The organism is Bifidobacterium vespertilionis (genome assembly GCF_008698145.1).
Classification (GTDB): Bacteria; Actinomycetota; Actinomycetes; order Actinomycetales; family Bifidobacteriaceae; genus Bifidobacterium; species Bifidobacterium vespertilionis.
Window position 1 is genome coordinate 1 of record NZ_RZNZ01000021.1, and the last position, 43,314, is coordinate 43,314.

Annotated in this window: 31 protein-coding genes and 1 CRISPR repeat array; of the genes, 23 read left to right on the forward strand and 8 right to left on the reverse strand. The window is 62.6% G+C overall.

Going from position 1 to position 43,314, the window contains the following annotated elements; genetic code table 11:
• Nucleotides 1–490 precede the first annotated feature (490 nt).
• From EMO90_RS11275 to EMO90_RS11305, 7 genes are all read right to left on the reverse strand, one after another.
• A complete protein-coding gene (locus tag EMO90_RS11275; RefSeq protein WP_190972096.1) occupies nt 491–1,492 on the reverse strand; it encodes a peptidase C39 family protein in 1,002 nt (333 codons plus the stop codon).
• Nucleotides 1,493–1,522: 30 nt separating this feature from the next.
• On the reverse strand, nt 1,523–2,842 hold the full coding sequence (locus tag EMO90_RS11280; RefSeq protein WP_190973681.1) for an ABC transporter ATP-binding protein: 1,320 nt from the start codon (nt 2,840–2,842) through the stop codon (nt 1,523–1,525).
• Entirely contained in the window at nt 2,728–3,183 is a 456-nt protein-coding gene (locus EMO90_RS11285) for an ATP-binding cassette domain-containing protein (RefSeq protein WP_150354853.1), read from the reverse strand. Before EMO90_RS11285 ends, EMO90_RS11280 begins: the two co-directional genes overlap by 115 nt.
• A complete protein-coding gene (locus EMO90_RS11290) occupies nt 3,180–3,977 on the reverse strand; it encodes an ABC transporter permease (RefSeq protein ID WP_150354852.1) in 798 nt (265 codons plus the stop codon). The genes EMO90_RS11285 and EMO90_RS11290 overlap by 4 nt, the downstream gene beginning before the upstream one ends.
• On the reverse strand, nt 3,974–5,110 hold the full coding sequence (locus EMO90_RS11295) for an ABC transporter permease (protein WP_223849840.1): 1,137 nt from the start codon (nt 5,108–5,110) through the stop codon (nt 3,974–3,976). The genes EMO90_RS11290 and EMO90_RS11295 overlap by 4 nt, the downstream gene beginning before the upstream one ends.
• A complete protein-coding gene (locus tag EMO90_RS11300; protein ID WP_190972095.1) occupies nt 5,107–6,810 on the reverse strand; it encodes an ABC transporter substrate-binding protein in 1,704 nt (567 codons plus the stop codon). Before EMO90_RS11300 ends, EMO90_RS11295 begins: the two co-directional genes overlap by 4 nt.
• 366 nt (nt 6,811–7,176) lie before the next feature.
• Nucleotides 7,177–8,394 carry an AAA family ATPase gene (locus EMO90_RS11305; protein WP_150354850.1) on the reverse strand — a complete coding sequence of 406 codons (1,218 nt, stop codon included), beginning with the start codon at nt 8,392–8,394 and terminating at the stop codon, nt 7,177–7,179.
• Nucleotides 8,395–8,643: 249 nt separating this feature from the next.
• Between EMO90_RS11305 and EMO90_RS11310 the strand changes: the two genes are divergently transcribed.
• Genes EMO90_RS11310 through EMO90_RS11335 form a run of 6 tightly spaced genes read left to right on the forward strand, consistent with a single transcriptional unit; the run spans nt 8,644 to nt 16,763 of the window.
• On the forward strand, nt 8,644–10,320 hold the full coding sequence (locus tag EMO90_RS11310; protein WP_150354849.1) for an ABC transporter substrate-binding protein: 1,677 nt from the start codon (nt 8,644–8,646) through the stop codon (nt 10,318–10,320).
• A 45-nt stretch (nt 10,321–10,365) separates the two neighbouring features.
• On the forward strand, nt 10,366–11,337 hold the full coding sequence (locus tag EMO90_RS11315) for an ABC transporter permease (protein WP_190972094.1): 972 nt from the start codon (nt 10,366–10,368) through the stop codon (nt 11,335–11,337).
• Entirely contained in the window at nt 11,334–12,332 is a 999-nt protein-coding gene (locus tag EMO90_RS11320) for an ABC transporter permease (protein ID WP_223849839.1), read from the forward strand. Before EMO90_RS11315 ends, EMO90_RS11320 begins: the two co-directional genes overlap by 4 nt.
• A 56-nt stretch (nt 12,333–12,388) precedes the next feature.
• The gene (locus EMO90_RS12525; RefSeq protein ID WP_223849838.1) at nt 12,389–14,050 is read left to right on the forward strand and encodes a M20/M25/M40 family metallo-hydrolase; all 1,662 of its coding nucleotides are present in this window, start codon (nt 12,389–12,391) and stop codon (nt 14,048–14,050) included.
• 14 nt (nt 14,051–14,064) lie between these two features.
• Nucleotides 14,065–15,786 carry a dipeptide ABC transporter ATP-binding protein gene (locus EMO90_RS11330; protein WP_150354848.1) on the forward strand — a complete coding sequence of 574 codons (1,722 nt, stop codon included), beginning with the start codon at nt 14,065–14,067 and terminating at the stop codon, nt 15,784–15,786.
• Nucleotides 15,783–16,763, forward strand: a complete 981-nt coding sequence (locus EMO90_RS11335) for a uroporphyrinogen decarboxylase family protein (protein ID WP_150354847.1) — start codon at nt 15,783–15,785, stop codon at nt 16,761–16,763. The genes EMO90_RS11330 and EMO90_RS11335 overlap by 4 nt, the downstream gene beginning before the upstream one ends.
• A gap of 262 nt (nt 16,764–17,025) precedes the next feature.
• Here EMO90_RS11335 and EMO90_RS11340 read toward each other — a convergent pair whose 3' ends face one another.
• The gene (locus tag EMO90_RS11340; RefSeq protein WP_150354846.1) at nt 17,026–18,336 is read right to left on the reverse strand and encodes an ATP-binding protein; all 1,311 of its coding nucleotides are present in this window, start codon (nt 18,334–18,336) and stop codon (nt 17,026–17,028) included.
• Nucleotides 18,337–18,806: 470 nt separating this feature from the next.
• Between EMO90_RS11340 and EMO90_RS11345 the strand changes: the two genes are divergently transcribed.
• The 17 genes from EMO90_RS11345 to EMO90_RS11425 all read left to right on the forward strand — a co-directional run bounded on the left by EMO90_RS11345 (nt 18,807) and on the right by EMO90_RS11425 (nt 43,017).
• Nucleotides 18,807–20,435 (forward strand): gamma-glutamyltransferase family protein, encoded by a 1,629-nt coding sequence (locus tag EMO90_RS11345; RefSeq protein WP_150354845.1) that lies wholly within the window; start codon nt 18,807–18,809, stop codon nt 20,433–20,435.
• Nucleotides 20,436–21,467: 1,032 nt separating this feature from the next.
• On the forward strand, nt 21,468–22,490 hold the full coding sequence (gene rfbB, locus EMO90_RS11350) for a dTDP-glucose 4,6-dehydratase (RefSeq protein ID WP_150354844.1): 1,023 nt from the start codon (nt 21,468–21,470) through the stop codon (nt 22,488–22,490).
• Between the two features lie 98 nt (nt 22,491–22,588).
• The gene (locus EMO90_RS11355; protein ID WP_150354843.1) at nt 22,589–24,040 is read left to right on the forward strand and encodes a sugar nucleotide-binding protein; all 1,452 of its coding nucleotides are present in this window, start codon (nt 22,589–22,591) and stop codon (nt 24,038–24,040) included.
• A 98-nt stretch (nt 24,041–24,138) separates the two neighbouring features.
• Nucleotides 24,139–25,145: direct repeats of the CRISPR family, unit length 29 nt; unit sequence GTTGGCCCCGCATACGCGGGGATGATCCG.
• 225 nt (nt 25,146–25,370) lie between these two features.
• On the forward strand, nt 25,371–25,637 hold the full coding sequence (locus tag EMO90_RS11360; protein WP_150354842.1) for a hypothetical protein: 267 nt from the start codon (nt 25,371–25,373) through the stop codon (nt 25,635–25,637).
• 150 nt (nt 25,638–25,787) lie between these two features.
• A complete protein-coding gene (rfbA, locus tag EMO90_RS11365; protein WP_150354841.1) occupies nt 25,788–26,687 on the forward strand; it encodes a glucose-1-phosphate thymidylyltransferase RfbA in 900 nt (299 codons plus the stop codon).
• Nucleotides 26,688–27,235: 548 nt separating this feature from the next.
• Nucleotides 27,236–30,502 (forward strand): CRISPR-associated helicase Cas3', encoded by a 3,267-nt coding sequence (gene cas3 / locus EMO90_RS11370; RefSeq protein WP_150354840.1) that lies wholly within the window; start codon nt 27,236–27,238, stop codon nt 30,500–30,502.
• A 19-nt stretch (nt 30,503–30,521) separates the two neighbouring features.
• A complete protein-coding gene (gene casA, locus EMO90_RS11375; RefSeq protein ID WP_223851264.1) occupies nt 30,522–32,165 on the forward strand; it encodes a type I-E CRISPR-associated protein Cse1/CasA in 1,644 nt (547 codons plus the stop codon).
• Between the two features lie 3 nt (nt 32,166–32,168).
• Complete coding sequence (gene casB, locus EMO90_RS11380; RefSeq protein WP_150354838.1) at nt 32,169–32,831, forward strand: type I-E CRISPR-associated protein Cse2/CasB; 663 nt, start codon at nt 32,169–32,171, stop codon at nt 32,829–32,831.
• A 46-nt stretch (nt 32,832–32,877) separates the two neighbouring features.
• Nucleotides 32,878–34,074 carry a type I-E CRISPR-associated protein Cas7/Cse4/CasC gene (cas7e, locus tag EMO90_RS11385; protein WP_150354837.1) on the forward strand — a complete coding sequence of 399 codons (1,197 nt, stop codon included), beginning with the start codon at nt 32,878–32,880 and terminating at the stop codon, nt 34,072–34,074.
• Nucleotides 34,075–34,077: 3 nt separating this feature from the next.
• Nucleotides 34,078–34,893: a type I-E CRISPR-associated protein Cas5/CasD gene (gene cas5e / locus EMO90_RS11390; RefSeq protein ID WP_150354836.1), complete on the forward strand. Its 816-nt coding sequence runs from the start codon at nt 34,078–34,080 to the stop codon at nt 34,891–34,893.
• Nucleotides 34,894–34,910: 17 nt separating this feature from the next.
• The gene (gene cas6e / locus EMO90_RS11395) at nt 34,911–35,582 is read left to right on the forward strand and encodes a type I-E CRISPR-associated protein Cas6/Cse3/CasE (RefSeq protein ID WP_263390675.1); all 672 of its coding nucleotides are present in this window, start codon (nt 34,911–34,913) and stop codon (nt 35,580–35,582) included.
• Between the two features lie 17 nt (nt 35,583–35,599).
• A complete protein-coding gene (cas1e, locus tag EMO90_RS11400) occupies nt 35,600–36,703 on the forward strand; it encodes a type I-E CRISPR-associated endonuclease Cas1e (RefSeq protein ID WP_150354834.1) in 1,104 nt (367 codons plus the stop codon).
• Nucleotides 36,700–37,065 (forward strand): type I-E CRISPR-associated endoribonuclease Cas2e, encoded by a 366-nt coding sequence (cas2e, locus tag EMO90_RS11405; RefSeq protein WP_150354833.1) that lies wholly within the window; start codon nt 36,700–36,702, stop codon nt 37,063–37,065. Before cas1e ends, cas2e begins: the two co-directional genes overlap by 4 nt.
• Before the next feature lie 203 nt (nt 37,066–37,268).
• Nucleotides 37,269–38,495, forward strand: coding sequence for a Fic family protein (locus EMO90_RS11410; RefSeq protein ID WP_150354832.1), 1,227 nt, complete (start codon nt 37,269–37,271; stop codon nt 38,493–38,495).
• A 25-nt stretch (nt 38,496–38,520) separates the two neighbouring features.
• Complete coding sequence (locus EMO90_RS11415) at nt 38,521–38,766, forward strand: hypothetical protein (protein ID WP_150354831.1); 246 nt, start codon at nt 38,521–38,523, stop codon at nt 38,764–38,766.
• A gap of 783 nt (nt 38,767–39,549) precedes the next feature.
• On the forward strand, nt 39,550–41,010 hold the full coding sequence (locus tag EMO90_RS11420) for an ATP-binding protein (protein ID WP_150354830.1): 1,461 nt from the start codon (nt 39,550–39,552) through the stop codon (nt 41,008–41,010).
• Nucleotides 41,011–41,541: 531 nt separating this feature from the next.
• On the forward strand, nt 41,542–43,017 hold the full coding sequence (locus EMO90_RS11425; protein WP_150354829.1) for an ATP-binding protein: 1,476 nt from the start codon (nt 41,542–41,544) through the stop codon (nt 43,015–43,017).
• The last annotated feature ends 297 nt before the right edge of the window (nt 43,018–43,314 follow it).

Here is a 43,314-nt window from a genome sequence, read left to right on the forward strand (position 1 = left end):
TGAGTTCTCAAACCACCACACACGCACAACCACCGGAACCAACCCCAAGGGAACGGCCCCGGCCGCCGTGCGGCAGCGAATGAATAACCTACACGCAAAACCACGAACACGCAAACCCAAGCCAACCGGAACATGAACAACCATTGAAAAACCAAGCATCCCACGGCGTGTCGCAACCAACACGAAACACAAGACAACAATGGCGCGACGGGCGAGAACGGGACGACACGCGAAGAACGGGCCACGCACGAAAATGTAAGGATCCTTCGACTCCGCGCTACGCTGCCCGGCCGCGCCGGGCCGTCGCCGCCTTGGCGGCGGCTCCCTTCGCCTACGGACAGCCCACTGGGCTGTCCGCTTCACGGCTCGGTGCTCAGGATGACAATGGGGAGCTCCGCCCTGCGTTGTCCGGCCGCGTCGGACCGTCGCCGCCCTGGCGGCAGCCCGACCGAAATCGCGCCAGGCCACGCAGACGAGAAAGCCACCGGCCCTACAACACCAGCATGGCCTGCGCAGAGCGGGGGGCATCGTATCGGATCATCAAATCTAGATCATCCTGCCAAACGGGCATCTGGAAGGCGTCTACGGCGCTTTCGCCAAAATCGGCGTCGGTCCACGGATCGTCCACCAGCAGCGCCCCCGACGGATCGCGACCGGTTACGGTCACCCAGTGCGGGCAGGCCTCGCCGTGCATATGCAGCTCATCGATCAGCACCACGGCAATGCGTCCATCGTCCACCAGGCGGCCGATCGTTTCGGCACCGAACGCACCCACGCGCACGGCGATTCCCCGTTCGCGGACCTGCCGCTCAAAATCGAGCTGGGTATCCCGGGCGAGACGGGCATCCAGAATGCCCAGCCCACTGTCCGGATGCAGAACCGGACCAGCGGCGGACACATAGACTTCAGGACGTGCGCCGCGCCGATCGGCGGCCAAGGCCAAACCATACGGATCGCAGGCCACCACGATCGTCGCCTCGCGCCACAGGGCCAGCTCCTCGTCACGCGTGGGGGAGGGTGCAAGCCCCCGGCGATGCAGCGCGTCCAGCAGCGCCACAGGGCCGCAGGTGAATTCGGTGGTCTGCCGGTAATGCGCAAATCGGCCGTCTTCCGCCGAATCCATGCCGTCCGCGACGTCATCCTCCGCTGCATCATCCCCCGCAGCATCATCCCCCGCCGCGTTCAGCCCCTCGACCTTCACCGTTGCAATGCCGGGCTGGCTGGACGCATGGCGGACGGCAAACGCGATGAGATCGGCCCATAGGCATTCGTCCCCGCCGATCGCGGTCAGTTTCTCCTGCGCGGTATGCGGACGGTGGTATCCAAGCAGCGCGGCTACGTTGTTGCCATCAGCGGCCGCATACACCGTGCGTCTCAGCACGCCACCGGCCCGGACCAGAGCGGCATGCGTGGGCTCCGGCAGCGGAAGGCCGTCGACCGATTCGGGATTGCAGCCCGGCTCAAGGGGGACGGCGATGGTTCGGATTGCCATACAAACTCCTTGCATATGCGATTATGCCTGTTATTCCAACGGTTTGGGCATGGCTGCGATAAGCGCGCGGACATAGTCGTGCCGCGGATGGTTCATCACCTGGTCCGTGGTCCCACTCTCCACGATCCGCCCGTTGCGCATGACGGCGATGCGATCCGCAATGCGGCGAACGGTGTCCAGATCATGCGAGATGAACAGCATGGCCAGACCCAATCGACTACGTAGCTCCAGCAGGGTTTCCAGCACATGGGTCTGGATGTTGGCATCGAGCGCGGTGACGGCCTCGTCCGCCACCAGCAGACGCGGTTCGGGGGCAAGGGCGCGCGCGATGGCGACGCGCTGGCATTGGCCTCCGGACAGGGTGCCGGGTTTGCGGTCGATGAGATCGGGCTCCAGCCCCACCTTCGCGAGCAGCGCACGGATGGCCGCGGCATCGCTCGGCTTGCCGGAGACACGCAGTGCCTCGGCCAGCGTGCGGCGGACGGTCATAGTGGGATTGAGCGATCCGTACGGGTTCTGGAACACCAGTTGCGCGCGTTCCCGTGACCAGCCGGAGTCTCCGGAACCCCCCGGATACGCGACGATCCCGGCATCCGGCGTCTCCAATCCGACCAGACACCGGGCCACCGTGGACTTGCCCGAGCCCGATTCGCCCACAAGCCCCAGAATTTCGCCGGCGCGGACCTCGAAGGACACATCGTCCACCGCCGGTGCGGACGAACCCGCATAGGTTTTGACCAGATGCTCGGCCCGGACCACCACCGACCCGGGTTCAGGCGGAGCGGACGGACGCAGCCGGGAATGCGCCTCCAGCAGCTCGCGCGTATACGGGGAGCGCGGATGATGGACCACATCGTTCCGATCGCCCTCCTCCGCCACCGATCCGCCGTGGAACACGATGAGATGATCGGCCCGCTCCACGGCCAGAGCCAGATCATGCGTGATGAGCAGCAGCGTCATGTGCCGGCCGGATCGCAGGGATTCGAGCAGATCGAGCACGGTCTCCTGCGTGGAGGCGTCAAGCGCGGTGGTGGGCTCGTCGGTGATCAGGATCCGCGGATTCGGGGCCAATGCGGCCGCGATCGCCACGCGCTGGCGCATGCCGCCGGACAGCTCATGCGGGTAGGCGTCGTACGTGCCCGCTGGCAGGCCCACGTCCGCAAGCAGCTGCTCCACGGCCTCTCTGCGGTCGGATTTGGACAGGCGGTCGGATTTGGACAGGCGCTCGGATTGGGTCAAACGACCGGACGCCCCGCCACGGGACGCGCCAACACGCAGGCCATCGGCGATCTGCCGCCCGCAGGTGCGCAGCGGGTCAAGCGAGGAGAACGGATCCTGCGGCAGCCACACGATCGTGCCGCCCCGCAGCGCACGCCACGCCCGCTCTCCGCAGCCAGATCGATCGGCTCGCCGAACAATGCGTAATCGCCGGAAACACGGGCGCGCTCAGGCAGCAGGCCGGACAGCGCCTTGGCCGTGACCGATTTGCCGGAGCCCGATTCGCCCACCACGGCCACGGTGGCGTCCCGCGGAATGGTCAGGTCCACGCCGTGGATGATCTCCGCGCCTCCGATCGCCACGCGCAGCCCCTTCACCCGCACGGCGGGAACGGGGTCGAGAGGGGCGGAGTCGCCAGGGACAGCGTGGCCGGGAACGATCGGGCCGGCCGGCGTGATGGTTTCACCGCTCATCGGATCGTCCTTTCCGTGCGCTCGGTGATCCAATCGCCCACCACATTCAGCGCGATCGACGTGACGATGATGGCCACGCCGGGCGCGACGGCGGCCATCGGATTGTCGAACAGCAGGTTGCGCGCGTCCGCGAGCTGACGGCCCCAATCGGCGTCCTGCGGGGAAACGCCCAGGCCCAGAAACGACAGCGACGAGAGCGATACCAGCGCATTGCTCATGTCCAGGAACAGCGCCGCGCCCACCAGCGGGCGGATCACCGGGAACAGATGGAAGCACAGCGTGCGCAGCGGTCCGAGCTCCAGCAGCCGGGCCGCGTCCAGGAACGGATCGTTGATGTGCGCGAGCGCGCCGGAGCGCACCAGACGCACCTCGTAGGGGGCGTACAGGATCACGAACACCAGCACGTTGACCCAGTAGCCGCCGCCGATCACGCCGGCCACCACAATGGCCAGCAGCAGCGTGGGCATGGACAGCATGAGTTCGACCACGCGGGAGATCACCCAATCCACCCAGCCTCCCGCATAGGCGGCGAGCAGGCCGAACACCAGTCCCACCGCCATCGCGCCGAGGGCGATGACAACGGGCCCCACGATCGCCGTGCGCGCCCCGGCCAGCGTGAGCTTGAACACGTCGCGTCCCAGCGCGTCGGTGCCGAGCGGGTGGTCGGGCCCGGGGGCGGAGGTGGACAGGAGGATGTTCTGGTCCAGGGCCCCGGAGCTGAAGGCTGGGATGAGTCCAAGCAGAACCACGGCGGCCAACAGCACGGCGGCGAGGATGACGGGCAGTCGTCTCATGCGGTCGCCTCCTTGGAATCGCTGGCATCATTGGCATCGACGGCGACCGGAATGGTTGCCGGAGCGACGGTGGGCCGTTGGCGGACGCGCAGACGCGGGTCGATGAGCACGGCCAGCGCGTCGACGATTGCCGTGGCCACGCAGATGATCGTGGCCATGATCATCGTGATCGCCTGCACGGTGGGGATGTCCTTGAAGGTCACGGATGTCTGCAGCAGCGTGCCCAGACCGCCGACCGCGAACGTGGTCTCCACGATCACCGTGCCGGACACGAGGGTGGCGATCAGCAGACCGGACGAGGTGACGATCGGCAGCGCGGCATTGCGCAATTGCGCGAGCAGCACGGTCCACCGGGCCACGCCGCGCGACCGGGCGAACAGCGTGTAGTCGGCGTCCACCTGATCCGCAAGCGAGGCGCGGGAGATCTTGACCACCGACGCGAACAGGCCCACGGCCAGCGTGATGGCGGGCAGGAGCAGATGCCACAGGGCGTCGATCAGGCCACCGTCGCCCAGACCGTAGATGGGGAACCAACCGAGTCGGACGGACAGGACGTAGAGCAGCAGCAGGCCGACCGCGAAGCTTGGGGCGCTCAGACCGGTGACGGCGAGCGCGGTGATGAGACGGTCCTGCCACCGGCCGTGGCGGCGGGCCGCGAGGATGCCCAGAGGCAGGCCGATCAGCAGTGCGATCGCAAGGGCCATCAGGGCCAGGGCGAGCGTGATCCACGCGCGCTGGCCGATCATCTGCGAGACGGGCAGCTGCGTGCGGATGGAGGTGCCGAAATCTCCGTGCAGCAGATTGCCGAGCCATCGCAGGTACTGCCGCCACAGGGGCTCGTCGAGGTGGTACTGGGCGCGGATGGCGGCGAGCTGCTCGGGGCTCACCTTCTTGGCGCCGGCCAGCGTGCGCGCGGGGTCGCTGTTGGTCATGTACAGCAGGCCGAAGGTGATCAGGGAGAGCACGAACAGCAGGAGGATCAGATTCGCCAGTCGCTTGCCGAGGAACTGCGCGGCCCGGATCCAGGGGCTTGCGTTTCCGGCCGTCCGGCGCCGCGAACGCGCCCGAGGGCGGCCCGGGTCCGACGCCCGCAAACCGCCCTCGTCGCGAAGGTTGCTCGTATTGCCCGTCACTGCTGTTCCACGAAGTCCGCGGCCCAGTTGGTGCCGAGCCAGAACGTGTCGACGCCCTTGAGACCCAGGCCCTTCTTGGTGGCGACGGCCGCCTTGCCCCAGTAGACCGGCGAGTAGATGTCCTGCTCAAGGGCGGTCTTGGTGGTGTCGAGGACGATCTGCAGCTTCTCGGACGGGTCGGTCAGCGTGCCGATCTTGTCGGTCTGCGCGGCCACGTCGGCGTCGGTCCAGTTGGCGGGGTTGGCGCCCGCGCCGCCGGCGGCGAGCAGCCAGGAGGTGACCTCGTTGGGCTGCGGGGTGGTGGGGTTGTAGATCATCCATGCCACGCCCTGCTTGCCGTTGCCGACCTCGCTCAGCCACTGCTCGAGCGGGATCTCCTTGACGTCCAGCGTCACGCCGATCTGCTTGAGCGAATCGGCGAGCGCGAGGGAGGCCTGCCCCACGGCCGGGTAGCCGGTCGGGTAGGTGAGGGTGGTGCTGAAGCCGGAGGGCTGCGAGGACTGGGCGATCTCGCTCTTGGCCTGGTCGATACTGTAGCTCAGGGCGCCCAGATCGGCCACCTTCTTGGCGGCCTCGTCCTTGCTGTTGTTGGTCCAGCCGGCCAACTGCTCCGGGGAGTCGATGCCGGTGGCCACCTCGCCGTAGCCCTTGAGCACGCCCTTGACGATGCCTTCCTTGTCCAGCGCGTAGGAGATGGCCTTGCGCACGTGGATGTCGTCGAACGGCTTGACGCCCTGGTCGAAGGTCAGGCCGTAGTAGGAGCGGTCGGAGTAGGCGGTGACGTTCGATCCGTTCTGGCTCCACTGGGCCACGCTGGTCACGGGCACGTTGAAGGAGGCGTCCACCGTGCCGTTCTGGAAGGCGAGCAGCCTGGTGGAGTCCTCGGTGATGAAGTCCACGCGCACGGTGTCCGGGCCGTCGTTGGTGCCCCAGTAGTCCTTGAACTTCTCAAGGCTCACGTGGCTGGACGGGTCGAATTCGGTGACCTTGTACGGGCCGGTGCCCACGATCAGCTTGCTGGCCGAGCCGTAGTCGGAACCGGCCGATTCGCGGAACGCCTTGGAGGTGACGAACAGACCGGCCACGTTGGACACCTGCGTGGGGAATTCGCTCTGCGGGGTCTTCAGAGTGATCGTGATCTGCGCGTCACCGGTCTTCTCCACCTTGTCCACGTAGTCGGGCCAGTAAACGGACAGGCCCGGGGACAGGGTGGCGTCGCGCGCGGTGTTGATGGAGTCGATCACGTCGTCGGTGGTGAGCGTGCTGCCGTCGTGCAGCTTGACGCCCTGGCGCAGATCGAACACCCACGTCTTGTTATCCGTGCTGCTCCACTTTTCGGCGAGCGCGGGGATCACCTTGCCGGTCGCGTCCACGCCGGTGAGGCCCTCCTGATACAGCGCGGCGAGCTGGTAGTTGGCGCTGCCGGCCTCCTGATTCACGCTCAGCGTGCTCACTGCGGAGGCGCTGGCGATCTTCAGATCCTTGACGGGCGTGCCGGTGGAGGTCTTCGCCCCGGTTTCGCTGGGAACGGTGGGCTGACCGGTGGCGATGCTCGCGTTCGCGCCACCGCACGCGGCGAGCGCCACGGCCATGACGGCCGCGATGGCGGTGGTCACGATCCTGCGGCCGATGGTGGCGAGGCGGTTCGGCTGGGCCGAGCGGATGGCGGTTTGCGGGCTGATCGGGGTGGGATGGGTCATGGTTCCTCTTCTCGTCATTTTCGATCCGCTCCCCACATTACGGAGGAACCGCCGGTTCCCCAAATGGGCTCCATAGCCCATAATCGTTGGAATTTCAACGATTATGGGCCAGTTATAGGTTATTGGTATGGCGGAATGCGACCGGTTTGCGCGTCACTCGGCGCGAAGAGACCGCGAAGAGACCGTCACGCGGCGCGACTTCCGTCACCCGGCGCGATCGCACCCCGTGACGCAGTCCCGAAACCCTTGAAAATCAAGGCCTCCCGAACGACGTCACCCGGCGCGCCCGCTCCCCGTGACGCACGCCACGCCGCGTGACGCACTCCGCTCCCCGTGACGCGCAGGCGCAGCCCCGTTCACGGCCAACTAGGCCGCACTGTCGTGGAGCTGATTCTCCACTGGCTCCGATCGACGAATGAATTCGTCCATCCCGGGCACGGTGAACGAAACACGACCGCGTTCCGGCGCATAGATCAGCCCCAGTTCGATCAGCGACAGCCTGATAGAGGACAAATCGGAGGCGCTGCGATTCAGACGCTTCGCAACCTGGGCCGACGTGCATGATTCGCCGATCGCCGCCATCGCGGCAAGATATTCCCGCCCCAACGGGGTCGCACGCTGCCATCGCGATATGTACAAGCCCCGGTCCAACTCCGCGCGGGCGACCGGCTCGCCGCGCCTCACCGCCGCCACGGTGATCGGATTGGAATCCGCCGCATCCCACGCGGCTTTCCCATATGCCTGAATGAAGTACGGATATCCGGTTGACAATTCAACCAATCGGGACAAAGCCTCGTCGTCAAACGCATAGCCAAGCTCGTTTGCCGGCTTCTGGAAACCGTCGGCCACCGCCGCATCATCAAGACGCCCGATCACGCGGTACTCAAACAATCGCTCGGCATAGGACCGCGACTTGGTCAGCACCCCGGGAAGATTCGGCAGCCCCGCTCCGATGATGTAGAACGGCAGATTGCGCTGCCCCATTTTGTGCTGCACCACGATCAGCGTGGCCATGACCTCCACGGACATGTCCTGAAATTCGTCCACGAACAGAAACAGTCCCGAGCCTTCCTTCCCCAGCTCCTCCGATAATCCCTCGATCAGCAATTCAAGGCGATACGAGGAAGTCTGCACACCGCGCTTCGTCGCGGCTTCACCGCCAAGTTCGACTTTTGCGGAGCCGAACACAAAGTCCAGCGAGATCGACTCGACATGGGCGAACACATCAGACAAACGCCGCCTCAAGTCGGCCTTGCGAACGCGCATGACGGCCAGGCTGATCTCGCGGAACAACTCGTCATATTCAGCCTCCGCGTCACCATTGGCTTCGATCTGCACCGTCGCCATGCCCGCCTCGGCCGCCATGGCACCAAGCTTGAGCAGCAACACGGTCTTGCCCATGCCCCGAAGGCCACTGTAGATAACCCCTCGGTCCAGAAGCCCCAGTTTGGTACGGGTCGTCATCCGCTCCATCAGCGAAAGATCCTGTGCACGCCCCACGAGTTCGGGAGGCTGCTTACCCGCCCCGGGCATAAACGGGTTCAGCGCATGCAACGGCAACGTTCCGGCATCGGTCTCCATCATCCGCTCCAATCGCCTGTATGGATCTTTATGTCATTTTATCCATCAAAAGATATAAAAATAACCCGTTTTGCCAAATATCCAATACTATCTGCCCTATAACGTCCCATAGCCAACACGTATGACGACCACGCCGAGTCGGCATCGCAGGCCTTCTAGACTCGCTGAGCAATGGCGCACGGCCGAGACCGCTTTGGGGAGACCACATAGCGGCTCCCACACATAAATCAAGCGCGCCGGGAGAGGAACAACATGACGGCAATCAAGGATCTATGGCACACCACGTGGAGGAAGACCGCGGCGGCGGCGATCGCAGCGGTCTGCGCGGTCTCACTGGCCGGATGCGGACTCAACACGTCCGTGGGAACCGCAGCCACGGCAGCAGGAACATCCGCGCAATCCACCGACACCGTGCGGTACGCCCTGTGGAGCAACCCGAACGGCCAGTTCAACCCAGTCACCTACTTCACCGACTATGATCGTGCGATCATTTTCAACGTCTACAGCCGACTGGTCGTACTCGACGCGCAGCAGAACTATCAGCCGTCGCTTGCCAAGTCCTACAACTGGTCCGCAGACGGCAAGGAACTGACCTTCGAGCTGCGCGACAATGTGAAGTGGCATGACGGCGAGCCGTTCACCGCTCAGGATGTGGTGTACACCTATGCCGCCACCGCCAATAAGGACTTCCCGCTCGACCCGTCCACGCTTGTACAGCATCTGGAGGGCTATGAGGACTACCACGCCGGAAAGACGCAGGACTTCGCCGGCATCACCGCACCGGACGACCACACCGTGGTCTTCCACTTCGCCACCCCGTATTCGGGCGCGCTGGCGACGTTCGCTGACAAGCCGGTGCTCGCCAAGCACGTGTGGGAGAAAGTCCCGATCGCACAGTGGAAGACCGCGACCGATCTGCTCAAGCACCCGATCGGCACCGGCCCGTACAAGTTCAAGGAGTTCGTGGACGGGCAATATGTCGCCCTCGAAGCCAACCCCGACTACTTCGAGGGCGCCCCCGCCACCAAGAACCTGATCTTCAAGATCGTCAGCCCGGACACCCTGCAGACCGCCGTGATCAACAAGGAGGTGGATATCGCCGAAATCTCCAACTTCAACTCCAAGGAGCTTGATGCATACAAGCAGCAGGGCGTCAACATCGTCGAAGGCGAGGGCAACGGCGGACAGTACCTCACCTTCGACACCAAGAACCCGAAGCTTGCGGACAAGCGCGTGCGCCAGGCGCTGCTCTACGCCATCAACCGCAAGGGCATCATCGATTCCCTGCTGTACGGCCACGGCATCACCTTCAATGCGCAGGCGCACCCCTCCGATCCCCTGTACCCGAAGGATCTGAACTCCTACGACTACAGCCCGGAAAAGGCCAAGGAACTGCTCAAGGAGGCCGGCTGGACCGACACCGACGGCGATGGTTTCCTTGACAAGGATGGACAGAAGTTCACCTTCACCATCAACTTCCCCACCGGCAACAAGACCCGCGAGCTGTCGGCCCCGATCATCCAGAAGAACTTCCAGGACATCGGGATCGACGCGCAGCTCAGCCAGGCTGATTTCAACACGACCCTCGCCATTCTGCAGGATCCGAACAAGCAGTATGACGGCGTGCTGATGGGCGGCACCTTCCGACCTCAGCAGTACGGCAGCGCCAACTGGTGGTCCCGCTGGGGCGAGGACGGCGAGAGCAAGGCCGCGCTGGACAAGGTCAACGAAACGACTGATCCGACAGCACTCGCGCAGGCCGTGAGCCAGTACCTGCATCTGGAGAATGACGAGGTGCCGTTCGCGTTCCTGTACATCCCCAACCAGGGCACCGCCGTGCGCCCGGAGGTGAAGAACTTCGAGCGCTCCACCTACGAGATCTTCAGCAACGTGTCCAAGTGGTCCGTCTCGCCCTCACAGGCGCAGTAAGCCATCACAGACAAGCAACAGCCAGCAAAAGAGGTTGACCATCCCATGCCCATCGTCAAATACATAGCCCGACGAGCCGCCATCGCGGTTGTGGTGCTGTTCGGCATCTCGCTGATCGTGTTCGCCGTGCTGAACCTGCAGCCGGGCAATCCCTACGCGTCGATGTTCAGTCCGCAGACCGACGCGGCGACCCGTGAGGAGCTGCTGCGCAAGGTCGGCTACTACGACCCGTTGTGGCTCAAGTACGTCAAGTGGGTCGGCCGGGCCCTGCAGGGCGATCTGGGCTACTCGATCCAGTTGGGCGTGCCCGTGACCGCCGTGATCGCCAGCCGAGTGGGCAACACGCTCGTGCTGACCGTGGCGGCCGCCGTGATCGCATTCGTGTTCGCGCTGCCGGTGGGCATCTACTCGGCCATCCGCCGCGGCCGCGTCTCGGACCGTCTGATCACCGTGGTGACGTTCGGCATCATGTCGATCCCGGCGTTCTTCCTCGCGATGATCCTGATCCGCGTGTTCTCCGCGCAGCTGAAGGTTCTGCCGAGCTCGGGCATGATCACACCCGGGTTCGCGGGCACCCCGGAACAAGTCACTTGGGACGTGATCCGCCATCTGATCATGCCCGCCACCGTGCTGGCGGCGATGAGCTTCGCCACGTACAGCCGCTACATCCGTTCCTCGACCAGTGAACTGCTTGATGCGGATTTCGTGCGGGCCTTGTTCGCCAAAGGCCTGTCGCGCCGATCCGTGATTTACGGGCACGTGCTCAAGAACGCGGCCAAACCCATCGTCACCGTACTCATGCTGGCCGTTCCCGGACTGTTGTCCGGCGCGCTGATCACCGAGACCGTGTTCTCGTGGTCCGGCATCGGCCGCTTGGGCTATGACGCCGCCGTGGGACGCGATTATCCGCTGCTGATGGGCATCACGCTCCTGTTGGCCCTCGTCACATTGTTGGCCAATCTACTGGGCGATGTCATCAACGTCATTATCGATCCGAGAATCAGGGTGCAGTCATGAGCATTGAAAACACAGCCGTTCCGTCGATCGCGACCGCGGCCGCCATGCATGGGGCGAAGGACAACGTCATACAGACCGTGAGCGACGCCACCGCCAGTGATACCGTCGGCAGAACGACCGCCGATCATGCCACAAGGAGCAGTCACAGTCTGCTGCGCAATCCGCTGTTCGCGGGCGGGCTTGCGGTGACCCTCGCCATCGTGGCGGCGTGCCTTGCGGCACCGTTGCTAACCCGTTACGCGCCCAATGACATCGATCTGAACAGTCTTGAAGTGGCGCCCTCCGCCACGCACTGGCTCGGCACCGATGCTCTGGGGCGAGACATCTTCTCCCGCCTGCTGTACGGTGGTCGCATGTCCATCCTCGTCGGTCTCGCCGCCGTCGCCCTGCAGATCGTCATCGGCGTCACCTTGGGCACTGTGGCAGGCTATCACAAGGGCATCGTGGATGCGATCGTGATGCGCATCTCGGAAATCTTCCAGTGCTTCCCCTTCTACCCGCTGGCCATCACAATCGCCGCGGTGTTCGGCGCGAACGTATGGAACGTGGTGCTGATCATCGGCGTGCTGCAGTGGCCGGGACTCGCACGATTGGTGCGCGCCGAAGTGCTGTCCCTGAGAGAGCATGCCTTCGTGGACTATTCCCGCGCGATCGGCGTACCTACTTGGCGCATCCTGTGGAACGGTCTGGTGCGCAACTGCATACCGGTCATCGTGGTCAACGGCACGCTGGCCGTGACCACCGCCATTCTGTCCGAAGCCGCGCTGAGCTTCCTCGGCTTGGGCGTCTCCCAGCCCGATCCAAGCTGGGGCAACATGCTGTCCTCCGCGCAAAACTTCCGCGTGCTCAGCTACGAGCCCTGGATGTGGATTCCCCCGGGCGTCGCCATCGCCCTGCTCGTACTTGCGGTCAACGCCATGGGCGAAGCGCTGCAGGAACACGTCCGGCCGCGCTTCGGCTACATCGCGGACATCGCGCCCTCGCATCGGCACTGAACGCTCCCCATCCATTCCCATCTCATCCCCAATTTCCGAAGGAACGCATCACCATCATGACAACCCACACCAATCTCAGCGCGGAGGAACGCTCGGCGCTGGACGAGGCGTCGATCTGGTTCGACCGGCATCGCGGCGAATTCTCGCAGGATCTGCTGGACTGGGTCTCGATCCCGTCCGTTTCGGACACCCGTCAAGCCCGTGAAGGGGAACCCTACGGCCCGCAGGTGGCACGCATGTTCCGTGCGGCCGCGCAACGGGCCAGCGACTTCGGACTGAACAGTACGGACCGCGAGGGCCACGCCCTGGAAGTTTGGCTCGGGGATGACGGATCGGAACTGGGCGATATCGCGCTGGTGTCGCATCTGGATGTGGTGCCCGCGGGTCAGGGCTGGACCTTCGAGCCGTTCAAGCCGGTGGAGCGGGCCGGATATGTGATCGGCCGGGGCAGCTCGGACAACAAGCTCGGCGCGCTCACGGACCTGTATCTGCTGCGGTTCCTCAATGAACGGTTCCTCGGCAAACGCCCCCTCAGCGAACGCCCCCTCAGCGAACGCCCCCTCAGCGAACGCCCCCTCAGCGAACAACCCCTCAGCGAACAACCCCTCAGCAAACGCCCCCTCAGTGAACAATCCCTCGGCGGGCGCGGCACGCATCTGCGCCACAACCTGCACATCATCTACGGCGGTGCCGAGGAGACCACGCTGGACGATCTGCGCTACTACGTGGCCCATTACGGGGCTCCCCGGCAGGCGGTCGTCACCGACAGCCCGTTCCCGGCGAACAACGCGCAGAAGGGCCATCTGGTGCTGGACATCCATCTGCCCGCCGGCCCGGTGCTGTCCACGCTGGATGTTGGCGGCGCATCGAACGCGGTGCCCGGGCACGGCACGATCGCGTTGCCCGCATCGCTCGCAGCCGTCCCGGGCAATGCGTTCGACGATCTGGACGCCGAGACGCGCGGTCGTCTGTCGATTTTGACTGCGACGGACGGCAAGGGACTTGTGCTGGAGGCCGAGGGCGTCGCCGGCCATGCCGCGTTCCCCGATGGCACCAGTAACGCGATCATTCTGCTGGTTCGCGGCTTGCTGGCGATCGATCGTCATACGCCGTTTTTGGACGACCGCGACTGCGTCACAGCCGAAACGATCGTCGCCCTGTTTCACAGCCCCTACGCCGAAGGATCGCCGATCGCGTTCTGCGACGAGGAAAGTGGCCGCACCACGCAGAATCTCGGCGTCGTGCACCCGTCCAGAACCGGCGACGGGGTCGATCTGACCGTGGACATCCGCTACGCGGTCACCCAGCATGGCCCCGACATCGAACGCGCGCTCGCGGGGCGGCTTCAGGCGGCCGGAGGATCGATCACGCACGTCGAACGATCCGACCCGTTCTTCGTGCCCAAGGACGATCCGCGTCTCCAGGCGCTGCTGAGCGCCTACAACGATGTGATCGGCGTGCACGAGGAGCCCAATGCGATGGGCGGCGGCACCCACGCGCGCGTCATCCCGGGCGCCCTGAACTTCGGCCCCGGCTTCGGCGGACTCACGGACGCCAACGGCGAGCGCATCTCCCGCAAACCCGACTTCATCGAGGACGGCAAGGGCTCCGCGCACGGCGCCGACGAATGGGCCTCGATCGACGACGCCAAAACCGCCTTCCTCATCTACCTGCTGGGCGTCCTGCGGCTCGACGCCGTGCTGGACGCGGACGACTGATTCAAGGAGTTCACATGACCGATGCCACAGAGCATGCGGAAACCCCCGCGCTGTCGGTGAGGGATCTGGATGTGGTGTTCACCGCCGAGTATTCCGGAGATTCGGACGTTCATGCCGTTGACCACCTGAGCTTCGATGCCCATGCCGGCGAAGTCCTCGCAATCGTGGGCGAATCAGGGTCCGGCAAATCCGTGACCGTGCAGGCGCTGCTGGGTCTTCTGCCCCAGTATGCCTCGGTGACGGGCACGCTCTCCACGGCCGACGAACGGACGTTCGACCTGTCCGATCCCGCGCAACTGCGCGACCTGCGCGGCACGCACGTGGCCATGGTATTTCAGGATCCCTACGCCAGCCTGGATCCGGTATTCACCATCGGCCGGCAGCTCGCGGAAGCCGTCGCCGTCGCGGAGCCGTCGCTGGATCGCAAGCGGGTGCGCGACCGCGTGAACGAGCTGCTTGACGATGTGCGGCTCGGCGATGTCGAGGGCATCGCCGGCAAATATCCGCATGAGCTTTCCGGCGGCCAGCTGCAGCGCATCATGATCGCCATGGCCCTGGCCGAGCATCCCCAGGTGCTGCTGGCCGACGAACCGACCACCGCATTGGACGCCACCGTACAGCAGGAAGTGCTCGACCTGCTGTATTCGGTGTGCCACGATCTCAATATCGCGACCATCATCATCACGCACGACATGGGCGTGGTGGCTGACATCGCCGATCGCGTGCTGGTGATGCATTATGGTCGTTTCGTGGAGCATGGAACGGTGGACGAGGTGTTCCGCGCGCCCAAGGAGGAATACACGCAGAAGCTGCTGGCCGCCGTGCCCTCCGCGGACGGAACGGACCATGTTCCGGAATCAAAGTCCGGCGAGCCCTTCGACGATGTCAAACCCCTGCTCGATGTCAATCATCTGACGGTGTCATACCGCGATCGCAGCGGCAAAGTCAAAGAGGTCGTGCATGACGTGGGTTTTTCCATTCGGCCGCATGAGGTGCTTGCCCTGGTGGGACAATCCGGTTCCGGCAAGTCCACGATCGCCCGCAGCCTGCTGGGTCTGAACCCTCTCACGCAGGGCAAGGTACTCATTGACGGCAAGGACATCTTCGCGCTCAGGCGCAGGGAACGTCGCGCCGTCCAGGCACGGTTCGGCATTGTGTTCCAGAGTCCGTCGGAATCCTTGAACCCGCGTCTGACCATCGGCGACATCATCGCCGAGCCGTTGCGATTCGTGGGGCATATGAATCGCAAGGACAGCCGTAACCGAGCCCTGGAACTGCTGGACACCGTCCATCTGCCTGCGGATGTGATCGATCGCTACCCCAGCGAATTGTCCGGCGGGCAACGGCAGCGCGTCGCCATCGCACGGGCCATCGCTCTCAATCCCTCCCTGCTGATCGCCGACGAGCCCACATCGGCCCTGGATGTCTCCGTTCAGGCGGAGATTCTGGACCTGCTGCGCGGTCTGCAGCGCCGGATCGGATTCGCATGCCTGTTCATCAGCCATGATCTGCCGCTGGTCCGCAGCTTCAGCGATCGCGTGATCGTGCTGCATAACGGCAACGTGGTCGAATCGGGCGATACGGATGAACTGTTCACCCACCCGCATCAGGATTACACCCGCAACCTCATACTCAGCGCACCGGTCGCCAACCCCCGCATCCAGCGTGCCCGTCGCAGCGAGCGCTCCAACTCCCCCTCCAACCATCCCATCCCCTCGAAAGGAACCATCAAGTGAACAAGCGCGAACGCGTGCTCAACGCCCTCAACAACCGTCCGGCCGATCATGTGCCCGTGGGATTCTGGTTCCACTTCGCCGGCGAGCAGGCGGCGGGCGAGGCCAATGTGCAGGCCCATCTGGAGTATTACCGCCAGACCGATCTGGACTTCCTGAAGGTCATGTCCGACGGGTTCTTCAACTACCCGCTGCCGAGCGGCATCAGCAGCCCCAAGGACTGGTACCGGCTTGAGCCGCTGGACGAGCATGATCCATGGATCGAACGGCAGGTGGAACGCGTCGCGGCGCTGGTCAAGGCGATCGGCGATGAGCGCTGCGTGTTCTACAACGTTTTCGCGCCGCTTTCATATCTGCGCTTCGGCGTGGAGAGCAACGGCGGCGATTTTCAGCATCTGGTCGCGGACCTGCGCGCGAACCCCAACGCGGTGCTCCACGCCCTCGACGCGGTGGCCGTCAGCGCGTCGATCCTGGCCCGCCGCGTGATCGAGGAAGCCGGCGCCGACGGCGTCTACTATTGCGTGCAGAACGGCGAGAAGGGCCTGTTCACGCCCGAGGAGCACCGCCAATGGGTCCGTCCGTCCGATCTGTACGCCCTCGAGCGCGCCAACCGATACTCGGACAACAACATCGTGCACCTGTGCGGCTGGGCCGGACGCGAGAACCAGCTCGGACTGTGGCGAGACTACCCCGCCAAGGCCGTCAACTGGGCCGTGCACGTCGATCACCTCAGCCTCGACGACGGCCGCATCTTCTTCGGCGGCCGCGCCTCGCTCGGCGGCTTCGAAACCCACTGGGACGCCAACGGCCGCAAGGGCATCATCTACGACGGCACCAAGGATGAGCTTCAGGCCTACACCCGCGACGTGATCCTCGACCACGGCAAGCGCGGCCTGCTGCTCGGCGGCGACTGCACGATCGACGCGAAGCTCGACTGGGAACGCATCCGCTGGATCGTCGAGGCGGCCAGGGAGCTGTAGGCTTCCGAACGATTTCGCATACGGCCAATGCGACCAATACGCCCGATCTGCCCGATCTGCCCGATCTGCCCGATCTGCCGCCCGATCCCCGCAAACTGGGCAGATTGGGCTCTCGCATTCGCAAACTGGGCAGATCCTGCCATCTGCGGGCGATTTTGGGGCTCCAGATGACAGGATCTGCCCAGTTTGGAAAAACCGCGGCCGGATCTGCCCAGTTTGCGCGGCCCAGTTTGCTGGCCAAAAGCTCTGTTACGCAGCTCTGTTACGCGCCCAAAGTGGCAATGGGCACCACCAGTATGCCATCATCGCGCCGATAGGCATGACTGCCCCGTCCCACAAGAAACATCATGAATTCCGGTTCACGCACCTGTGCACACGGATTACCGCAAATCTTGTCACGGAACGCCAACAGTTTGGCCGCATTATCGTCATTTGCCTTCAGATCGCTCAGCTTAATCTCAATGGCACCCCAACGTCCATCGGACATCTCAATGATCACATCCACCTCCAGCCCCTTTTCATCACGATAGTATGACAGCCGATTACCTGCGCCAGGCAATGCGGACAGGTATACGTTGAGATCCCGAAGGCAAAGCACCTCAAACAGGCCACCGAGCGTCTGGGTGTCACGCAGCAACATGTGTGGGGAAGCTCCCAACACCGCCGCCGGCAATGACGGATCCACAAAATAGCGCTTTGGCTTGGTACGCACACGTCGCTTGGATCGAAGGGGCGGTTCCCATCCGTCCAAATCAAACAGCAAGTAAAGATCCTGCAGCATCTCAATGTAGCTTTTCACCGTTTTCGCATCAGGCCGCCGATCGTCATCGCCATATGACATGTCATCGGCAAGCGTGGAATACGTAGGTGCCTGAGAAATGTTCGTTCCCAACGCTTTTAGGAGAGATAGTGCGATTTCGGAATTCTTGCCCAGTTTGGGAATACTTACATCCAGCACGCTGCCGATGTACTCGTCTGGGATCTCCAAGGCAAATTCATCGTCCAATCCAAGATTGGCCGGCCATCCACCTCGGCAACACCACCGTGCCACATCCTGTACGCTGGTTTGTCTGACGGCAGGTTTGAAAACACCATCAAACAATGCTTTCAGGCTGACCGCACCCGTTGATTCACCAGATTCGGACAAACTCATGGGCCACATGCGCATCCGAGCCATGCGGCCAGTGCCGCTGTGGTGGATCTTCTCTTGATCCTTCGGCATGGACGATCCTGTGAGAATCAGCTGCCCCTTGCGGTTTGCATTGTCGTCTACATGCCGACGCGCCGCATCCCAGATCTCCGGCACATCTTGCCATTCGTCGATCAAATGTGGTTCGTTCCCCATCAATACCAATGCCGGATCGGTCCGCGCAGCCGCAAAAGTGGCCGCATCATCCAAGCGATCCGCACTTTTCGCCTGACAAAGCGCCGTCCATGTTTTACCGCACCATTTCGGTCCAACGATTTCGACCGCTCCGAATGCATGCAACAACTTATCAAGTCTGCCATCAACCACACGCGGACGATACCCAACAGGTGCCAGTCCCGCATCGGATGCATTGGTAGCATTCATGTCCATCACCCGCCCAATCCAAGTTTCCAACAGCGCGTTCCCGATTTTACGCCATACCCATTCCCGATTTTACGCCATGCCCATTCCCGATTTTACGCCCTCTTTGCCGCCTGCCACCGGCGATCGGATGCCGGCGATCGGCCGGCAAGCGGCCGGCAAGCGGTCGATGATCGATCGGCGAGCGCCGCCGCCGTCCACCGCCGCCGTCCACGGAATGCGAATTTCCCCGCGGATCCCTTGCAATTCCGCCGTCCGATTTGGAAAATTCGCGTTCCGTGGATGGCTGGGCACAGATGGCTGGACACACGGCAGGACGCACAGCTGGACGCCTCAGATGGCTCAGACAGTTCAGTTGGCCCAGTTGGCCCAGACGAGGACAATGGGAATCGGACAACAGCCCAACGGCGCTCCACAGCCGACGGTCCCTGACCGTCAACCCGCGACCACCCACAACAAAAGGACACATCACAATGAAGCCGAATTTCGATCCGCTGGCCCAGCGCTACCCGTCGCAGCGCTTTCCGCTGTATGCCGGCAAGGCTATGGTGAACTGCTCGATGCCGCAGGCGTCGGCGGCCGGCCTGCAAGCGATCCTCAAGGGCGGCAACGCGTTCGACGCGGCGGTGGCGGCCGCGGCGGCGCTCACCGTGGTGGAGCCGACGGCGAATGGCATCGGCGCGGACGCGTTCATGATCGCGTGGAGCGCGCGCGACGGCAAACTGGTGGGGCTCAACTCCAGCGGCCCGGCCCCGCAGGCGATCTCGATCGACAGGGTGCTCGCGGACGGCAGGGCGGAGAATGGCCGTATGCCCGTTCTCGGCTGGACCCCGGTCACCGTTTCGGGCGCACCGGGCGCGTGGGCGGCCATCAACGAACGCTACGGCCGGCTGAGCCTGTCCGAGGATCTGGCGCCCGCCGTCGATTACGCACGCAGCGGGTACCCGTGCAATCCGAACCTCGCCTACTTCTGGAAGCGCGCGGCGGCCCGCTACGCTCGCGAGAACTCGGACGGTCGCTTCGACGAATGGTTCCGCACGTTCACCAAGGACGGCAGGACGCCCGATTACGGCGACGTCATCACGCTGCCCGATCATGCGGACACCCTGGAGGCGATCGGCGAGACCAACGCCCGGGCGTTCTATGAGGGCGATCTGGCCCGCGCGATCGACAAGGCCAGCCGCGATGCCGGCGGTTACCTGCGCTACGAGGATCTGGCCGCATTCAAGCCGCGCTGGGTCGATCCGATGCGTGTGAACTACCGAGGCTTCGAGGTGTGCGAGATCCCACCGAACGGCCAGGGGATCGTCGCCCTCATGGCGCTGAACATCCTCAACAACTTCGATTTCCCGGCAAAGGACAGCGCGGAGACATACCATCGCCAGATCGAGGCGACCAAGATCGCGTTCGCCGACGCCTTCGCCACCGTCACCGACCCGGATGACACCGATTTCGACTACACAAAGTATCTCGACCCCTCCTACGGCGAGGAGAAGGCGCGGCTGATCGGCGAGCGCGCAGAGGTGCGGACCACCCACACGCCCTCCGATTCCGGCACGGTGTACCTGTGCTGCGCGGATGGGGAGGGCAACATGGTCTCCTACATCCAGTCGAACTACATGGGCTTCGGTTCCGGCATCGTGGTGCCCGGCACCGGCATCGCCCTACAGAACCGCGGCGCCGATTTCTCGCTCGACCCCAACCGCGCGAACGCGCTCAAACCCGGCAAGCGCACGTATCATACGATCATCCCCGGCTTCCTCATGAAGGACGGACAGCCGGTTGGCCCGTTCGGCGTGATGGGCGGTTACATGCAGCCACAGGGCCACGTGCAGGTGACGATGAACGCGATCGACTTCCATCTGGATCCGCAGCAGGCGCTCGACGCCCCGCGCTGGAAGTGGGACAGGGGCAACGACGTGCGCGTGGAGATGAAGTTCGATGCGCAGATCGCCCGCGAGCTGGCCCGACGCGGCCACAGCATGACCATGAGCCTGGAGCCGGCCGATTTCGGTCGCGGCCAGATGATCATGCGGCTGGACAACGGTATGCTGGTCGGAGGCACCGAATCGCGCACCGACAGCAACGTCGCGTGCCTGTAGCCGGGCCGCGGAGGGGCTGATGGCCCGCCGGGCTTTGATTGCCGGGTTTCGATTGCCGGGTTTACGATTGCCGCAAACTGGGCAGATAGGACAGGGAAAGATTAAAGGATCGATGGCTTGGCTGTCGATGGCTGTCGATGACTGTCCACGGAACTCGAATTTCCGAAATGGCTTGGCGGCATTCCAACAATCCAGCGGGAAAAATCGAGTTCCGTGGACGATTGACGGACGATTGACGGACGATAGACGGACTGCGAGCTCCGCAAACTGGGCAAACTGGGCAGATCGGGCTCCAAAATTCGCAAACTGGGCAGGCCGGTACATCTGCGGACGATTTTGGGGCTCCAGATGGCACGATCCGCCCAGTTTGGAAAATCCGCGGCCGGATTTGCCCAGTTTGCGGCCAGTTTGCGGCACAGACTGGGCAGATCGAGGCTGGCAAATCGAGGCGGGACGGGACCGGACGGACCCGAAACTGGGCAAACTGGGCAGATCGGGACAGATCGAAGCCGGGCGAATCCGAAACTGGGCAGATCAGAACTCTTGACGCGTCCGCCCTTCCCACGCATTCGCCCTGCCATTCGGACGTCCGGCGGCTGCGCGCCCAACCGATCATCCGGCAACGATCATCCCCCGGCTTCGCGATCCCAATTCCGCCAGCAAGTCGTCCCGCTTGCCGTCCTGCTGGCAAATCATGCATCTGAGCGGCCCCGCGATCCCGCCACGACGCACATTCTGCCAGCAATCCTGCAACCACCCCGACTTTCTGGCAGATCATGCAGCGCCGTGAAACAACGCCGTGAAGCCGCACCCGAGTCGCGCCACGATCAGCCTGCATTCCGCCGTCCTCGCCCCTCCGTCGCCCTCGCCCGTTCCGCCGACCTCACCCCGCCGTCGTCCTCACTTCGCCGCCCTCCTCTGTCCCTCCCCGCCGCTCCGCCAGCCTCCGCCGCCCTCCGCCGGCCGTCGTCCTCGCCCGGCCACCATCACTTCCCGCCCGCCCGATGGCCCCCAACTTGTAGGATGGGTTCCATGGCTGAAGAAGTGTTCATTCCCCATAACATCATCGTGACCGGCGGCTGCGGGTTCATCGGCTCCAACTTCGTGCACCACGTCCACGACCACCACCCCGACGTGCACATCACGGTCCTCGACGCGCTCACCTACGCCGGCAACCTGGACAACATCCGCCCCCTCCTGGGCGACCGCGTCGAATTCGTCCACGGCAACATCCGCGACGCCGAACTCCTCGACCGGCTCGTGCCCGGCCACGACGCGATCGTCCACTACGCCGCCGAATCCCACAACGACAACTCGATCGCCAACCCCGAACCGTTCCTCAAAACCAACGTCGAGGGCACCTACCGGCTCCTCGAGGCCGCCCGCAAATACGACGTGCGCTACCACCACATCAGCACCGACGAGGTCTACGGCGACCTCGCCCTCGACGACCCGCGCAGGTTCACCGAGGACACCCCCTACCACCCGTCGAGCCCGTACTCGAGCACGAAGGCCAGCTCCGACCTGCTCGTGCGCGCCTGGCACCGCACGTTCGGCGTCAAAGCCACGATCTCCAACTGCTCGAACAACTACGGGCCCTACCAGCACGTGGAGAAGTTCATCCCCCGCCAGATCACCAACATCCTCGACGGCCTGCGGCCGAAACTGTACGGCAACGGGCTCAACGTGCGCGACTGGATCCACACCGACGACCACTCCAGCGCCGTGTGGGACATCCTCACCCGCGGGCGGATCGGCGAGACCTACCTGATCGGCGCGGACGGTGAGCGCAACAACCTCGCCGTCCTCAGGGACATCCTCACCGTGATGGGCAAGTCGCCCGACGACTTCGACTGGGTCCGGGACCGTCCCGGCCACGACCGCCGCTACGCGATCGACGCGACCAAACTCAGGACCGAGCTGGGCTGGCGGCCGAAGCACACCGACTTCCAGAAGGGCCTCGAGCAAACCATCGCCTGGTACACCGACAACCGCGACTGGTGGGAGCCCGCCAAAGCCGCCACCGAAGCCAAATACAAGCAGCAAGGACAGTGAGACGCCGGCAGGACGGCAGTGGGGGCGTCCGCTCCCCCGCAGGGCTATGGGAGCGGACGCCGTTCGAAGGGGTTCGATCAGGAAAGGAATTATGAGTCATGTCGTTTGAGTTTGAGAAGGAACTTCGGGTCACGACCACGGACATCCCGGGCCTGTTGGTGTTCGACCTGCCCGTGCACGGCGACAACCGCGGCTGGTTCAAGGAGAACTGGCAGCGCGCCAAGATGACCGCCCTGGGCCTGCCCGACTTCGGACCCGTCCAGAACAACATCTCGTATAACGCCGCCAGGGGCGTCACCCGCGGCATCCACGCCGAACCCTGGGACAAGTACATCTCGATCGCGTCCGGCGAGATCTTCGGCGCGTGGGTCGACCTCAGGCCCGGCGAGAGTTTCGGCCGGGTGTACACCACCCGCCTGGACCCGAGCCGGGCGATCTACGTGCCGCGCGGCGTGGGCAACAGCTTCCAGGCCCTCGAGAACGGCACCGTGTACACCTATCTGGTCAACGCCCACTGGAGCCCGGAGCAGAAGAGGACGTACACGTTCGTCAACCTCGCCGACCCGACGCTCAACATCAAGTGGCCGATCCCGCTCGAGCAGTCCGAGCGCAGCGAGGCCGACCTGCACCACCCCATGCTCAAGGACGCCAAGCCCATGGCGCCCAAGCGCACCCTGGTGACCGGGTGCAACGGGCAATTGGGCCGCGCGATCCGCGCCTACGCCGAAGCCCACCACCTGGAGGGCTTCGAGTACACGGACATCGACACGTTCGACCTCTCCGACCCGACGGCGTACGACCGGTTCGACTGGAGCCTGTACGGCACGATCATCAACGCGGGCGCGTACACCGCCGTCGACAGGGCCGAGACCGCGGAGGGCCGTCCGGTCGCATGGAAGGCGAACGCGGCCGGCCCCGCCCTGCTGGCGCGCGTGGCCGCGGAGCATCGCATCACGCTGGTGCACATCAGCTCGGACTACGTGTTCGACGGGACCACCGAGGAGCATACGGAGACCGAGGCGTTCGCGCCTTTGGGCGTGTATGGGCAGTCGAAGGCCGCGGGCGACATCGCGGTCATGAACGCGCCGGAGCATTACATCCTGCGCTCGAGCTGGGTGATCGGCGAGGGGCGCAACTTCGTCAGGACCATGATGAGCCTGAGCGACCGCGTGGCCGACCCGGAGGATTCCTTGGACCATGTGACCGTGGTGGACGACCAGTACGGGCGGCTCACGTTCACGAAGGACATGGCCGGGGCGGTCTTCCACCTGTTGGATTCGCACGCGCCCTATGGCACGTACAACCTGACCGGGAGCGGCGCGGTGAGGAACTGGGCCGAGATCGCCGCGGCCGTATTCGAGCAGACGAACGGCAACGGCGACAGGGTCCAGCCGATCTCGACGGCCGAGTACTTCGCCAATGCGAAGAACCCGGTCGCGCCCCGCCCGACGCATTCCGCGCTGGACCTGAGCAAGATCGAGGCCGCCGGGTACACGCCCGCCGACTGGGAGGAAAGCCTCAAGGAATACATAGAGCGAGAACTCAATTGATAGATGCGATGCAGATCATGCGGATTGCGCTATGGCACGGTGCACGAATCGAATATTCTCACTTGCGCCACGACCAATTTCCCGCATAAAGTATGACTGTTGGCCCCGCATACGCGGGGATGATCCGGGCATCGGCATCGGCGACGCCATCCAAGTCGTGTTGGCCCCGCATACGCGGGGATGATCCGGTCTCCGACGCCAAGACCGCGCTTCAGGACCAGTTGGCCCCGCATACGCGGGGATGATCCGTCGGTGAGGTTCATCAGGGTGCGGCTGATGCGGTTGGCCCCGCATACGCGGGGATGATCCGCCGTCGGTGCCCTGGGTGAGGAGTTCCGCGGCGTTGGCCCCGCATACGCGGGGATGATCCGTTGTTCGAGCCATTCGCATGCCTCGTAGAGGGGTTGGCCCCGCATACGCGGGGATGATCCGGCGGGGCAGCCTTTGGATTGGAGCGCGACCTCGTTGGCCCCGCATACGCGGGGATGATCCGACCAAGTGAGCGAAGGGAGACCGGCAATGCCAGTTGGCCCCGCATACGCGGGGATGATCCGGCCCACAACCAGATCGCCTACCGCACCGAGGCGGTTGGCCCCGCATACGCGGGGATGATCCGGTCAGCGGGTCCAAGCCGGCGGCGATGCACGCGTTGGCCCCGCATACGCGGGGATGATCCGCCTTGGCGCGTCTGATCTTGTCCGGGCTCCAGGTTGGCCCCGCATACGCGGGGATGATCCTCCTCCGACGCATAGCGCCGCCAGAGCGTCACGGTTGGCCCCGCATACGCGGGGATGATCCGGCCAACGCATGATCTGGCACCATCCGGACCTGGTTGGCCCCGCATACGCGGGGATGATCCGGGCACGGCGTAGGGCTCGGGCAGGACTGTGGAGGTTGGCCCCGCATACGCGGGGATGATCCGAGCTGGATCTTCCGCATGAAGGACGGCAACGCGTTGGCCCCGCATACGCGGGGATGATCCGGCGACGGTCACGGTCCTGACGGACATCGCGGCGTTGGCCCCGCATACGCGGGGATGATCCGGGGGACGCGAAACGATGCAACCTCCAGCTGCCGTTGGCCCCGCATACGTGGGAATGATCCAAGTAAGCGCCTCGGCTACTACCCAAATGGCGGTAGCGGGGGCGCTTACGTCCCAATCATACAGAGAGGCCGAGTGGAGCCGCCTGTAAAGCGGCCGTGCAATCCATGCAGGTTCGAATCCTGTACTACGGCAAACCACGGGATGAGTACCCGCCCATGCAGGGATGATTGATAATCTGGACATCAACCGGGATATCGCACCCGGACTTACGGAGGGGACAGACCAGTGAAAACGTTCAGGGAATTGAAGAGCGCCGCGCAGGCCGAGGCCGCGCGCCACGGTGACCGCATCATCGATCCGCTCGGCGTAGTGGACGGGAAGATGGTGTTCTACGCACTGCCGCCCGGCATACACGAGGGCGACATCGTCGGACTGCCGGAAGCCTACTGGGTGGACGTGCGCACGGGATCCGCCCGCCCGTTCACCAACAAGGAATGCCGTCTGCTGGTAAACAAGCAATTCCTCGAATCGGCCGAGCCCATGCAGGAGTAGGCCGCAATCATACACAGACGATCAGGCAGCCACGAGATCCATTGTGAATTCGTCCGTATTCGCTCAGATGATGCCTAGCCGCCAACGGTGGAGATGATCCCGTCCCATCGTCCCGGCTTCCCGTCACCATATCCTCAGAAAGGAAAACCCATGAAAGGCATCATTCTGGCCGGCGGCTCCGGCACCCGACTCTACCCGCTGACCACGGTCACCTCCAAGCAGCTGCTGCCGGTGTACGACAAGCCGATGATCTACTACCCGCTTTCGGTGCTCATGCTTGCGGGCATCCGCGACATCCTGATCATCAGCACCCCCAAGGACCTGCCCAATTTCGAGCGCCTTTTGGGCAATGGCGAGCGGTATGGCGTGAACTTCAGTTACAAGGTCCAGCCAAGCCCGGATGGCCTCGCGCAGGCGTTCATCCTTGGCGAGGAGTTCATCGGCGGCGAACCGTGCGCGATGGTGCTGGGCGACAACATCTTCTACGGCAACGGCCTCGGAGCCACGCTGCACAAGGCGGTCACGAAGGCGGAAAGCGGCGAGGGCGCGACCGTGTTCGGCTATTGGGTCGACGATCCCGAGCGCTACGGCGTGGTCGAGTTCGACGCGGACAAACGGGCGGTCTCCATCGAGGAGAAGCCGAAGGTCCCCAAGTCGAATTACGCGGTGACGGGCCTGTATTTCTACGACGAGCGCGTCACGGAGTTCGCCAAGCGGGTGAAGCCTTCCGCTCGCGGTGAGTTGGAGATCACGGACCTGAACAGCATGTATCTGGAGGATGGGTCGCTCAATGTGCGCACGCTGGGCCGTGGCTACGCGTGGCTGGACACGGGCACCATGGACTCCCTGTATGAGGCGGGCGAGTTCGTGCGCACGGTTCAGCGGGCGCAGGGTCTGCCCATTGCGGTGATCGAGGAGATCGCGTACGAGAACGGGTGGATCTCCAAGGACGAGCTGCTGGAGTCGGCCGACCGCTACGGCAAGTCCCCGTACGGCAAGCATCTGCGTGACGTGGCCGAGGGCAAGCTCGTGCTCATCCCGAACCGGTAGTGAACTCATCGATCTCAGGCTCTTGCGAATGCTCGATGCCAAGCATCTACTGCTTGCTACGTTGCTTACCTGCGTTCTACGCGCTCGCAAGGCGTTCGGATGGGTTTGAAAGGGTTTGGCCGGCATGTAATTCCGATTTGTGCGGGTGATTTCTCCGGGTGGGCTGGATAACAACGCCGTCGTTCCGCCGGTTTTCCGCGGATGTTATCCGAGCAATCCGGAAAAACGCATGCACAAATCGGAATTATCCGATGTAGTTTTGGCCGCAGCGCATTGTGAGACGTAGTTGGCATCCATACGGCACCAACTACTACGTTGCCACCGCCCAAAACGCGTTATCGGGATGTTGCCACAACCTGAAAACTGATGCCCCGCAATAACTGGCGGCATGCCTCTCACAATAGACCAGCCCCGCACCGCTGTTAGACCGCTGTTAGACTGTTAGCGATCCGCAGTTGCGGATTTGAACCGAGAGTGATAATTCGGACGCAGGTTGTCCTCGCAGTTGCGGGGCTGGCATTGGAAATTGCATAACTTGACTTTCTTAAATGAAGAGTGTAATAATAAGCTCACAGCCAAGGAACCCAGAGGGAAAGGAAAACAGCGTGACACACATCACCCCATTCCCTTCCGGCAAGCCCCATCTCTCCCCCAGCGCCCTATCCATCTGGGCCAAAAGCATCTATCAGGATCCGCGGGATCACAGCTATCTGCAACTCTGGCAGCACATGGAGGACACCGGATCGATCGCCGCATACGTCTGGGACGAGTTCCTTCCTAAGGACGTTAAGCAGCTGATCGCCGCCGATCTAGATGATCGGAGCACAGACCAAGCCGTCGCCCGCAACTTGTACCGTTTCATCGCCACCATCCACGACGTTGGAAAGGCATCACCGGCATTCGCCGTCCAAACCCCCGAATTCGCCGACCGGATACGGCAAGAGGGCGGTTTGGCCATCAATCCCGCCATCGCCAAGGATCAACTGCGATCGAAGTATCGTCACGAACTCGTCGGCTACGCAGCCATTCAGGACTGGCTGGCCACCCGAAACCAACAGGCCGCCCAGTCCCAGCAGGTTGCTCCAACCGGCCGAAACATCCAAAATGGCTTGGCCCACGGCATTGCCAGCATCGTGGCCGGACACCACGGCACGTCATTGACAAGCGGAAAAGAGGAGCTGCTCACTCTCCATCGCGTCGAGGAATTCACCGGTGACACCGCATGGCGAAATACACGATTCGAGCTATTGGAATGGGCATCGAACGCAACTGGCTTTGACGCTACACTTCACGCACTGAACAATCGTCCCCTGCGCCGAAGGACCCAGATTCTGCTGACAGGTCTGGTCATCATCGCCGATTGGATCGCCAGCGACACGCGTCTCTGTCCGCTCAATGCGAGCGCCACGGATGAGGAGACCTTCAGCCCGGAACGACGCGCGCGACGCGCCTGGCGCATACTGCGACTGCCCAAACCTTGGACCACCACCAACCGGTTGGACAACCCTGACCAAACGTTCGCACGGCAGTTCAATATCCCCAACGCCAAATTGCGTCCCGTGCAACGCGAGGCGATCTGTATGGCCCGGACCATGCCGGAACCTGGCCTGATGATCATCGAGGCCAATATGGGCGAGGGCAAAACCGAAGCAGCTCTGCTGTCCGCGGAGGTTTTGGCGGCTCGATTCCACTGCGGCGGCGTGTATTATGCCCTGCCCACGCAAGCCACGGTCAATGCCATGTTCACGCGTGTGCTCGATTGGATCGGCCATCTACCCACGGAAGACCGGATGACGATGGCCTCACTGTTTCTGGCACACGGCAAGCGCGAGCTCAACGATGAATACGAGACACTGCGCGAACAATGGTTCGATGACGGCACGAACCGGGACTCCGAATTCCATAACGGATCCTCCAACGGCACGGTCTTCGACGAGCATAATTCCGCTGCGCTTCAGGCGGTGGTCAATTCATGGCTGACCGGCCGCAAACGCGGCAACCTGTCCGACTTCGTGGTAGGCACGATCGATCAGGTGCTCATGGCCGGCCTGAGATGCAAGCATGTGGTGCTGCGTCACCTGGCGCTCGCCGGCAAAGTGGTGATTCTGGATGAGATCCACTCGAACACCGCCTACATGAACGTCTATATGGAAACCGTGCTGTCCTGGCTCGGCGCATATGGCACGCCGGTGATCATGCTCAGCGCCACGCTGCCGCAGGCGCGGAGACGCGCATTCCTCGAGGCATACCAGCGCGGGGCCAACGCGGTCAAAACCGCCGAGTCCCTGCCTCAGTCCATGGCACAGAGCGAGGCGCCAGCGCCATCCGCACCGACGCTACCTCTGGGCAGGGCCCTTCGGGCCAGACGCGCCCAAAACCAGCCCGCGCTTCAGACCGATCGATCATCCTTCCGCCCCGCAACATCCGCAGCACCGGACAATCCGACCCCCTCTCCGGATCTCCGATACCCGCTGATTTCCCAAGCCACGGCGGACGGCATCCGAGACTCCGCTCCCGCGGCGTCGGGCCGATCAACCAACATCCAGGTTGCGCTGATCGATGATGATGACGAATCGCTGATCCAGCTGTTGCGCGGCCAATTGCAGGAAGGCGGCTGTGCCGTGGTCATCCGTGACACGGTTTCCCGGGCCCAGCGCACCTACGACCTGCTTTCGCAGGCCTTGGATACCGACGTCATTCTGGACCATTCCCGCTTTCTTGCCTTCGACCGCGCCCGCATCGACCGCGATCTCATCCGCCGATTCGGCAAGCGCAGCACTCCCGGTCAACGCAAGGGCGTGGTGGTCGCCACCCAGGTGGTGGAGCAGTCCCTGGACGTCGATTTCGATCTGATGGTCACGGATATCGCGCCGATCGATCTGATCCTGCAACGAGCGGGTCGTCTCCACCGTCATCATCGCGGCGAAGGCGAGAGCGATCGCCCCAAGCCGCTGCGTGCATCCCAGCTCTTCATCACCGGTGTGACCGATTGCAACCGCGATCAGCCGCCTATGTTCGCCAAGGGTGTGGAGAGCGTGTACCCGCGCTATCTGCTCATGCGATCCCTGTCCGTACTGGGCATTGTGCCCGGAGACACCGCACCAACAACCACCCACTTCTCCATTCCGGACAGCATTCCCCGCATGGTGCAGACCGTGTATGGCGAGGACCGCATCTGCCCGTCCGCATGGCTGGAGGGCGAGAAGGGCGAAAACGCCGCAAAGGCTAAACTGCTCGACCAGCTTGCCAACAGCGAAAACGCAGCCGGGCAGTTGCGGATCATGGCCCCGCAAACGAAGCAGCATCCATTCGCGCTTGACGGCTGGCTGGATTTCGATCTGCCGGATCCGGACACCCCGGGCATATCCCAGCAGCGTCTGGTCTCCGCCGGCGTGCGCGAGTCCGATGATTCTTTCGAGGTGATTGTGCTCCAGCAGGATCGCGATGGCAACCTGCGACTGCCGTCGTGGGGCGATTTCGGCGATTCATCGCCGCTGCCGCAGGGCATGGCCGAACCGCCGAGCAGACGGCAGGTGCGGGACATCCTTTCCTGCACCATTTCCCTCGGTCAATCGGTGCTGCACGACTTGAACATCGACGCCGTCATCGACACCTTGGAAGCCGCGGTTCCCGACCAGTGGATCACATACATGGGGCAAAGCCGCGATCTCAGCGGGCAGCTGCTGGTCGTTTTGGACGAACGTGGATGCGCGCAATACAGCATACGAACAACAGGCAGGAATCACGAAACCACTACGAAAACGGCGTGGTTCCGGTATTCGAAGGAGAAAGGTTGGGTAACGGATGTCAAGTGACGGCACTTCATTCAATTTGATGGACCGGGAATGGATACCAAGCAACATGCTCGCGGATGGTTCCCGCCGTGAGCTGTCCATCACCGAAGTCCTCGACCATGCCCGGGAGATCCGCGGCATCGACGGCGACATGCCGCTACAGCAATTCACGATCAGCCGATTGCTCATCGCCATCCTATATGGCGCATTCGGCCACACGTTCAGCGCAGACCAATGGCAGATGCTGATGCGAGAGGGACCGGATCATCCGGACATCGCGCAGGCGATCCACGAGTACTGCTCGGCATACCACGATCGGTTCGACTTGTTCGATGACATCGCGCCGTTCTATCAGGTCGCCGGCCTGCACACGGCCAAGAACGAGGTGTCGGGACTGGAATGTCTGCTGCTGGATGTGCCCAACCGCAGGGAAAAGCGCGTGTTCACCACCAAGCAGGGCATCGGACTTGATGCCATGGATGCCGCGCAGGCGGCACGATGGCTGGTCACCCTTCAGGCCTATGACGCATCCGGCATCAAATCGGGTGCCGTGGGCGATCCACGCGTCAAGGGCGGCAAGGGCTACCCCATCGGCGTGGCATGGTCCGGCCATCTTGGTGGGATCCTGATTGAGGGCGAAAACCTGTGGGAGACGCTCATGCTGAATTTCGTCAGCGATCAGGTGCTGGAATTGTCCGATGCGAACGTCGACTGGGACGATGACATGCCGATTTGGGAACGAGATCCACTGACCGAGCAGGCATCGGAGGGCTATGACCAGTCCGCGGAGCGCGTCGCCGACACGACGTTCTTCCATGGCCCGGCCACGCTGATGACATGGCAGTCGCGTCGAGTGCTGTTGGCTCACGACGGCGAGACGGTGACCGGCGCGGTGGTATGCAATGGGGACCGATTGAAACCGCAAAACGGACGATGCTACGAGCCGATGACCGGATGGCGACGCAGTCCGGCCCAGGAAAAGGCGCTCAAACTGCCGCTGGTGTACATGCCCCGCAAGCATGATCCGTCACGTGCGCTCTGGCGCGGACTGCCGCTGCTCACCAACAACCAGCAGCCGGAAACCTCGGAGGAACCGGCCTCCATTCGCCCGCAGACTTTGAAATGGCTGACCCAAGCTCAGGGAGACGACGCAAGGCGACCGATCCGGCTGCACGCGTTCGGTGTCGAGTACGGCAACAATGACGCCGTCATCGACACCAGCGTCAACGATGTACTCGACCTGAACCTCGTCACGCTTACATCCAATAATTTCCAGATGGCGCAATTGCTTCAGGAAGCGGTCAATCTCACCGATCAGGGCGTGTTGGCGCTGCGTAATCTGGCGTCGAACATCGCGTTGGCCGGCGGCATGCCGACCGACCCGCCCCGGCGGCGCGCCGGCGAATTGGGATATGCGACCTTCAATGGCGCCTTCCGCCGCTGGATCAAGACCATCGAAAGCGACGACGATCTGCCCGCCCTGCGACGGGATTGGTTCACCATCGCCCGTCGTCTGTTCATCCGATTGGGATCCCAGCTCACCGAGCAGGCTTCGCCGCGTGCGCTTGTGGGACGCGAGATCACGATCGGCGATCAGGCCGGAAAATACTACTCCGCCCCTCTCGCGGAGATTTGGTACCGCAGCAAGATCAATCAATTGTTCCCGCTTCAGGAAGGGGAGTGAACTATGGCCGAGTACATCAAACTCACGCCATTCGGTGCATGGGTCAGCGCTCGGGTGCACCAACTGGTGACGGGTGGACGCGCGCAATCCGGCATCCGCCACAAGGGCTATCTGCAGAACGACTCCTATGCAACGGCCGCCATGGCCAAACTCAGGCATGCCGCAGGGCATGAGGCCGGCGCCGATCCGGACGTCTTCGAGTGGACGATGCCGGACACGGACGACACGAACGTGACGGGTCGCGTGGATCTGCACCCCTACTCCCCCACGCCCCAGGAGCTTGCCGCCCACACGGCCATCACGCTGTTCGCGCTGCATCAGCAGTCGATTCGCGACATGTCCATGCACACGGACGAGAACGTGTCTCTGGGCTATGCGGTGGGGCTCATGGCATACGGCAATTTCAACGAGTCAGGCATACGCCATGCGTTCGATCGGCTCCAGACGGCGAATAGCTGGAAGGAAACCGCCCGCCACGCCCGCACATTGGTGAGTCTGCTTCGACGTGAGCGCATTCCACTGAACTACGGCCTGCTGGCGCAGCATCTGATGTACCTGCGGGCGAACCGTGAACTGGCGAACGGCGTGCGCCTGCGATGGGGACGCGACTTCCAAAGCGCGTATCGCCGCAGGCAAACCGAAGACCGGCAGCCGCAGCAATCGTAATTCCCACCCATTCATCCCGCATAACACCCATAGCAAAGGAATCATCATGTTCGACAAGCAACCCAACCGCACCATCATCGAAATCCACGCCCTGGAGACCACGTCAGCGAGCAATCTGAACCGCGATGACACCGGCAGCCCCAAGACCGTTGAATATGGCGGCGTCACGCGTGCCCGCGTCTCCAGCCAGGCATGGAAACGCCCCACCCGCAAGCTGTTCAGCCAGCTGCTTGACCCCAAGGATCTGGGCGTGCGCACTAAGCGCGTGGTGGAGGTGCTGCGCGACCGCATCCTGGAGCGAGTGCCGGATACCGATCCGGACACCGCGGCCAAGGTTGCGGAAAGCGTGCTGCGCGACGGTGCCGGCATCAAGCTGGACAAGCCTCGCGCCCAAAAGGGCGATGATGGCGAAGACGCCCTGCAGCAGTCCAAGTACCTGCTGTTCATGGGCAACCGCCAGTACGATCGGCTCGCCGACATCGCCGTGGAGGCGCTTGGTCAGGACGATCCGGTCAAGCGGATCAAAGATAAGGATGTCAAAAAGAGCATCAAGCAGATCGTGGCGGACGACAGGTCCATCGATGTGGCACTGTTCGGCCGTATGGTCGCCGACGACACGGATCTCAACGTGGACGCCACCGCTCAGGTGGCCCATGCCATCAGCGTGCATGCGGTCGACTCCGAATCGGACTTCTTCACCGCCGTCGACGATGTCAAGCAGGACAGCGAGGAGGAGGGCGACTCCGGCGCGGCCATGGTGGGACAGATCGAGTTCAATGCGGCAACGTACTACCGTTACGCCAACGTGGACGCCGACCGTCTCAACGACATTCTGGGCGATCCCGACGCCACGGGCAAGGCGGTGGCCGCATTCATCCAAGCGTTCCTGACGAGCATGCCGCAGGGCAAGGTCCACACCTTCGCGCAGGGCACGCTCCCCGATCTGGTAGTGGTCAACGTTCGCGACACCCAAGCCGTGAACCTTGTGGGCGCGTTCGAACGTCCCGTCGAGCCCGATTACGTGCAGCATGCAACCGAGGCGCTGGTCCGCCGCGAGCAGGACTTCGAAAACGCGTATGGCGTCCAGCCCGTACGCACCTGGGTCGTTCGCATCGGTGATGACACCGCCGCCGCGGATGATCTGGCCAAGCCCACTTCGATGCGGGACATGATCGAGGACGTAGCCAACCTGATCGGCGAGCGCCTTGGATCCCCGGTCGCAAGCGTTTCCGGACAGGAGTGAGCTATGCCCGTACTGTTGATCCGGCTCGCCGCCCCGATGCAGTCCTGGGGCTCGGAAAGTCGATTCACCCGACGGACAACCGAGTCCATGCCCACGAAAAGCGGCGTGATCGGCATGATCGCCGCCGCTTTGGGCATGCCCCGGGATGCGTCACTGGAACGGTTCCGCGATTTGAGGTTCGGCGTGCGCGTCGATCAGCCAGGCACGCTGCTGGCCGATTACCACACCGTCGAAAATCCCACGGTCGTGGATAAGCAACTCAAAATGACCGTGTCGCGGCGGTACTATCTGCAGGACGCCGTGTTCCTCGCGGGTCTGGAAAGCGCCAATGGGCGGAATCTTGAATCATATCGGGAAGCCCTGCAATCGCCCTACTATCCGCTGTTCCTCGGCCGCCGGTCATGTCCGCCGGACGGCCCGCTGCAGACGTGGATGTCGGACGAGCCCTTGGAGAATGCCCTGAGCCATGCCCCGTGGCGGGCGGCGGAGTGGTATCAGCGCAAGGCCTTGCGCGACGCCGATGTCTTTCCGGAACAGTGCTTCGCCCAGATCGTGGTCGAGCCCAAGCCGGACGTACGGCAGGACTCCGCTTTTGTGGACACGCTTGCCGATGGCCCTTTGAGCTTCGATCCAAGGCATCGGCAGTGGGAAAACCGGCGATTCGTACGCCTGCCGGGCGGCATCGCCCCAACGCCCACGGTGAAGAACGCCCCGAACCCGCCTGCCTTCGACGGCGATGCGATTTTTTCCGCCGTCGCTTCAGCCGCGGACAACACCGACGAGCCACATGTCAACGGACCGCAGGGAGAGGAATCATGACACAGTTCACCCGAGTGATGATCGACCCCCAATATCGCCATGCGCAATGGGCGATGCTCTCCCTGGAACGTCTGCATGCCATCGTCGCCCGCTCGACCAATCCCGATTGGCCGCGATCGGCCAATACCCGTTCGCTGTGGCGACTGGACGAGGGCCGCAACGGCTCGCCGCACCGCCTGTACGTTGTGTCCGAGCGCATCCCGGATCTTCAGGTGCTTGCCGGTGAATTCGGCGCCGGACCGCGGGGCGTGTCGACAACGGAATACGGACCATTCCTGAACCAGCTTGCGATCGGCCAGGAATGGGCGTTCCGCCTCAAGGCCAACCCCACCAAGTCGACGCCGTCGGGAGAACCGGGAAAGCGTGGTTCCAGACACGGTCTGGTGAGATTGGACGACCAACAGGAATGGCTGATGCGCAAGGCCCGCGAGTGCGGATTCCACATGCCCATCAACCGTCTGGAGATGCCGGAGATGCGGATACGAGACTCGCGGACGATCGACTTCGAGCGTCAGGGTGCCACGGTCACCTTCACCTCCGTGACGTATGACGGCATTCTGGCGGTCGATGACCCCGATCTGCTCCGCAAGGCACTGGTCAATGGCATCGGACGGGCCAAGGGCTATGGTTTCGGCCTGCTGACACTGGTTCCCTTGGCTTCCACAACCCGATCTCTGGGTCAACGCTGAAAGCGGGCTGATCAATTATGTCCAAAACCTCCGTGCCGGGTGTCAAACCGCCGCCGCTGAACTCGCTGGTCAGGGTGCAGGATCGTCTCACGTTCCTCTACGCCGAGCATTGCGTGGTCAATCGCGCGGACAACGCCGTAACGATCACCGACTCGCGCGGCACCGTTCACGTGCCCGCGGCTGCGTTGAGCGTACTCATGCTCGGGCCGGGCAGCAACATCACCTATGCCGCCATCTGTCTGCTGGCCGAATCCCGTTCCACCTGCGTCTGGGTCGGCGAGCGCGGCGTGCGCTACTACTGCCACGGCGCTTCGCTCGCCCAATCGACGCATCTGCTGGAAGCGCAGGCCAAGCTCGTGTCCTCCGAGCGTTCCCGGGTGAAGGTGGCCCGTCGCATGTACGCCATGAGATTCCCGAATGAACCCACGGATGGCCTGACCATGCAACAGCTGCTGGGCAAGGAGGGCACCCGCGTGCGCCGGGCTTATGAACGCGAGTCCGCGCGCACCGGCGTGCCATGGTCGGGCAGATCATATAAGACCACGGACTTTGATGACGCGGATGATGTCAACCGCGCGCTGTCCGCCGCGAACACGGCCCTGTACGGCGTGGTTCATGCGATCATCGTCGCTCTGGGATGCTCACCCGGCTTGGGATTCGTCCACGCGCGCAACGAGCGGAGCTTCGTATACGACATCGCCGACCTGTACAAGGTGGACATCACCGTGCCGCTGGCCTTCGATCTTGTCGCCGATCAGGTGGCGGATGTGTCCGTCGCCGCACGACGGGGCATCCGCGACCGTATGAAGGATGGCAAGTTCATGCAGCGATGCGTCCGCGACATCCGTTCGCTGTTGCTACCGCGGGAGGAAATGGAGACCGATCCGCTGGAGGTGCAGGACATCACCACACAGCTGTGGGCCGGAGCTTCCGGATATAAGCCGAGCGGCACGAACTACTCGCCGAAGCATGATCCGGTTTCGGATCCGGATCCGGATCAATACGACACCGAATTCGTTCCGTTCGAGCCTGACGTCGCGGAAGACGCCCCAACTCTGGATGCCACCGAGATCACCGAGGAAGCGGAACTCGGCGAGCGATTGCGTGAGGAGTTCGAATGATCGTCGTGGTGCTGTCGGTCGTGCCGCCGAAGCTGCGAGGCCATCTCACCCGCTGGCTTTTCGAAATCTCCCCCGGCGTCTACGTGGGCAAGGTCTCTGCCCGTGTCCGCGACCTGCTGTGGGAGCAAATCCAGGAAAACTGCGGCGCCAACGGCAAAGCCGTCATGGTGTATCCCGCGAACAACGAGCAGGGCTTGGAGTTCCGCACCAGGGGCCATGAATGGCAGCCGGTCGACTACGACGGGCTGGAGCTGATCATGCGGCCAAACACCACCCGAAAGCAGCAGACGAACGGCGAGCGCAAAACCCCGCGAAAGACTGGCTGGAGCAAGGCCTCGCGGTTCCGAAAGTTCGGGCGTTAACTTCTTTGCCTTGCCTGACGACCGCAATCACCGCTATCATAAGTGGCGGTTTAGTAGTAGCTCCGCATACGCGGGGATGATCCGTTGTGATGTATCAGTTAGATACGTTCCCTGCTTAGCGGGGATGATAATAAATGAAATTGTGTTGTATGTGGTATATATGAACTAGAACACTTATTATCTGTCATAAAGGAGGCCTGCTGATGACAGATAGCGCTCTACAGCCCATCCCAATCGCTCCGATCGGTCAGGAGCAACACCTATGGCACCCCGCCGATGACGCATATCTCTCGAGAAGCGCACGCGCCCGCAAAACCGGCCCATACTTTTCGGCAGTGCCACACCCCATCCGCGACTGCCAGTTCGTCATCCCTTCGGATGTCAGTGCGGATCTTGAAGAGACAGCTCAGGACCTTGGACGATTAGACACCTACGCCGCCGCCAAACTTGGCAGCCAGAACCGTGTGCTTGGCCCGATGTCCGCCATTCTGCTTCGCACGGAGTCCACATCCTCCTCGCAGATCGAAAACCTCACAGTAGGAGCCAAGAATCTTGCCCTTCAGGAACTCGGAGAAGGTACCGGAGGCAACGCGGCGATTGTGGTAGGCAACGTCCATGCCATGGAGGCCGCGCTGGACCTATCTCAGACGCTCGACGAGCAGAATCTACTCGCCATGCATCGGGCTCTGTTGGAGACCCAAGCCGGTTGGGATGCATATGCCGGTCGATACCGCAACGAACTCGTCTGGGTGGGAGGCAGTTCGGCCGGCCCGCGAAATGCCAGTCATGTTGGCCCGCAGCCTGAACTGGTGCGCCCAGCCATCATGGATGCACTGGATTTTCTCGCGCGGAACGACCTTCCCGTCGTTCTGCAATGCGCCATCGCGCACGCTCAGTTTGAGACGATCCACCCATTCGCCGACGGCAACGGACGGGTCGGCCGAGCCCTGATTCACGCCATCTTGCGCAACAAAGGGTTGATCCGTCACGTGACGCCACCGGTATCGGCTGGACTTCTGACGGACACACGCAAGTATTTCGACGCGCTGACCACATACCGGCAAGGCGACGCCCGCCCCATAGTGGATTGCCTCGCCTACGCCTGCCGCTATGCCGCTCAGACCGGCATTACCCTCATCGATCAGCTGACCGAACAACTGGATATCGCCCGGCAGGCTCTCCACGGTGTACGACGCGATGCCGCTGCTTGGACCGTGCTCCCCCTGCTGATTGAACAGCCGATCATCACGCCCCAATACCTCGTCTCCCACACTGACTGCACACCCGCCACAGCTCGTCGCGCAATCGAAATCCTTACGGAGCGAGGCGTGCTGAGCGAGATCAGGGGCGGCCGAAGAAATATGGTTTGGGCGCACAAAGGCGTTCTCGCCGTTCTGGACGATTACGCCGCACAGATTAGGAGGCGGTAGTTTCGAGTACTATCCGTCTTCGCCCGTGCCACTCCTCTACCGTGCCTGTCAACTACAGCGAAACTACCTCGGCATTGACGCGCGCGGTAGCTGGTTCGACGCGGTCGCGACCAACCACGAACAATGCCGAGCCGAGCAACTGCGCGCCCTGATGCGCGAATACCCGGACATCATCTACGAAACCCTGCAGGCCGGAGGATTGCTCGAGCCCAGTACGAGGATCAACCGCCCAAAAATCCCCGATCGCATGGAGCGGTTGCGCAGGTACTGATGATTACAGACTATAAACGCTGTTCTCCAAGCACCCCGCACCGCGCATCACCCGTGCAAAACACGCGAGGGACCGGATCTGCATTTTGTCCACGCGGCGGAAATGCTCGAAACAGCCGGGGCAACGCACTAGCAACGTTGTTTTCCCATGTTCTACGCGCCTCAAGGGCATCCGACAGGGCCGAACGACGGTCGGCCGGCATGTAATTCCGATTTGTGCGGTCGATTTCCCAGGGCAGGGCGGATAACAGCGGATAACAGCACCGCCATTCCGCCGGTTTTCCGCGGATGCCATCCGGATGCTATCCGGGGGAACCGGAAAAACGCATGCACAAATCGGAATTACCCGATGTAGTTTGGACGGCAGAGCGGCGGCAAAGCGTCGCGAGCCGTAGTTGACTCCCACGAAGCGCGGGATACTACGTTGTCGCCTCCGAGAAACGCGTTATCGGGATATTTCCGCAACTCGTGGACTGATGCACCGCAATAGTCAACGGCATTCCCCTCACAAAATGCCCGCCGCACCACTGTTAGCGATCCGCAGCTGCGGATTTGAACCGAGAGTGACATCCCCCCAGCCGCATCCTTCAGCCGCTCGCCATACAACGTCTTGCCATAGCCTGCCACGGCTTCCAACAGCCCATCCATTCGCATCTACCCCGTGCTAATGTATTCGTAAACAACTTATTCGTAACCAACTTGCTCACGAACACATTAATTCCGCTCAGCACCAAGCGCACAGCGCCACCCGCCCAGCGCACATGACACGAGGAAGAAGATGCCCATGGCTTTCAACGCCCAATCCGACGGCAGATTCGTCGGCAGGGATCACGAACTGAAAACGCTGGAATACCACGCCTCACTGGGCAAGTTCCAGATGGTCGTGGTGTACGGGCGCAGGCGCGTGGGCAAAACCGCGCTCATCGCCAAGTTCTGCGAGGACCGTCGTGTGCTGTGGTTCACCGCCAAGGAGCAGAGCGCCGCGGTGAATCTGCGCGAGTTCTCCAGAACGATCCTGCGGTTCTTCGGAGAGACCGCATTCGCCGGGGGCTTCGCCAGCTGGGATGCCGCGCTCGAATTCATCGCCGGGAAGGCCGAATCCGAGACCGACGAACCGTTCGTGTTCGTATTCGACGAATTCCCCTACGCCGCGGCCGCGGAGCCTGGATTGCCATCCATCATGCAGATCGCGATCGATCATCGCTTCAGGAGCACGAACATGATGATGATCCTGTGCGGCAGCAACGAGGGGTTCATGGAGGGCAAGGTACTTGGCTATAAAAGCCCTCTGTACGGACGCCGCAACGCGCAGATCCACCTCATGCCGTTCGACGTCATCGACGCGTGCAAGATGCTGCCGCCGCGGACCGGCTGGCTGGAAAAGGTGCAATACTACGCCGTTCTTGGTGGCACTCCATATTACTTGGAGCAGATCGATCCCAATCTGACGTTCCGGCAGAACATCCAGACCCGATGCTTCAGCCAGTCGGGGATCCTCTACGAGGAGCCGATGATGCTGCTGCGGCAGGAACTCAGGGAACCGGCATTGTACGGATCCATCCTCGACGCCCTGGGAGCCGGACGCACCAGGCCGAAGGAGATCGGGGAGTACGCCGGCGTGGAGCAGAACTCCGTCGGATCGTACCTGAAGACGTTGGAGCACCTTGGCTTGGTGGAGCGTTTGGTACCGTTCGGCGAGGATCCGAAGCACTCGCGCAAGGGCCTATGGAAGTTGAAGGACCCGTTCTTCGCCTACTGGTACAGATTCGTCGGCCCCGTCACGTCGTCGATCGACATGGGACTGGGCGCCATGTCGAGCGCCTCAGGCACCTCCGGACCGGTTTTCGACACGTATGTGGGTCAGCAGTTCGAGGATATGTGCGCCCAGTGGATTGTGCGTCAATGCGCCGCGGGGATGATCGACTTTCTGCCCACCCAGATCGGCAAATGGTGGGGGAACGACCCCATCGCGCGCGAACAGACCGACATCGACGTGGTGATGGGCGACACCGCGAACCACCGTGTGCTGCTTGGCGAGTGCAAATGGCGCGAACGATTCAACGAGACCGATGCCATCGACAAGCTGAAAGCCCGTTCCCCGCTGATCAGCATGAAAGGCGACCGCGTCTATTACCTGTTCTCCAAGCACCCAACTTCGCACATCACCCGGGCAAAACACGAGGGACCGGACCTGCATTTTGTCGACGCGCCGGAAATGCTCGAACCAGCCAAGACAACGGACTAGCAACGTCGTTTCCCCATGTTCTACGCGCCCCACGGGCTTTCGACCGGCCCAAACGACGGTCGGCCGGCATGTAATTCCGATTTGTGCGGTCGATTTCCCAAGGTGGGGCGGATAGCAGCACCGCCATTCCGCCGGTTTTCCGCGGATGCTATCCGGGCAATCCGGAAAAACGACCGCACAAATCGGAATTACCCGATGTAGTTTGGACCGCGGAGCACCACGGGACGTAGTCGGAGCCCCCGAAGCGCAGGACACTACGTTGCTGTCGGTTGAAATGCGGACATGGCGGTCCCGCCGAGCATGCTGCCGCGCTGCGCCCGGACGAGAAGAGATAGATCCAGCCCCTTCCCCCGGACGACTGCTTCAATGCCTGTTCTGCGCTTACGCATAAACGTCAAGGAACGGTAGAAGAGGAAGAAGTCAAAGCATAAAAGTACAATCCGCATACATAGATGAACCAATCTTTATACTACAAAGTACAATCTGAGGATAAGATTGTACTAAGAGATTAACCAAGTGGGACAAACATACATGCTTGAACTCGAACTTCGAAAACTGATCGACACCGTGAGGGCTCGCCACGCAGAGGAGCAAACGGTGGAGCTCAAAGCCGCCAACCAAGGATGTCCGACAAAACTTTACGACACACTGTCTAGTTTCTCGAACCAGGATGACGGCGGCATCATCATCTTCGGCGTGCGCGAAAAGGATGATTTCGCGGTCGTTGGCGTATATGATGTGCAGGATCTGATGAAGCACGTAACGGAACAATGCAATCAGATGCATCCCAAAGTTCGCGCGGTATTTACAACATGCGAAATTGACGGAAAACATGTGGTAAGCGCGGAGATCCCAGCACAGGACGTCGCAGACCGGCCCTGTTTCTACGAGGGGAAAGGACGTTATAGGGGAGCGTATGTGCGAGTGGGGGACGCGGACGAGCCCATGACCGAGTATGAGATCTATAGCTACGAGGCGTTTCGTCGAAAGTACGAGGACGAACTGCGCGTGGTGGAGCGCGCGGACCCCGACGATCTGAACAGGGACGATCTGCTGAAGTACGAACTTGCGCTCAAACAGGATCGTCCGCATCTGGCACAGATGGAGCAGGACCAGATCCTTGACCTGATGAGCATAATCCGTAATGGACATCCGACGCTTGCCGGCACAATGCTATTCGCCCCCTACCCTCAGGCCTTCTTCCCTCAATACGGCATTATCGCCACCCACATTCCGGGAACAGAAGTCGGCGTCGTCGGCGAAGACGGCGAACGATTCATCGACAACGCCCGAATCGAAGGCAATCTGGGAGAACAGCTCCGGGGCGCCGTCGCCTTTGTGCGCAAGAACATGAGAATCAAGACCGTGATCTCCCCCGCCACTGGCGAACGAAAGGACAAAACCGAGTATCCGATCGAGGCAGTTCGCGAATTGGTGCTCAACGCCCTCATCCACCGGGATTACAGCATTCACACACAGGGAATGCCGATTCAGCTACAGATGTTCGAGGATCGATTGGTGATCACCAATCCCGGTGGTCTGTATGGCCGGCTGACGGTCGACCAGCTCGGGAAAGTCCAGCCGGATACGCGAAATCCGGTCATCACCAACGCCATGGAGGTTCTAGCCCTAGTCGAAAACCGATACTCCGGCATCCCAACGGTGCGACGGCTGATGGCCGAAGCCGGTCTGCCGGCCCCGCAGTTCGAAAACGGCAGAGGCGAGTTCCGCGCAACACTAAAGGCTCCTGACTACACCCTTGTCCCCAACGAGCCAGCGCGACCACGCAATAACAATAACGAAAATGATCTCAAAGGAAAGACCGCGGCTTTGCTGGACTTCTGCCGCATCTCTCGCACCCGTCGCGAGATCGTGGACTTTCTGAACCTGAACAGTTCCGCATATGCGATGCGCGCCTACGTCAACCCGCTGGTGGACAGCGGCCGGCTGACGCTCGGAATCCCCGACAGACCCAAGAGCCCCCGGCAAACGTACAAGACATCGTGAATGACCGATCAGCCATTTCGAGCACCTGAAAGCAGACCCAACCACTGCCCGTTCTGCCCACGGACTTCACGTATCATGGGCATTAAAGACGCGCGAAGACAGCCGGTCCTATGCGGATCGAAGGCGGCCGATGATGGCTGTTAGCAGATGGCTGCGCTTCAAAAAGCGCTTGGCGGATTTTAGTGGTGGTTGCAACACCTGAGTGATTTGCCACCTCGAACGGTGGTCTTCGCGATGACGCGATCATATCATGAGGCGTTGATGAGCGCGAGGATCCTTTCACTGGGCTTGTCGTAC

Excerpts from the sequence above, each read along its gene's own strand:
- EMO90_RS11275 (WP_190972096.1), bottom strand. The coding sequence starts at position 1,492 with ATGGCAATCCGAACCATCGCCGTCCCCCTTGAGCCGGGCTGCAATCCC.
- EMO90_RS11285 (WP_150354853.1), bottom strand. The coding sequence starts at position 3,183 with ATGAGCGGTGAAACCATCACGCCGGCCGGCCCGATCGTTCCCGGCCAC.
- EMO90_RS11290 (WP_150354852.1), bottom strand. The coding sequence starts at position 3,977 with ATGAGACGACTGCCCGTCATCCTCGCCGCCGTGCTGTTGGCCGCCGTG.
- EMO90_RS11300 (WP_190972095.1), bottom strand. The coding sequence starts at position 6,810 with ATGACCCATCCCACCCCGATCAGCCCGCAAACCGCCATCCGCTCGGCC.
- EMO90_RS11305 (WP_150354850.1), bottom strand. The coding sequence starts at position 8,394 with ATGATGGAGACCGATGCCGGAACGTTGCCGTTGCATGCGCTGAACCCG.
- EMO90_RS11310 (WP_150354849.1), top strand. The coding sequence starts at position 8,644 with ATGACGGCAATCAAGGATCTATGGCACACCACGTGGAGGAAGACCGCG.
- EMO90_RS11315 (WP_190972094.1), top strand. The coding sequence starts at position 10,366 with ATGCCCATCGTCAAATACATAGCCCGACGAGCCGCCATCGCGGTTGTG.
- EMO90_RS11320 (WP_223849839.1), top strand. The coding sequence starts at position 11,334 with ATGAGCATTGAAAACACAGCCGTTCCGTCGATCGCGACCGCGGCCGCC.
- EMO90_RS12525 (WP_223849838.1), top strand. The coding sequence starts at position 12,389 with ATGACAACCCACACCAATCTCAGCGCGGAGGAACGCTCGGCGCTGGAC.
- EMO90_RS11330 (WP_150354848.1), top strand. The coding sequence starts at position 14,065 with ATGACCGATGCCACAGAGCATGCGGAAACCCCCGCGCTGTCGGTGAGG.
- EMO90_RS11340 (WP_150354846.1), bottom strand. The coding sequence starts at position 18,336 with ATGAATGCTACCAATGCATCCGATGCGGGACTGGCACCTGTTGGGTAT.
- EMO90_RS11345 (WP_150354845.1), top strand. The coding sequence starts at position 18,807 with ATGAAGCCGAATTTCGATCCGCTGGCCCAGCGCTACCCGTCGCAGCGC.
- rfbB (WP_150354844.1), top strand. The coding sequence starts at position 21,468 with ATGGCTGAAGAAGTGTTCATTCCCCATAACATCATCGTGACCGGCGGC.
- EMO90_RS11355 (WP_150354843.1), top strand. The coding sequence starts at position 22,589 with ATGTCGTTTGAGTTTGAGAAGGAACTTCGGGTCACGACCACGGACATC.
- rfbA (WP_150354841.1), top strand. The coding sequence starts at position 25,788 with ATGAAAGGCATCATTCTGGCCGGCGGCTCCGGCACCCGACTCTACCCG.
- cas3 (WP_150354840.1), top strand. The coding sequence starts at position 27,236 with ATGAAGAGTGTAATAATAAGCTCACAGCCAAGGAACCCAGAGGGAAAG.
- casA (WP_223851264.1), top strand. The coding sequence starts at position 30,522 with ATGGACCGGGAATGGATACCAAGCAACATGCTCGCGGATGGTTCCCGC.
- casB (WP_150354838.1), top strand. The coding sequence starts at position 32,169 with ATGGCCGAGTACATCAAACTCACGCCATTCGGTGCATGGGTCAGCGCT.
- cas7e (WP_150354837.1), top strand. The coding sequence starts at position 32,878 with ATGTTCGACAAGCAACCCAACCGCACCATCATCGAAATCCACGCCCTG.
- cas5e (WP_150354836.1), top strand. The coding sequence starts at position 34,078 with ATGCCCGTACTGTTGATCCGGCTCGCCGCCCCGATGCAGTCCTGGGGC.
- cas6e (WP_263390675.1), top strand. The coding sequence starts at position 34,911 with ATGATCGACCCCCAATATCGCCATGCGCAATGGGCGATGCTCTCCCTG.
- cas1e (WP_150354834.1), top strand. The coding sequence starts at position 35,600 with ATGTCCAAAACCTCCGTGCCGGGTGTCAAACCGCCGCCGCTGAACTCG.
- cas2e (WP_150354833.1), top strand. The coding sequence starts at position 36,700 with ATGATCGTCGTGGTGCTGTCGGTCGTGCCGCCGAAGCTGCGAGGCCAT.
- EMO90_RS11410 (WP_150354832.1), top strand. The coding sequence starts at position 37,269 with ATGACAGATAGCGCTCTACAGCCCATCCCAATCGCTCCGATCGGTCAG.
- EMO90_RS11420 (WP_150354830.1), top strand. The coding sequence starts at position 39,550 with ATGGCTTTCAACGCCCAATCCGACGGCAGATTCGTCGGCAGGGATCAC.
- EMO90_RS11425 (WP_150354829.1), top strand. The coding sequence starts at position 41,542 with ATGCTTGAACTCGAACTTCGAAAACTGATCGACACCGTGAGGGCTCGC.